Below are 56,140 nucleotides of genomic sequence, written 5' to 3'. Positions count from 1 at the left end.
TGCCGCAGCAGAAATCAATGTTGAAGCGCTTTCCAGTGGCCGTTACATTGTCACGCTCAGTGAAGCAAACATTGCCAATCAGGACTTCGTATTAACCTGGGAGCCTCAAGCATCAGCCACCCCCTCGGCGGCACTGTTTGTGGACGAAAAAGAAGGCCAGCGCTTTGGTTTACTGATGGCCATGCCGCCCAACAGCAAAAACACAGAAATCATCCCGCAAAACATCACCTTTATTCTCGACGTTTCAGGGTCAATGTATGGCGACTCAATTGCGCAGGCGAAAGAAGCGCTTCGGTTTGGGTTACAGCAATTGCGCCCAGAGAGCTATTTCAACCTGATCATCTTTAACGACAGCGCCAAGAAACTCTCAACAGCACCGATCGCTGCAAGTAGAGAAAACATCGCGAAGGTGACCCGTTTTATCCAGAAGCTGGAAGCGGATGGCGGCACTGAAATGGCATCCGCGATATCAAAGGCATTCCATTCAGCGCCATTGGAAGGGTACTTAAACCAGATCGTGTTTATCACAGACGGTGCGGTCGGCAATGAAGAAGCGCTGTTTAACCAGATCCAACATGGGTTGGGCTCCCGCAGGTTGTTTACCGTCGGCATTGGCTCTGCGCCCAACGCCTATTTTATGAAGCGCGCCGCCATTGCAGGCAAAGGCACATTTACCTTTGTTGGAAACACCAATCAGGTCACATCCGGCTTAAAACCCCTGTTTGAGGCCATTGCGAAGCCTGTGATGCGAGACATTCAGGTGCAATGGAAAGATGGCTCCAGCGTCGATGCCTGGCCAGACCCAATCGCCGATCTCTACCAGAACCTACCGCTTCAAATCGCATTTAAAATCCCTGAAGGTCAAAACTCTCTCGTGGTGAGAGGCACACAGAATGCTGAATCCTGGCAGCAGCAGATAGATTTGCAAAGCGTGACCCCAGCAAAGGCATCAGGGATTGATGTGATTTGGGCACGTAAAAAGATAGAGAGCTTAGAGCTAAATACGCAGATTGATGCTGATGATAAAGAAGCGCAGATCACGGCGCTTGGACTGGCGCATCATCTTGTCACCAAACATACGTCGCTGATTGCCGTCGACAAAACGCAAAGCCGTCCTGATGATGCAGAAACAACGCCTGCTTTAATTCTTCCACATGCGCCTAAAAACAACCTGATAATGCTGCAAAGCGGGTTGGGTAGCCACCTGGATATCTTGTTCGGTGCATTGATAACAGCCATAAGTTTGATCGGATTCTGCCTGCTCAAGCCCAAAGGTGACCAAATCTGGCGCTCGCGCATCTAACCACTCAGGGAGTCTATATATGCAAATAGCGAAACGGATAGGGATGCTGCTGTTTATCGTCGGTATCGCGAGCGGAGGCGCCATGATAGGAAAGGGGATCTACATAAAAACCAAGGCATTGGTTGCACAAGTGCTCATTGAGCGGGCGTGGGATAAGCAAAAAATGAGTCAGGACAAATTGGCTCCCTGGCCGTGGGCGGATACCTATCCTGCAGCAAAGCTAATCTTCGGTGAAAACAGACCACTTTGGGTGCTCTCCGGTGCCAATGCGAGAAACCTGGCATTTGGACCTACGCTGCAAATGAACACCGCAGAGCCGGGCAGAAGGGGAAATGTGGTGATATTCGGCCACAACGACACCCATTTTTCCGGCCTGCAGTCGGCCAAGAAAGGCGATATTATGGCGTTGGAAACACGGTCAGGAACCAATATCAGCTACAAAGTCACAGCGATAAACGTAGTTCATGAGTCTGACACTAAATGGATTGAAAACAGTGGAGAAGATCGACTGACATTGGTCACTTGTTATCCATCGAATGTGATCAATTCCAATCAACGCCTTGTGGTAATCGCGACCCCAGTTATTCAAGGGGAAGACCAGGTAGGGGAATTATCTTCCGTTGTTAGTATTCGTTCGGGTTGGATGTAATGAATATAACGCACTATAACTTATGAGGTGTGTGCTTTTAAATAATCTCACTAATTTCCTTTAGCGAACAGATAATTAGACTGGTGAATCAGAGGTTGTTTGAGTCATGTGCTACGTAAAAAAAGAGCGCCCTGAGGCGCGCAAAGAGTAGTGATGTACCTAAACCATAGTACGTCAAACATGGGCCACAATATTAGAAACAGGTTGTTCGAGTCATATTGGTTTTTACTGCAACTCAACCGCTTTGGTGTTTAAAAGAGTTTGACGATGAGCACTGAATCAATAGTGATACAGCTTAAGATGAGTCGCATTTTTTCATGCGGTTTTACAACAGTTCTTTCAAAAACATACGCACAGCAGAATGATGTAGGGATAGACAGGCAACTGGTATTTTAAGTCGTATGGAAACCCAATTAATTGTCCTTGATGGCCCAATCGCTTCAGGAAAAACCTCTATCGCCGAGACACTGCAGAAAAAACTTCTTCCTCAACAATGGCTCTATTTCTCCGAAGATACCCTGATCAACACCCAACCTTTACCGGTAAGAAAGAAAACGCGCGCCCACAAAGAGAGCCTGTTTTTAAGCTCGATTGCCTGTGTCAAAGCCCTGATTGAAGCCGGGCACTTTGTCATTTTCGAATCTGCAATTTCAAAATCTCAGAACGCGCTGAAAATGGAACTGGCATTTGAAGGCGTAGAACGTTTCTATGTTGGCTTGCACTGCGAACTCAACGAACTGGAAAAACGTATCTTTGATCGCGGGGATAAAACCGTAGAGGAAGCCAGACACGACTTCGGAATGTGTCCGTATCATCTGAACTATGATCTAGAACTCGATAGCACGACAACTTCTGTGAGTGAACTGGCAACAATCATTGCGGCAACTTTGAATGAAGCGACGGCCAAGGCATAAAGGCACTACAACTTCATAAAAAAGTACCAACTCAACGTGGAAAGCAAAGAAACTCTCAACAAACTCCAGCGAAAAATCGAAATGGGATTACCCAAACACATTCTGGTGTATGGTGTAATCCTCTGGGGCATTCCTACCGCACTGTTTTACGCCGCCATCACACCATTTTTCACCGGTCAAAGCTTTATGTCCTCACTGTCATTTTCAATCTGGGTGTTTCCGGTTGGTGGCATTTTCTACGGCCTCTTTTCCTGGTTGAAAACCAAACGTCAGATCGAAATGCTGAAAACAAAGTAGGGGGCTGATATGCAGTTTATCTTCCTAGCCGACAAAGCGGACTTTAAACCCCAGGTAGCCCAGTGGTTTCTCGACCAATGGGGACACCTTTCCAACGCAACACTTGAACGCAATGAAACCAAGCTCAGCGAATACCTGAATAAAGACAAAATACCGCTGATGATTCTAGCGATGGAAAACAATACCGTGATGGGTTGTGCGTATCTCTGTTTTCATGAAATGAGCATCTATCAGGACAAAGAGCACTGGGTGGGCGGCGTTTATGTTGAACCGCTGTACCGCGGAAAAATGCTGGCGTCAAAAATGGTATTGGAGCTTGAACGCATTGCGAAACACTTCGGTGTTGAAGCCTTGCACCTGCAAACAGAAGATCTTTCTGGAGGCCTCTACGCAAAGCTCGGCTTTGAAGAGCTGGAACAGGTTAATTACCGGGGCGTAGACGTATCTGTACGACGAAAAATCCTTCGCTAATCGCACCTGAAAATTGTGATATATCACTCCAATATTTCGTTTGGCTTCGTGAGAATCCGCCGCTAAATCCTTCCTTTCAATCGCACCGATAACACATGAATTTCCTGGGAATTCATGTGCGTATAAAAATGCCTCGTCACTTAAAATGAGGATTTGAAAATGCAAGGAAAGTGGGCTTTAGCAGCAGCGATTGGGCTAGCATTAGCAGGCTGTGGCGGCGGTGGTGGCGATGATGAAGGCTCCAAGCCTATTGGTGGTTCTGGCGCAAAATACGATGGTATTTACGTCGAACCCAATTACCTGGGGATGATGCTGGTTGATACAGGAAGAACGTCTCAGCCGGTCATCATTGCGGATTTTAGTACCAGCGTTGTTATGGTCGCGGATACCGCAAAGCTATCGAACAAGAAACTGACCACAACCGGACTCACGTTGGCGGATGGCAGTTCAGGTAGTTTGGTTTACAGTCCAGCAATGCAATCAAATATCACCTTTGGCAACAACTCTGCCAAAGCAAGCATTGACCTGGCGGGAGAGGTGTACAGTTTCGATCTGACCAAAGCGCCCGACTCACTGGCTGTCGAAGCCGTTTCCGGTTCGCACCTCAACTACAATGATGGCGCGGAATGGATCATCAATGAAGACGGCACGTTCACTGTGAATGGAACGTGTACGGTTTCAGGAACCTTCGAACGTAAAGACGAATACTTCAATGTGACCGAAGCAACTGCCGTGTCCTGCGGGAGTGATGACTTTGAAGGGAAGTACACCTACGGCGTGATCGTCACATTGAGCAATCAAGGTTCAGACTATGTCGCGGGCGTTATTGGCCGTAAAGGCAACCTGTTGTGGGGCAGCGCAGAACTGTCTAACTAATTCAGACAATTACCGTTTCGAAAAAGTGAAAGGCGCTCAGAAAAGAGCGCCTTTTTGATTTTTATGCGTTCGCTGTGTTCAAAGGTTTGCGTTTATTGGCGATGTTCCGCAACGCCTTCAATGCAGGTTTTTCAAGTAAATAGTAAGTCAGTGACGACACTGCAACCATCAACACACCATAACCAATAAGCGCTGCAACCAGATACCCGGTACCTGTTTGTTGATACCAAAGCGCCAGCGTATTTGGCATAAACTGATGCATCACTTCAACGCCAACCAACAAAATCACCGCATGCCATAGATAAACAGAATAAGAAATATCGCCCAGAAAACGGGTAAACCGGTTATCAAAGATCGCCAGGAACAAGGACTTTCGCGCTTCCTGATTTGCACCAAACAAAACCAGAATTGCAAACAACAGATAAACCAGCATGCTCATTCGTACGTCTGACCCTAGATGCAGCAAGTAAACAATGGCCCCGACCACAGAGAACATCACCACATCATTGTTCGCCAATCGCTTCACCCAGTTTGGCAGTTGGATCAGGCAAAGCCACATGCCAAAGGAGAATCCACATAAAGCGCGGAATAGGGCGTTCAACCCGCTCGTGAGATCAACGGTACCAAACTGGTTTGCCATGCTGAAAAACACCACCACCATTAACAGTGGTAACCACATTCCGCGCTTAGCATTCGCTCCCAATAAAGCGACTATCATCGGAAACAGCATATAACTCAGCCATTCCACACTTAATGACCAGCCCGGGAAGTTCCAAGAAAGCGAGCTGTGGGTAGAGATACCTTGAACCAGAAAGAGATTTGGCAAAAGGGCACCCAGATGATTGAATGGCCCTTCAAACGCCGACGCACCATTCAGACCCCAGCTTCCCAACAAGGGACCACCATAAAAGTACAAAGTATTTAAGTACTTGTAGCTTTCCCAAAGTACCAGCACCAATAAGGTAGTCAGAAACAGCGGATAAATTCGGCTGAAGCGCAGCCACATAAAGCCACGCCATTTCGCAAACGTCACCTCAGATTGAAAGCTCTCCCTGTAGACATGCATCATCACGTATCCACTTAAAATGAAGAAGAGATCAACCCAGATAAAGCCAACTTCGAGAAACTGCGTGCTCTCGGCAATCCCTGCTTTCCATTGCGGAAACAGGACTAAACGGGCATGAAAATACGAAACGATCAAAGCTGCAAAACCCCGAATCGAGGTCAGCATAGGGAGTTCCTGACGCATAAACCAATTCCTTGTTGTTATGAGCAAAAAGCATTTATTTCACAGCGAGAAATAAATTATCAGCGTTCGCAGTAATGCCTCAATTTGCATATGGGATATTGTGAAGGATCTTTCTAACAGCGATGAGAATGACGCAGGGCGCTGACGGGTAAACGTGATAGCAACCAGAAGACAAGCCACGCGGAGACACTGCGCCCAAAAAGTGATAAGCGTATGGGATCCTCAAATAATGCTGTATTTATATACAGCATTATTTGCTAGAGTCTTCATTACTCAGTCAGACCAACAGAAATTGAAGGAAGTTGAACATGGCACATACAGAAACAAGCTGTCTTTGCGGGCAGGTAAAAATCACGGCCGAAGAAATTAATCCCAAGTTTACCGTCTGCCATTGTCAGTCATGCCGCACCTGGGGCGGCGCACCATACTTTGCCGTCAAATGCGGTACCAAGGTTCGCATTGAGGGCGAAGAACACATCAAGATGTATGAATCTTCAACCTGGGCATCCCGCGGTTTCTGCTCTGAATGTGGTACGCACTTGTTCTACAAGTTCAAAGCAACCGGCGAGTACAACATGTCGTTGGGCTTATTCTCCGACTTGCCAGAGCTGGAAATGGAAATGCAATACTTCAGCGATGTCCGCCCAAGTTATTACTGCTTCACCAACGAAACCCAGGAAATGACAACGGCAGAAATCATGGCGTATTTTGGGAAGGAAAGCTGAAGGTTTTAGAGATTGTGAGACGGGAGATCCGAGGCTGGAGACAAGAGACGGTAGAAAGGGCGCTGATATGGATTGCGCCCGGTTCTCGGATCTGCGGCATCTTAATTGATGAGCTAGACGGTAAGGACTTTAAACTTAGTTTCGGGATAGGCGAAAACTCATGCAATTGAATAGCAGCACAGTTGGAATTTTGTCTTTATAACAGACAGATAATATATAATTCGCACGATTAATAAGGGCGCTTTTTAGGCGTCTTTTTGTTCAGTTATTTATCATATACGGCGGTACTCGCGATGCGTGCTGCCTTAGTGAAAAACTATGATGATGTTTAAAAGTGATGGTTCTCGTGCGATTCCTACCAAATTCACTCCCGCGTCATCCACAACAAAATGAGAAGTTATTTTATGAAGTGCTTAGAGAAATTAGATATGAATCGGTTTATTCAATGGTGTAAACAGCCAGCAAGCAAGGGAATGAAAATTGTTTGTTTTCTTAACCTAGCGGTGGTTTTCTTGCTCGCTCTAACACACAGTTAATAAAGCAAATCCAATGTGTGTAATTTTAAAGTCTCATCATGGCGAAGGTTACCTGGACAACAAGCTTCAAAAAATCATCGCAGGAGCGACAAGTTCGACGAAGACTCTGACATTAGCTGAAAGTTGAACATGACATCTCTAATGGGCTCAGATATGACATTACTAAAAAGTTCTAACAGTCTCAGTGCGTATTATGTATAGGGAGTTAAATAAAAATCAGGAAGAAAAGGAGGATTCTAAGGCCTTGATAACACGGGGGTTTTTCTGTTTTTCTGCGATGATGTTTAGCACCACATTTTGATCATCTAACTGAAGTAAATCAGCCATCTGAAATAGGACGTCCCATTCTGGGATTGTTTTATTTAAACGCCAACTAGAGACCGTAGCACGGCTAACACCAAATTTCTTGGCTAATGCATAGTCGGAAGGGATGTCGTGCGCGGTTTTGACCTTATCCATTAAGTCAGTTACGTAGCTCATTCCAAATCCCTAAGTTCGCGTGAATTGTTAAATTCTAGACCGACATAATGTGCAATTCCATAGTCAGACCCTCCATTGACGTCTAATACCTCCATGACATTAAATAATTTGTGACGCTAATTGCATGGGGATGCAGACAATGAGAACACGGAAGTACACGCCAATTTATCACCAACCCTGCCCAGATATGGCCGGTTGTGTGGATTTCGACCCCGCCAAAACCCAACGTTCTATGCAGTGGGTGCAGGATTTGAAAGCACGCCTAAAAGACAAAATGGAACGCGACGAAAAGACCGCGCTTGAAGCCGCCCGCGCTCGCCGTTTTGCGCGTGTTGGGGGTGTGCTATGAACACCTATAACCGAAAAAGCATGAAAGTTTGGGCACAAAATGTCTTAGCCTCAAACCCGTTGATTATCGACACAGAAACCACCGGATTAACGGAGCGTGATGAAATTTGCGAAATTGCCGCGATTGATAGCAATGGCGCAGTGTTTCTTAATACGCTGATAAAACCTATCGACGCGATACCCGTCGAGGTAATCGACATTCACGGAATCACAAATGAAGCCGTGGCAGATGCGCCAACTTGGGAGCAGCTACACGCAGACATTCAAGAATTGATCTCTGGCCGATTGTTGGCTGTTTACAACGCCGATTTTGATTTACGCATGATGGAGCAATCCGCCTTGTTTTCCGGGCGCGTGTTTCCAATGCCGCTAACCGTGTCTTGTGTGATGAAAGCCTATGCCCGATATGTTGGTGAGTGGTGTGAACGCCGCAAAAACTACCGTTGGCATAAGCTGACCGCCGCTGCCGAGCAAATGGGTGTGACAATTGATGGTATGCCACACCGAGCTTTGTTTGATTGTCTGCTCACTTTGGGATTACTTCGCAAAATGGCGGGCTACGATGACTAAATCCCCAAGCGTAAAAACAGACGGGGCGAAAGCCCCTGATGTTTTGACCCAACACCAAATCCAGTTTATTGCAGGGGGTGTCCTTTCCGGCGACCTCTTGCGGCAACGATTAGATGACCCAGTTAGCGGCAGCACCAGCGCCGCTTTTTTTTCGCATCAAGAAGATTTCCTGAAGCGCGAAGCCCATCGCCACAAATACCTACGCGCATTGCCCGAGGCCGATGCCGACGCCGTGCGTCTGGCCGAAGCCAGCCACCTGACCCAAGCCCGCGAAGCGGCAGCCCGAAGGGCTGAGACAGATAGTCTCGTCAATGGCCGCAAAAGTCCGACACAGCAAAAACGGACTGAAAATCAGGCGCGTGTGCTGTCTCTTTTGAGCCGTAGTATCCAATCTGACCAACGGACTGCTGACACCCCGTTTGATGAATGCGCCCGTTACGATGCCGCACAGCAAGGAAAACCGGTGGCACTGGTCGAGGGCTATGCCACGCCGCGCGAAAAAGGCGAAAAATACCTACGCACCGGCGGTGCGGTCGCGGCACTTTGCCACCGTGCGTGGAACAACCAGACCAAAATCCAGATTGTCGCGCAGACTGTCAGCCAAGCCGCACCGGCACCCCAGACCGGCACCCGTTCTTCAGAAGCACTGACGCCACGCGCGGTCAAAAACGTGATTGAGGCGGGCGCCTACACCGCGACCGTGGAAGCCCACGGCCTGCGCACCTTTGCAACGTTTACCTTTTCCGACGACCACCGCCGCCGCGTGTTGTCCGGTCACTTGGACGTCGAAGCCCCTTACACAAAAGTCGCCTGGTCACCGCTGGGCTATGTGCCGGTGGCCGACATTATGGGGGCGTTTTCGCCGGTCGCGTTCAAAAAGAACATGGCCAATCCCATTCAACATATCGCCGGTGCATTCAGCACACTGCCGGAGGTGGCCGACTACGCGGGCGCGTTTTGCTGGATTGACGACAAACCGCGCCATTACCGCAAAGCAGGCTTGACCACGACGCCGACCGTCATCAATGAAAACGGCGAAATCGCCGGTGCCTTCTGCCCGTTAGACCGTGCACCCTACGTGGTAAACGCAGACGGCGAGATTGCAGGGGATTACTGCCCGACAGAACGCCGTCCGGCGCGCCTTTGGGAAGTGGAGCGCATCACCAAAACCACCATTGGCAAGGAAATGTCACGCACCCTTGATGCCCTCAAAAAGATGTTTGAGCGCGGCTGGGAATACACCAACGATAACGGCGACAAAATCAAGGTGCCCGCAACGGACGGCGAATTCCGTTACATCTGGGTGGCGGAAAGTCCCGCCAACGAGGCCGGAGAGCCTAACCCGCACGCGCACCTGTTAACCAATATCGCGGTTGAGCGCGAACACTTCTCGGCGTTTTGCCAGCGGGTTGAGCGCATCTGGGGCAATGGGTTTGCCCACTTTGAGCGCATCCGCAACAAACACGCCGCATCAAGCTACATCATCAAGGCTGTGGGCTATGCCGCCAAGGGCGACAACGGCACGCAAGGCTGGATAGAGGGCAACCGCTACGGCATCAGCCGAAGTGCACGCGCCCCGAAATGGGAAGTATTGGCCACCTTTGAAGCCGAGCGCATGAGTGCCGTAATTGGCGAATGCCGTCGCCGTCTGGATAAGTGGAAAGCCCCGAAAAAGCAGGAAATAGACCGCCAGCGCTTTATCCAGAACCAAGCCAAGAAACTGATCGCGATTGAGAACAACCGCGCCGCACCGGACGCCGAGAAAATCGCCCGCCAGACTGCCCGCATCAGGGCGGCCGAAGCCGCGATGCAAGCCGAACGAGCCGCCATGCTGGCACGGGGTGTGCGGGTTGGCGGCGACGGGCGCTTTTGTATCGAGTTCGACAATGATGCCGATTTCTCGCGCTCACTGGCCTTTCTAGGTTGGGCGCATGGCGCGCGGGGCTGGTCGTTTGAACCGCGCGAAGCCGGACACGACATCTTTCTCGCTTTACGCGATGACGCTGCCACACGCTGGCAGGCACAACGGCAAGATTTTGAAGCCCGTCAGGAATACTGGCGGGTGTTGTTGGCAGCCGCGCCGCCCCAAGAGCCGGACTATTTGGAACAACAACTGAGTGCCGATGATAACTGGCACTACTTAACGGGAGAGTTTAGGGATGAGTGAAGGGATGCAGCAACTACACGCGATCACCGAGCAGGTGGAAAACGAAGCCAAGCAACTGCAAAACGTGCCGATGTTCGGCAGCAAGATTGCCACGCCCATTCGTCTGTTGGTGGTGTGGATGAAAGGCGTTAACGCCCAAATGACCCAGATGCAAAAGCAGTTGGAGGGGCAGCAATAATGCGCATTTTGACCGCACTGTTACCGACGGCGATTTTTTGCAGGGGGCGTGCGTTTGGCGCTGAACATGTGTGCGTGCTGGACGGCACGACCTTGAGTGATGACGAACTCCAGCGTTTGGATTTTACGGTCATTACCCGTGAACAGGCCAACGACATGCTCGACCAGGGGGCGGCGCTGATTGTGGGTGCCGGTCACCACGGATTTAGCCGCATTGAACTGGAAAAAGGAAAAGACGATGAGCCTACCGAAACGCAATACCACTAATCCGGCACTCGGCGTGCTGCGCTGCGGCTGTGGCGATGTCAAAACCGTGCACATGGCCAAGGGCAACCGCAAAGGGGCGCTGTATACCATCTGTGACCAGTGCGGCACCGACCAACGCAACGGTGCGCCGGTGCAGGCCAAATGGGCAACACATTTCGAGAGCGTGGAAGCGCTGGAAGCCCACGAAGCCGAAGGGGTAGCCGTGGAAGCCGCGCCCGCTGTGGTCTCTGCGCCGGTCATTGAACCCGAGCCGAAGCCGGAACCGGTCGCTTTGGCCACGCCTAAAGCCGTTCCACCGCCAGCCGCTGACGACACCCCGTCCAGCGTTTGGCCAATTCTTCGCGGCATCCTGTTGGGTGCCGTCTTTGGCGGGCTTGCCGCCCGTTTTTAATCTCAGGGAGAGACACCGCATGTCACACGAATTCACCGAACTGGACAACCAGCCGACCACCGACGAACAGACCGCCTTTCTGGCTGAACTGAACGACCACGATGCACAGGCCAGCGGGGAGCCGACCCACGCCGAAACCGAAGCCGCCGAAGCCGAACAGCAGGCCATGTCCGAAGCCGAAGCGGCCGCCATGGCAGCCGAACTTGCGCCCCTGTCGGCGCAAATGGGCTTGTTTGCCATTGAAAGTGCGATCCAGATGTTTGTGCACCCGCGTTTTTCCATTCCCGAACACCGCCGCGCCGAAGTGATTCAGGAGTGTGCGCCGGTGTTGGTCAAATACGGTGCATTAGTGCCAAGTTGGCTGGCGCAGTACGAACCAGAAATCCGCGCCGTCAAAGCCATTGGCGGGTTGACCATTGCGTCAGTTGGGCAGGTACGCCAGCTCAAGGCCGAAGATGCCGCCGCCCTTGAAGCCGAGAAAGCCGCCAACGACGCCAGCGAGGCCAGCCACGCGGAGGCCGCCTGATGCAGCCAAAGAACCCGAACAACGCCTTATCAAACAGCCATGTTTGTGTTGTCGGCATGTCGGAGTGCGGCAAGACCAGTGCCACCAAAAAGCTGTTTATCAAGCGCGGCGACCAAGTGGTGATATTCGACCCTTACGGGGATTATGAGGGCAAGCTCGCGGGGCAGGCGGTGCGCACCTTCACCCGTGTGGCTGACCTTGGCAAAGCCCTGTTTGCCGCCCGAAAGCGCTCTGACGGCTTTAAGTTTGCCTACCACCCCAAGCGCAAGACGACACCGGCCGATTTGGATGCCCTGTGTCGGCTGGCGTGGGCGGCCGGAGACGGCAGGCACCCCAAGCTGTTAAAGGTGTTGCTGGAAGAAGTGGCCGAGCACAGCCAAAGTGCCGGCCGTGCTGAGGGCTACCATGGCGAGATATTGCGGGTAGGGCGCAAGTTCGGCATTGCTTCTATCAACATTTTCCAGCGGGGGCAGGAAGTGTCGAAAACCATTTTCGATAACTGCAAATTCACCTGCGTGATGATGCAAAAGACCGGCACCAGTGCGAAGTATCTGGCCGACAAAACCGGCATCCCGTTTGCCGAGATTGACCGGCTCGACAAGCTCGAATACGTGCTGCAAGAGGGCAAAAACTATGAAACGGGCAAAATAAAATTCTGACCGGATTCACAGTTCGAAAAGAGGGCAAGCCTAAAGGCTTCGCCCTTTTTTTTGCGTTGACGGAAGCCGACGGGGTTCTCTGAGATAGCGGCTCGTTAGAACGTTTTTTCCATCAACTAAGAGAGTGATTGCCATGAGTGCAAAAACCAAAGGTTATCTGATGACCGCCGTTATCGCCGCACTGGTTGCGGGCGTTGTCGTGTGGGCGTCCAACAACGTCGATGCAGTCGAAGACGTGATCGGTTAAGGGAGGGTAAACCATGGATTTGATTACCCAAAGCTTTGCGCCGCGTCCGAAAGAGCTAGACCCATTGGAAGGGGTTGGCTGGGGACAGCGCGCCTCACTGCGTCTGGTGAGTGGTCCTACCTACCACAAACTGGAACTGGTGACGAACATTGCTGACCCGACCGACATCGAGCGCATCGAACTGACGCGCAACGGTGCGCAGGTCTGGTCGGTGTCCGGTGACACGCTGGTCAAGGCGCAGCAACACGCCAAACACTATGTGCAGGAAGGCCGCTACGTGCTGAACTTTGGCGACAACAAGCACCGCACCAAAGCCGGTGTGCGCCAAGGCGATTTGGTGACACTGCCGGGCGAAATCTGGTTCGTGTACATCACCCTGAAAAGCAAACCGCAAGGCACTGCCGCACCGGCCATGCGCGCCCGCGCTATGGTCTTGCCTGCGCACGCCGAGCGTTATTACCTGCCGCGCATGTATGAGCTAACGTGGCACGCCTCCTCTGACGGCCGCACGCCGTTTGACTGGTCGGAGCGTAACCCGTTTTTCAACATCAAGCGCATCCACTTCATTGATGACAGTATCCAGCGCGTGCGCATCCTGCGCGACAACAAGGAAGAACTGAACGTCAACAAAGTGGACAACGCCGCCGACTTGGCCGAAGCCGAACGCGAACAAAATGCAGGCTGGTTCTCGATTGACTTTACCCAATCGGGTTTCGGTGCTGAAGGCATGTTGAACACGGCCGCCATGCAGCAACTGCAATTTGAACTCGATAAGACAGCGCCAGGTTCTGTGCGCGTGGTGGTTGAAGCCATTGAACAGGTAAAAGCCATTCCGTCGCAGGTCGCGGCCAAATAATCAGGGGGTGGGCTTATGAGTTTATGGGACTCATTCGGTGAAAAGCTGGGTGGCGTGACCGACGCGGTGCTGGCCGGTGGCAATGATTTGCTGTCGGCATGGGTGTCGAACAAGTCTGACGAGATCCAGTCTGCGGCACCGGAAGAAAACCGCCCGCCAGTTCGACCCGCCGAGCAACCCAACGGTGCGCCGGTACAGCCTGACTATCGGGGTGCACTGGCTCAGTTAAAACCGCTGCTGTATGGCGGCGGTGCACTGATGCTGCTGATGTTTGTGCTGGCGATGTACATGGGACGGGGGCGCTGATGCCGGTTTTATTCTGGCCGTTGCTGGCAGGGGGCGTCGGCTTTGCCGGAGGCCTGTTTGCCAAAGACACGGTGTCGAGTGCGCTCAAGCTGCTAGCACTGGTGCTGGTTGTGCTGTTTCTGATTGATAAATCGGGGGTGCTCAAGTGATACCCAACATTGGACCGGTCTCGAACTCAGGCTCCATGCCGCTCGATATGGGCAGCGCTGGCCCCAGTTCGGTGACATCAACCAACACCATTGGTGGCTTTCAGGGCGCGCGGGTGAATTTCGGCGGCAGCGGTGCCACGCAATGGCTGATGCTGCTGATGTTTTTGGCGTTGGCATGGGTGGTGTTCAAAAAATGAAAATTGCCCTCATCCGACCCGACCAACCCGATTTTGCCGACCAACTGGCACGGCTCAAGCCGTCATTTACCGCACTCACCGACGCCAGCGAGCAGTTCGCCTATTGCGAAAAACTGGTGCGGGACAAGCGCGCCAGTTTCTACCACCTGACCGGCGAGGGCGTGTCCCTGCGCTTTGTCGGCCTGGTTGATAACGACAGCGATTATTTCGTCATGGCGCTGGCTGGCCGCAACCTGCGGGCAGGGCTGCCGGTGTTTATCGACGCTGTAAAAAGTCAGGGGTATGCACGTATCTGTGGCCAAGTGACCCGCACCGGTCTTGACCGGATTTATGTGCGGGCAGGCTTTCGCGTGGTCGAGGATGAGGGCGGTATTCGCCAATTAGTTTTAGACCTGCGGGGGGAATAATGGGCGGTAAGAAAAGCGAAAGTAAAAATACCACCACGACAACCAACGTCGGCGGCACAAATGCCATTCACGGGGACAACCTCGGTGTGTCTGTCGCTGGCGTCAACAATTCAACCATGACCATTACCGCCACTGACCATGGCGCGGTCGATAAGTCGCTCGATTTTGCCGAGTCGGCGGCCGAGTTCGCCATGACATCCAATGCCGAAGTCACCGGCCGTGCGCTGGACAGCGTGGACAGTGCCGTCGATAAGGCGTTTGGCTTTGGCAAAGACTCGCTGGGTGTGGTCGAGTCCATCGCTGGGAGCAGCATCGACCAGCTTGGCGACAAGCACAGTGAAAACTTGCAGATGTTGGCGGGCTTGTCTGGCAGTCAGGGTGAACAGAACAGCCAGAACATCAAGGCCATGATGGAACTCGCCAAGATGAAAACCGACGGCGGGGCATCGCTGGCCGACAAGCGCGTCCTTTGGATTGCGGGCATCGGCTTTGTGTCGGTGGCCGTGTTGATGTACTTACTCAAGGGGAAATAAACCGTGTTCCAGCAAACCCTTAATCCGTATGAACGCGCCCAGTTTTTCCTTGTCGGGGAATTTATCTACATCGACACAGCACCGGCAACGGTGCGCGTGACCACCAAGCGTGGCAGTTATGAACTGGCGCAGGGGGCGCAGGTGATTGACGCCAGCGCTGACGGCGGCGACGTCTATCTCGAACTGACCGGCGACCAAGCAGGCTTGGTGCGGGTGATTTCCGGTTATGGCCGCTACGTGCCACCGGCTGACGGGCAAAAAGTCAATGTGAGCCAAATGCCTGCGGTGCAGTTCGATGGTGAGCAGCCTGTGTCGCTGCAAAGCCTGCCGCCTGTGGCGTTCGACGGTGAGCAACCTGTGCGCGTGGCCTCAATGCCTGCACTTGATGTGAATCCGGTAGAAGTTACAAAGCTGCCTTCATTGAATATCAATGGCATGCCAGCGCTTTACATCGCACCCAATCAAAGTGTGTCTGTAGAGCAACTGCCTCCCGTTGAGTTCAAAGAGGATGTCACTGTGCCCGTGTCGGCGCATATCAACGCGCCACTGTGGGTAAATGAGCGCTCAAACAAAGGCTTCAAAGTGACAGATGTGGTGTTGGGGGTAGAAGCATACAGCGTGCCTGTGTGGCAAATCCGCACGCGCATTGAGTTGAAAGCGTCGGCAAGTAATGCGGGCGAGTTGAAATGCTTTCCACGTTCGCAAGACGTTGAGTCCGCTGCAAATGCACTCATCATTCCCGTAGGTGGCGAGTTGGTTCTCGACATTTGGGGCGATTTATTCATTCAGGGCGCAGAAGGTGACGCCGTGACCGTTGTGGAGTTTTACAAATGATTAAGTTACCGCAGGGCAGCGCCCGCAATAAAATCGAATTTCTTTTTGGTCTTGTTGGTGAACTGTTCAACAAGGTGAACAACGCGCCCAAGGCACAGAAAGTCATTCCCAACCTGTTACCCAATGGCCTGCTGCAAAAAGTATTTAGCCACTTTGTTGACCCGACTCACATTGATTATTCAGGGTGGCAGGGACAAATCGGCGGCGCTTTCTGGCACCTTGAAGACGGTACGACCCGCCTGTTAGGCAATGGCTGGCTGTATCGCATGATGAACCGCGAACGCGAATGCAACATGCGCTATATCAGCACAAATTATGGCGAGAAACGGCTCGAAATCACGGGGGAAAAGAACACGCTGACGCTCAAGCGGATTTTTTCCTTACCGTCCAACGTGCACGGGCAGGATTTGGCGTTTCGCATCTTGTTCCGCTGCAACATGACCAACGGCATGATCACCTCAGAATTTGGCAACCTGACAGACACCGGCTCAAACAACTTTGGCACCTCCGGTGATGAAGGCGGGAACACTGACACCGTTCTGATTGTCAGCCAAGCGCCTGTTGCGTACACCAATAGCGGCGGCGACGTGCATGTTCTGTACAGGGATGATTTCGCCACCTTGGACACGTCAAAACCGGCGTACCTGCAATTTCACCTTGGTGAGCAATGGAACCATTCCGGCAACCAGAAATGGGAAATTCTCGAAGTCGCGGTGATTGATAAAAACCAGCTGACTGACCAAGAGCTGGCCGACTTCCGCGCCGGTAACATTGAGGGATTGACCCTTTACAGTGAGCGCCCAGGTTCAACACTTCGCACCGTATCAGGGGTGATGAACCCCGCCAGCGCCGAAGGTGTCGGCCATGGTAAGTGGGACGCCACACACAAGGAACTGTCGCTAAACATGGGGCGCGTCCTGCCGACGGACTGGCACGCCAAACAGCACTTTATCCTTGATTCGCTGCATGCGTACTTTGCAGACCCAGCGTTCCCAGAAACACTCAAATACCGCGCTGAAATCATCAAGGTGAATGTCGTCCGTATGGACGGCGAAAACCTCGTGATTGATATGAAAAATGCGCGTATCAGCGTGTTTATCGACGATACAGACGAATACACAGAAGAAGCGGCGCTGGATTTGGCCAACCTGAGTGCGTTTGATTTTGTGTCAGTCAAAGCGCTGTATTCCGAAGAACCGCTGCTGCTCAGCAACGCTATCAGCCGTTAAGCCATGAAAGCGGCACTTATCACAGGGGCGGTTATCGCCGCCCTGATTTTCTGGAAACGGGACAAGGTGGCTGAAATGACCGGACTCGCAGCGCCAATGGGTGTGCGCAATAACAACCCGCTGAATATCCGTAAAGGGAACGACTGGCAAGGGGAAACCACGCCAGACCATAACCGCAACTATGAGGCGTTTATCTCGCCGGAATATGGTTTTCGTGCGGGAGCAAAAATCCTCAAAAGCTACAACCGGCGCGGGATAAACACCATTCCGGCGATTATCCGCACCTTTGCGCCAAAGGAAGATAACAACGACCCGAACCACTACACCAACATGGTCGCCAAGTGGACGGGCTTTGATGTGAACACACCGGTGGACGTGGACAACCCGCACGTATTGGCCAAGCTGTTGCAGGCCATGGCGCGCATGGAAGTAGGGCGCGTGTATCCGCTTTCCACCGTGATGACGGGAGTCGAAATGGCATGACCAAGAAAGACATTGCGATCAAGTTGAGCCTGTCCGTGGCAGGCGTGGTGCTCGGCGCGTATGCCGTGAAGTTTTTGAAGCAAGGGAAGCTGCTATGAAAAAGTATGTAAAAAACCTGATGAAACAGCCAAGTACATTCAAGGGCTTGGCACTGCTGGCAGGCTCCGCCCTGACGGCGGGCGGCGTCAATGAACTGCTGACCGTTGAAATCCCGAATAGTGGCGACCCACAGTTCGGGGGCTCACTGGCCACCCTCGGCATGTTGGGGCTTGGCCTTTGGGAAACGTTCCGCAATGAGCAGAAAGGGCGCTGATATGGATCTACTCCCGATTCTCGGCACCTCCGCCGCCACGGCCTTGTTGTCGTCGGTGCTGACCGTTGTCGCACTTAAAGTCGATGTGCGCTGGATGAAAGACAAACTCAGCGACCATGAAACCCGAATCCGCCAGTTAGAAAGCAAGGTGAACTGATGCCAACGAAATCACCCACGGTGAAACAAGCCGGTAAAAAGGGTGGTCAAGCCACCGCCCGCAAGTGGAAAAATGATCGCAAGTTCGCAGCGACTATGCGCAAGAAATTGAGTGCTGCAGGTAAGAAAGGCGCGCAAGCCCGCAAGCAACGGAAGTTGATTTAAAGAAAAAAGCCCGCATAAGCGGGCTACTAGATCAAACAACAGATAACAGTCGTTCCATAATTTGGTCAAAATGATTGCGACTTTGTCTTGCGGTGGTGATGTGGGCACCAGTAAGGCCATCTTTAGATGTACAGTGAAAAACGGGTTTTTTTGCGTCCAGAGAATACGGAATCAAGCTGTGCAAGTTAGGAATAGCGCCCAGTTGTGAGCCTTCATCATTTGGCCACTTATAAACTTGCCCAAGCGGTTCCAAAATATCAATGATGTTGGTTTGAACCGCTCCCTCTACTTGGTCACCGAAGATTTTCCAACCCTTTGTCATACCCGAAGCATTGTTTCTGAGGTTATGTTGCTGAGTAACAAAACCCAAAAACTGAGGGCGACCATTTGGAAGTGAAATTGAATCATCATCCCCCCAAGCATCATGGCATTGTTTCCATTCTTTGTGCCACAGAGCTAGCTTTTTACCGAGGTTTTCTGTGCCTCGAATAGAAAACAAGTCTGGAGACATTGGCACAATAAAATAGTCACTTGAAGCTAGAACCGAACGGTTAAGGGCACCTAGGTTCGGACCCAAGTCCAACATAACCACATCCGCATTAATTTTGTTTGCACACCAATCAATGTAGCGGTGGATAGCACTTTGCACGCGCAATGGCTGCTCGGCTCCACCTTTTGCACCATTCCACGTATCACCAAGTAAGTCCTCAAAACTACTCAGTGAAACATCACCAGGCACAATAAATAGGTTGCTGTTGTCACCAACGCTACTTGGTTGTCTTTTGTGATGGTCACCGATACCTTTATAAATTGGTTCAATGATGCGCCAAATACTATTACCACCATGGCCACGACTTCCTCCCCAGCTTTTCAGTAAGGATTTATCGTCCATGCTATACGCGGATAGGTTGCACTGAGAGTCCAGATCAACCATCAATACTCGCTTACCTTGCTCTGCTAGCAGATGGGCGATGTGGTAGAGATACGTTGTTTTTCCAACGCCTCCTTTGTTATTAAAAATACTGATTTTTTTGGCCATTGCTTCTCCAGTTATGGCTTTCATGAGGTTACAGCATATTACTCTAATAGCTCCGGGAATTTTATTGTTAAACAACAAATTTTCTCCCAAAAACCGATATTTATAAAAGCCCACGAATGCGGGCTTTGCAATCACTTCATTTTGTCCCGAGTAGGTATCCAAGGAGCAGGCTGGCGACGTTTACCGCCACGGTAGACCTGTACCGGCTCCAAAGGCGGCCGCACAGGCGGGCGCTCAATCAGACCGTAACGGTCTTTTAATGCATGGTACTGGTCACGCCACAGCGGAAAGCCTTCCAGTTCGCGGGGCGCAAACTCGCGGCCGTCCGGTGTGATGATCACCGCGCGTTCTTCGTTGACCCGGAAACCGTGCCAGTTGGTATCGTTTGGCAGGTAGCCACGCGATTTGATGATAAGCAGTTTTTCCGCCATGGGATTGACCGGGACGGAGCCGTCTAGCCAGCGTCTGACTGTGATGGGCTTAACATGAAAATAGGCTGCGCCGTCCTGAATGGTTGGGAATTCGCGCCAAAAGAGCGTTCGAAAGGCATCAATTAACATGCGTTACCTCGCATTTTTACTTCCTTATTGATTGTTATTTTCGATAGGTAATGGCGCGCACCATTGATACTTTCTATCAAAACGACCCAAAGGCCGGATGCTCGAAAAAATATCGGCGCAAGTGTGCAGTAATCGAGGCAATGCCTCAACAAGAGGAAATTAGACGTTACCAAAATTTGCACATAGAATTCATATACTTGGAGGCAAGCATTTCGCAAAATTCGGTGTGCTGTCAGCTTTGTTAACACTTAACCTCCTAGTGCGCATTATGTATATTATGTTAAATATGATGTGCAGCTACGCGAAATGTGGTTCCCTGATGCCTGCAATGACCCTCTTTCTTCAACGATTTCAGTCTATTAAACGTAATTATCTATTTACCATAAAATAGATAATTACCAATTCTCTAAGAACCCTGTATTGGATCATTCTGTTCCAATTGGGTTCTTCAACCTTTGGTGAATTATCTGATTAACGCTTGGCTGGCGCTCAAGCTTGGTTTGAGGCTTGTGGATGCGGGCTTTCCAAACCGGAAGCCTGGTTTCCATTTCGCGTGGCGACATCGTGTATCTCGGTACAAACCCGTCGCTGCATGCCGCGTCGTTCCTGACGTTTGTTGTCTGGTGTGTTCTGCTCTGTGCTTAGGTTCTTCTACCTTTGGCAGTTATAGAGGCTCTCCATGCACATTACTCTCAGGCAGTTGAAAATCTTCCACGGCGTTGCAAGTCATCTCAGCTACACCAAAGCTGCTGAGGCGTTGTTTCTGACGCAGCCTGCCGTTTCCATGCAAATACGCCAACTGGAAGACAATGTCGGGCTGCCTCTTTTTGAAATGATCGGCAAATCCCTCAATTTAACCTCGGCTGGCGACGAGCTGTTGCTCCACTGCAACCAAATCCTGCAGGACTTCAAAGCCACTGAGCTGGCGCTTGAGAAGCTTAAAACGCACAAGCACGGAAAACTCAAAGTCACGGTGGCCAGCACGGCCAACTACTTCTCGGCAACGTTGTTGGCGTCCTTTATAAAAGTATATCCGGATATTCAGGTTTCGCTTGATGTCACCAACCGGGAAACCTTACTTAAAGCACTGAAAAACAATGACTGTGACCTGTTAATCATGGGCAAGCCACCTTCAGATATCGACGTGAAAGCCACAGCTTTTATGGAGAACCCGTTGGTGGTTATCGCGCCGGCTAATCATCCTTTGCGTGATGAAAAGCAGATATCCCTGGCGCGTATAGCTGAGGAATCCATGGTGGTACGGGAGTTGGGTTCAGGAACACGCTTTGCTATCGAGCGATTCTTCCATGCCCATGATTTAACGCTGAATGTCGGCGCGGAAATGAGTGCCACCGAAGCAATCAAACAAGCGGTTTCCGCCGGACTTTACCTCGGAATTGTCTCACTGCATTCCATTGAACAGGAGCTGGAAACCGGTCGTTTGGTCGTGTTGGATGTAGAGGAAATGCCGATCCTACGGCATTGGTATTTGGTACACCGCACCGAGAAGCGCCTGACACCCATTGCGCAGGCTTTCTGCGAATTTTTGTTGGAAGGCACTGATACCAGCCGCTTTAAAAGCGTCGATTAATCGGTGATTGGCAGTGAAATCGTAAACTTGGCACCGCCTTCAGGTAGGTTTTGCACGGTAAGATCCCCGCCATGTTCAGCGATTAAACGGTGGCAAATTGCCAGACCGAGTCCCATGCCCTCGCCCACTTTTTTGGTGGTAAAGAAAGGGTCGAAAATCTTCTGAACATGGCCGTCTGAAATCCCCGGGCCGTTGTCGCTGATACTCAGCCAGGCCTGATTTTGGGTACTGCCGATACCGCTTGTTAGCACAATCTGCGGCGAAAACTGTTGGCCCTTGCAGGCATCAAGCCCGTTGTTCAGCAGGTTAATAATGACCTGAACCAGTTGCCGTTTATTCCCAATAACCTGAATTGAATCATCAAGTTCGAGTGATATTGCGTATTCGAACCCGCGGTTTGCAGTCACCCATTTGATGGCATCGGCGACAAGCTCACTGAGCTTAAGCGTTGATTTGTCAGCATGTTGCTGGGAACAGAATAAACCAAGATCGTCGACAATCGCGCTTACCCGGCTGGCCGCTTCAAGCACATCACCGACCAAGGGAGAAATATCACTGACTACATTGTCGATTCGCAGAGATTCACGACGCGCCAAAATTGAAGAAGGCAAAGATTGTTGGTGAACATCAGTGAGGTAGCTTTCGATGCGTTCCGCATTGCGCTTCAATACATGACCATTACCGATGATAAAGCTCACAGGATTATTGATTTCATGCGCCACGCCAGCCACGACTTGACCGAGCGCCGCCAGCTTTTCTGTCTGCACCAATTGTTGTTGTGTTGCTTTCAATTCTGCCAGCGTTTTTGCCAGTGTTTCGTTCTTGGCTTCCAGTGCTTGCTGGTACGCGCGAAGTGATAAATGGGTTTCAATCCTGGCTTTCACTTCAGCCAGTTGGATTGGCTTGGTGACATAATCCCGCGCGCCGCAGCTAAACGCTTTAAGTTTGTCATCTAAATCACTGTAACTGCTGATGAAAAGCACCGGAATCTGTTTAAGAAGCGAAGAAGACTGAATGCGTTCGCAGACCTCGAAACCGTCCATATACGGCATATCGATATCGAGCAAGATCAGATCCGGCGGAGTGTCGGCCATGCCCTCCAAGGCAGTTTGCCCTGAAAAGTAACCTTGCGTCAGGTAGCCTTCTTCATTGAGCAGATCACAAAGCATTTCGCACAAAGGAACAGAATCGTCGATAACGGCGATGGTCGCGACCTTATCCAGTGGCTTTGTTTCTCGCATTGGCGATCACTCCTTTGGGGCTGTGCGCTATTTCAACGGATGTTCAGCAAGGTATTGGCGTAACTGCGGTTCCAATACGGAGAGTTCGTCCAACACGTCGGTGTAAGCCCCCTGCTCTCCATTTGCTCTTTCGAGCACCAAGGCTTCTTTTTCTGCACACACTAATCTTAGTTTCTCTGCGCCCAATGTGGCCGCAACACCTTTTAATTCATGGAGTTTGTGCTTCATAGTGGCGAAATCATTGTCCTGAATGGCGACTCCAATCGCCTGCACATGGTCATCGTATTGGTCGAGAAAACGCTGCACCATATTCAGGTACACCTTCAGGTTAGAACCAACGCGGAGTAACGCCTGGGCAGGTTCGTAAACGGCGGAAGAATCTGGCTCCGCTTGTTGGTTGAGAGGCACAGAGTGCTGTAAATGACTGGCAATTACCTGAATCAGCCGCCTGAAATCAACTGGCTTGGGCAGGTAGTCATCCATACCCGCACGCAAGCAGGTTTCCGCCATGTTTCCCGTGGTGTTTGCGGTCAGGGCAATCACCGGGGTTTGCTTTCCATTCGGGAGTTTGCGCAGTGCTTTGGTTGTCTCAATGCCATCCATGCCCGCCATGCGTAAATCCATCAAAATCAAGGAGTAAACTTGTCGATTTATGGCGTCAATAGCCAGCTCACCGGAGCTGACCTGATCAACAATCATCCCGAGTGAACCCAGCAGCTCACGGATCATTTCCCGGTTGATGGAGTTGTCATCCACCACCAGAACATGCGCGCCCTCGAGTGTGCTGATTTGTGGCAAAGCAGGTGTTTCATTGGGCTCTGGCATTCCAACGTGCGGCTGTTCGGTGTCACTGGCCAATGCGAATTTCGCAGAGAACTCGCATTGGGTGCCCTCGCCGTAAACGCTTTGAATGCTGATATCACCGTTCATCAAGCCAATCAGTTTGCGGCTGATCGTCAGCCCAAGCCCGGTACCGCCAAAGCGCCGCGTTGTGGAAGGATCAGCCTGGTGGTACTTGCTGAACAGTCTCGACAGCTGCTTTTCCGTCATGCCGATACCGGTGTCCTTGACCCGGAATATCAGCGTCGCACTCTTCTTCGCCCGATTTTTCTTGCGGGAGACAGCCACGCTCACTTCGCCGTTGTCAGTAAACTTCACCGCGTTGCCAATCAGGTTAACCAACACCTGTTGCAGCCGCAGCGGATCACCTTTCAGATGGGAAGGTACATCAGGGTCAAGGTGCATGCTAAACGTTAAACCGCGCCGGGCGATTTCAAACCACATCACATGACGGACGTTGCTGAGCACTTGATGAAGATTGAAAGAGACACACTCCATCTCCAATTTTCCCGCTTCGATCTTCGACAGATCCAGCACGTCATTGATGAGATGTGAAAGCGAATGGGAGGCGACATCGACTTTGTTCAGATGGTCGCGTTGCTTCTCAGTGAGTGACGAGTGCAGGCATAGCTTGGTGAAACCAATGATCGCGTTGAGCGGCGTGCGAATTTCATGGCTCATGTTTGCCAGAAAATCCCCTTTGGCCTGATTGGCCGCATCGGCTTCCGCTTTCGCGATTTGCAGGGCTTCCTCACTTTGAAGCAGCGCCAGTTCACGTTGCGAAGCTCTGAAATGTCAGTGGCTGTAAGCAATATCCCCTGCAGTTTTCCCTGATGGCTGTAGAACTGCTCGCCTTTTACCAGATACACAGCGTCAGTAATCGTGCCGTCGATTTTGAGAAGCGGCATTTCAAATTCAAGCTGACCGCGATGGGTAATAAAAGAAACAACCAGCGACCCGGAGGATAAACCGGAATCTTTAGCCAGCCGCGCCAGCACATCGGCAGGAAACAGCATATCAACATGGATCTGGGGAAGTTCTTCCTCCGTCCAACCCAGATCTTCTGAAAAAACGCGGTTGGTTTGAGTTACCTGACCACTTATATCAACCACCACCAAAATGCTGTTCATCGCATCATTGATGCTGCGGATATAGGCGTTCAGTTCCAACAGTTGCTTGTTTTTGCGTTTGAGCGTATTCCGCTGGGATTCCATCTCCAGAAGGATGTCATCCATGGCGTGTGTCGCGGCCAACAACTGCTGCTCTCTGGCATCTGCCGCAGCGTAAAGCGCATCAATTTCCTGCCGTAGGCGTTGGTTTTCCTCAAGCAGGATCTCAATGTCACTCTTTTTCAGCTTGGGCGTGGTCATGCTTTCCCCCTGCCCCCAATTTGCGCTGCAGCGTGGCGGGTGTTGGCTGTTAAATCACGTGACAACGTCACTATTTGTTCAATACACTCGTGCAGCTTTACCATCACTGGGTTGGATAAGTGTGGCGAAAATGCTGCTATGTTCCCCTTTTGCACGCCTAAAATGGTCAAAATTGGCATTGGGTGCGTGACTGCGTGCGCGGCTTTCAGCAAGTATCCGACCCCGCCAGCATGGTCAGCATTACTCTCTGAAAGCATCTGGCTTGGCTCGATAAACTGCCATTCTCCGGGTGATAACCCAAGCTCTGCTGCATCAACAATCAGCAAATGGGAACACTGGCTGAAAAGCGGTAAAGCGTTTAGCCCTTGTGTACCCACGTCAAACACTTCGACGTTTTCGGGCAATTCGCAATCCAGCAGACGGCGGGCAATTTCAGCGCCGATACCATCATCACCATGAAGAATATTGCCGAAACAGAGGATGTTGAGTTTCACCATATCCCTTTCCCGCTATAGCCCGAACCGCACCGATTTTCCGGTCGGCAACATATGAACGGTACATACCAGACAAGGGTCGTGGGAGCGGATTACATGGCTGATGGTCAACGGGTTTTCCAAGTCGTCCACTTTAAGGCCAATGACACTTTGCTCCCAGTGACCATGATTTCCGTCTGCGTCCCGCGGCGATGCATTCCAGGCTGTAGGGGTAATGATCTGGTAGCTCTCAACTACCCCATCTTTCACACTCACCCAATGGCCGAGCCCACCCCGCGCCGCCTGAATCATGCCGAAACCTTTTCCATCGACTTCATCCTCTGGTTTGGGTGGCAGGAAGAACTCGCCGTCGATATCTGCTGACAGCGTTTTGACCAGTTGCTTCATTTGAACAAGGCTGTGTCCGATCCGGCGTAACCGTGAAAACTGCCTTAACCAGGTTGATGCCCCTTCGCGTTGGTGAAAGTCTGTGATCAGCGGATCAGCACCAATTACCAGCTCTGCCAATGGCCCGGTTTGCATCACTTTTCCGTCATACCTCGGTGCTTTGGCCCAGGTATAACGGTCAGACTCAGTCTGATAGTCAGGAATGGTTTCACCTTTGAATGGGTGCCTTCCACCAGGATATTGGCGGAACCAGGAATAGCGGACGTGTTCAGTGATCAGGGACTGATCCAGTGGGCTGATTGTCTTGTTTCCAGCGTCATAAACGCCGGGTGGCATGGCATATTCGCCGCCGTTTAGCGAGTCGGACATTACGCCATAGCTGATCAAGTTTTCACTGCCAAAGCCAATTTCGTGGAGTCCGATATCACGGGAAAAACGGGTGAAAATGCCCAGCGCACTGTCTGCCCGCTTCTGGTCTTTCTCCATCCAGTTAAAGAAGGCATCGCGGCTATTGAGATCGAGCCAGTTTTCCAGCGAATCCCCAATCACCGCGTTTTCATACCAGCGGGTTAATCCGGTAATAATGTTAGTCGCTTCAATCAGCTTCCTGTGTGTGGGTTTGCTGACGACACCGCCGGGCAACATGTAGGAAGAATGCGGCCATTGCCCGCCGAATAAGGCGATGATTCCCACAGCATCACGGGATTGTTCCAGTGCTCCGAGGTGGTGCCGCCCTTTGAAGGGTTCAAATCCCGCCATGATGTGGTTGTACAGAGGATGATCGCGATACGCCTGATGGCAAAAATCGACCAGAAACATCAAGAAACTCTGGCGAATATCGTTCTGAATACTTTCCGTGAGCAGACAAAGGTTGCGAATATAGGTGGCGTTGGGCGGTGGCCTGATCCCCCAGATTTGTTCCAAAGCCAGTGTGGCGGCATAAAGATGCGCAGTACCACAAATGCCGCAAACACGGGGAGTTATCACTGCCGCATCCCTTGGCATCCGGCCAATCATAATTTGCTCAAAACCCCGGTACATCACGCCGATACATCGGGCATCCACCACAATGCCGTCTTCAATATCCAGCTCGAATTCCAGATCGCCTTCAACTCGGTTCAGGTCAATATTCAGCGTTTTCTTAACCATTAAGGCTCCATTTTGCGTTTCTTGACCCGATCCGGTGCAGCGGCTTTAGCGAGGTTTTTGTAGGCAATGTAATTGGCACGTTCGACACCTACGGGCAATTTCGAGGGGATCGGCCCCAGCTTTTCTGTTCTGAAAAGCCCTTCATCTTCGGGAAACTGCGGCGAAGTACAGCCAAAACATGGCACACCGGCGCGGGTCTTACTGCTGCGTCCGTTCCACAAATCGGTATTGCAGGTCGCCTGCGTATAGGGGCCTTTGCAGCCTAGGTTAAAGAACATGCAACCGTTAGTGCCAAACTCGGACTCTTCCACGTCGTATTCGTGATATTCATTGCGGGTACAACCCTGATGCACCAGGGTGCTGAAGAATTCGCGTGGCCGGTTCAGCTCATCCAACTGCAAAATGATGCCACTGGCGATCATTGCCAGCGTTTTGGTCATGGTATTGGGGTGCACAGGACACCCCGCGATATTGATGACCGGATACCCTGCACCGCTTCGCCAATCCGGCGCAAACAAGCCACCGGGCGTATCTTTGTCCATTTGTAGACCGATACAGTCAGTCGGGTTTGGCGGCGCAGCATGTACACCACCAAATGCCGCGCAGGTGCCCATTGCCACCACATAACGCGCCTTCTGCGCCAATCGCTCTACCCACTCTTTCTTGGCTGTTTTGCGAAAAGCGTCGTACATTCCCGTGCCATTGGGGCCGGTGATAATGCTGCCCTCAATGCACAAAATGTCGAGGCGCTGGGAGCCATCAAGGATCCTGTCCATGATGTCATTCAGACTGGTGACACTTTCAATGGACAAAGAAGGCTGCCAGAGCAACTCCAGCGGATAGTCATTAAAGAGGTCGGTAAATGATGGACGGTCAGCACTCAGGATCGACATGGTATCGCCACCACAGCTGCCGGTTTGAAACCAAAGTAAGGTCATCCTTTCTGTCGCCATCACAGCCTTCCCGGTTAAAAAGTCTTGATTAATTATGGCTCAAGCCCACCGACTGGGTGTGTTGATGCAAAGAAAGTGCAGCAGCTATCAGTGCTTGCCCGAATGCGAGACCACCATCGTTGGCAGGCACCTGACGATGGATTAGCACCTCGAAACCCCGCTTTTGCAGGCGTTCTACAGTTTGTTCAAGTAACAGCTTGTTCTGGAAAACACCGCCGCTTAAAGCAATTTTATGGGTTGTGCCCAGTGACAGGCTCAAGTGTTGAACCATGTTCACCACCGCTTGCGCCAGTCCCAGGTGAAAACGGCGTGATATGACTGATGCTTCAACGCCGCTTTCCAGGTCTTCGCACAGCGCTTGCCACATTGGGTTTGGGTCAAGGACGGGCAGATTGCCTTCAAGAATCCCAAACGGATAGGCAAAAGCGTCCTGACGTTGATGTGCCAGCGCTTCCAGTTCGATTGCCGCCTGGCCTTCGTAAGTTTGAGTATCGGTACAGACATCAAGCGCAGCAGAAACCGCGTCAAACAGACGACCTGCGGAAGACGAAATGGGTGCATTAAACCCCTTTTCTACCATCTGTTTCACTGTGTTGATGGCAGACAATTCGATGCCCTGCGCCTGAAGTCTTTCTGCGAGAAACGCTTCCCTTGAGCCTGACTCGCCAAACCTTGCGACAAGGTTACGCCAGGGCTGTTTAATGGCGGTTGCACCACCGGGTAACGCGGCGGGTTTCAAATGGGCGATACGGGAAAAGTGGCGGTAGTCTGCCAGCAAAAATTCACCGCCCCACAGTGTGCCGTCTTCGCCGAATCCAAGCCCATCAAATACCACGCCGATGACGGGCGCGGAATCCAACGCCAGTCCGTTGTCGCCCATGCAGGCAGCAACATGGGCATGATGATGTTGGACTTCAACCCGTTGTTCAGGCAAAAACGCGGCGCGACCATATTTCGACGCAATGTATTCGGGATGCGCGTCCACGGCCACCTTCTGGGGTTCGAAGCGGTAGAGCCTTTGATAATGAGACAAGAGGCGGTTGAAGTCGTCCCAAACCCGGGCAGATTCAAGGTCACCGACATATTGCCCCAGCACCGCACCATGGGAAGAAAGCAAACAAAAAGCGTTTTTGACTTCGCCGCCGAGCGCCAGCACTTTTTCTGACTCTCCAAAGCCAGCAGGAAGCTTCAGAGGACTAGGCGCAAAGCCCCTCGCCCTGCGAATAGTCTGCATCCCTGATGCGGTTTGCCGCAGTACAGAGTCGTCAACACGCACCACAATATCGCGATCATGCAGCAGGAAAAAATCGGCAATATCGGCCAGATCAGCCAAGGCTTCATCGTTGTCGATGCATTGAGGGTTGCCACTGAGATTGGCGGAGGTCATGACCAGGGGAATGCCTGCATCACGGCACAGCAACAAATGCAGCGGCGTGGCTGGTAGCATGATGCCGAGTTCATCCAGCCCGGGGGCAATGCTGTTTGCGATGTTTTTATGTGACGTTGTCACCTCATTTCGAGGGGCAATCACAACAGGTGACGCTGCACTTTGAATGGCTTCCCTGCCTGCGTCATTCAAGGCACAGTAAAGTTCCGCCATTTCCAAATCCGGCATCATGACAGCGAAAGGTTTAGCGGGTCTTCTTTTACGCAGGCGAAGTTGGGTTACGGCCTCTTCATTGGTGGCATCACACACCAAATGAAAGCCGCCCAGCCCTTTCACCGCCAGAATCTCTCCCCTGCCAATCAACGTTGAAGCGGCATCAATAGCATCAACCGAGTCAATCTCTAGCCGTTGACCGGATGTGTCGGTCAGCCAGACCGAAGGGCCACAATCAGGACAAGCGACAGGCTGCGCGTGAAAGCGGCGATCTGCTGGATTGCGGTATTCACTCTCGCATGCTGCACACAAAGGAAATGCCGCCATGCTGGTTTTTGGCCTGTCATAGGGCAATGCCTTGATGATGGAAAGCCTTGGCCCACAATGGGTGCAGTTGGTAAACGGATAGCGGTAACGACGGCTTTGCGGATCCAGCGTTTCATCGGCACACGCTTTACAAATGCAGGCATCCACCGGAATCCCAGCATTGATCTGCGCCGACTCATGGCTTTCTGCAATGGTGAAACCGTCCGGTGGCAGCACGGATTCGCTGGTCTTCCATTGCGCACTTTCCACTGATTCAATCGACGCCAATGGCGGGCATTCAGCGATTAACCGGTCGATAAAATCACTGGCTTCTTTCTGTGAACACCAGAGATCGACCACCACGCCTTCACCATCGTTCAGTACACTGCCTTTCAGTGACAGTGACTGGGCGATATGCCAGACGGCGGGTCTGAAACCCACCCCCTGAACAACACCCCGGATACGCAATCGCTGAACCTGCATGGCAGCCGCCCTACATCACCAATTGGTAGATGCCACCCAAAGCGAACACACCGCCGGAAAGTGACATGGCATAGCGTGAAAATGCGGTTTGTGTTGCCAGTTTGGCCGCCGCAGAGCCCATTGCCAGAAGTGCAGAACTGGCAGCGATAAAACCTGCAAAATAGCTGATTGTTGCCGCAGTCGTTGGCATTTCAGCGCCGTGCGCCATACCGTGGAACAAGGCAAAGAACGCAACAAGTGACAATGTCACGTTAAGTGGTAGACGTATACCACCCACCAGCAGCAAACCGAACAGCATGACAGACAGCGCGATGCCCGTTTCCACCAGCGGCACAACAACACCTGAAACGGTCAGGATTGCACCCACCAGCATCGCAGCAAGAAATGAAATGGGCACAAAGCGGGTGGCATTTTTTACCCCTGAATTTTTGAGTAACACTGCCCACATGCCAACGGCCAACATGGCCATGATGTGGTCGGCTCCGGTAAAGGGATGACTAAAACCGGACCAAAACCCACTGTGCAGTGGATCACCGGAATGAGCTACCGCGGCAAGCGGCAGAGTGGCAACTGAAAACGCTGCAAGTTGAATTCCATTACGCTTCATTTTGAACCTTCCTATTTCAACCAGCACTGGGCTGTGTTTGTTCAACAAAAATTTTCAGCAGATACGCGGCAGTTGATCCCCTGCCAGCATGTCTATCATCCGTTCGCTACCAAACGTGGTTTGCATCGACACCCCTGCATAAGGGCGGGATTCAGAAACCGTTTCGACGCGGCCAATAATGGCGGCCTGCTCGGCTCCCGGGTGTTTACGCAGGGCTTTCACCGCTTCTTCCGCCTGATCCGCAGGCACAATGGCAACAAACTTGCCTTCATTGGCAAGATAAAGCGGATCCAGGCCAAGCAGTTCACACACACCGCGGACTTCATCGCGCACAGGAACAGCATGTTGATCCAGCACGATCCGCACACCGCTGCTTTCGGCAAACTCATTCAGCACAGTGGCAATACCGCCACGGGAGGCATCGCGCAGGCAACGAACCTGGGCGCTTGCCAGCAAGGTATTCACTTCCTGATGGAGCGATCGGCAATCTGAACGCAGGTCGGCATCCAACGCCAAATCGCCTCTGGCTGCCATAACAGTGGCACCATGGTCACCCACCGAGCCATTGACAATCACCACATCGCCCGCACGCGCTGCATCCGCACGGATATCAACAAACTTAGGGACAACACCAATCCCGGCGGTATTAATGAACAGCTTGTCCGCCGCCCCTTTATGCACCACCTTGGTATCACCGGAGACAATAAACACACCGGCATCGTCCGCCGCTTTCTGCATACTTGCCAGCACGGCTCTCAGCGTTGAAAGTGGCAGCCCTTCTTCAATAATCAGGCCGCAAGTCATATAAAGTGGCATGGCGCCGCACATCACAAGGTCATTGACCGTGCCATTAATCGCGAGCGAACCAATATCCCCGCCGGGAAAAAAGAGTGGATCGACAACAAAGGAATCTGTCGTCATTGCCATTCGATCGCCTAAAGGCCCAAACGAATGAAGCGGAATTCGCGCCTGATCTTCCAGCGGCGAAAGCAGTGGATTGGTGAAATACGGCAAGATCTCGTTTTCCACCAAATCGCGCATCGCTTTCCCGCCGCTCCCATGCGCCAGCGTGATCCTCACTTCGTCGGTTTCTTCCGGCAGTTCCAGTTTCTTATGCATCATCGGCTATTTCCTTTGCGCGAGTTTTACCGGTTGTTCGTCGTGGCTTTCGTGGGTCGTATCCAGCACAGCAATTCGTCCTTTTCCCTTCTCAGGCACACGGAAACCATGGTTGTAATAAGCCGCACACGCGCCTTCAGAAGAAACCATTAACGCGCCGAGAGGTTGTTGTGGCGTACAGCGTTTCCCATACATTGCGCATTGCCAAGGACGAATAAGCCCTTTGAGCACTTCACCGCACTGACAGGCATCGGGATCGTGCGTTTCGATACGTGAAACGGCAAACTTACGCTCGGCGTCCCATTGGGCGAATTCAGGACGCAACCTGACGCCCGCATCGCCAATCTCGCCAAACCCTCGCAGTTCCGTCACCGGATAGGTTTCATAAACCTCTTCCATTGCAGAAAGCCCAGGATCGTTCCCCTTATCTTCGACGACACGACGATATTGGTTTTCGACTTCGCAACGTTCTTCGGCAATCTGGGTAACCAGCATCAGGATTGATTGCAGGATATCGAGCGGTTCGAAACCGGTGATCACGATAGGTTTTTGATAGTCCCGGGCAATAAACTGGAAAGGTTCCATGCCAATCACCATGCTCACATGTCCCGGCGCGAGAAAGCCGTCGAGCTTGAGATCCGGCTCGTTCAGAATCGCTTCAATTGTCGGCGCGGTCGTAATGTGATTGCAGAAAAGTGAGAAATTAGCGATGCCTTCTTTGGCGGCTTGCAGCACTGTCAGCGCCGTACTCGGCATGGTCGTTTCAAAACCCAGCGCAAAGAAAACCACCTCTCTGTCCGGATGTTTCTTTGCCAGCGCCAATGCGTCCAGCGGCGAGTAAACCATACGGATATCGCTTCCCCGCGCCTTAGCATCCAGCAGACTGCCTTTTGTCCCGGGAACACGCATCGCATCGCCAAAGGTGGTAAAAATCACCTCCGGTCTTTCTGCAATCTGAATACATTCGTCAACGCGCCCCATGGGCAGCACACAAACCGGACAACCGGGGCCATGAACCATTTCGATACTGTCAGGCAGCAGGTTCTCAATCCCGTACTTAAACAAGGTATGGGTATGCCCGCCGCAAAACTCCATCAGCTGGAGTGGCCGCATTTTCTGGCCTTTTTTGCCTTTCGGCTGGCGCTTCGCTTCAATCTTTTTCAGCTGGACACGTATGGCATCCAGCATGCCGTTCACAATGGCAGGATTTCTGAATTCATCGACGTACTTCATGTGCATCCTCTCCCAAATTGTCTGCGTTGGCAGAACGTTCAATGGCATGAAGCTCTTCCTGCAATTCGCCAATTTCCACCAGTAGCGCCAGCGTCTTTGCCGCTTCTTCGGCATCGATACGGCTCATGGCAAATCCGACATGCACCAACACCCAATCGCCAATACACTCCGCCGCCGTTCGCCCATCCATGACACAGGCAATGTTCACAGGCCGACGGACGCCGGAGATTTCCACAATGGCAATGCCATTGGCTTCGTCTTCAATCGCCGTAATCTGTCCGGGGATCCCTAGGCACATATTCTTTCTCCTTTGCAGCCGGAAACAGGCAAGTTACTCGTTTCCCAGCTTGTCTTGTTCAAGACCATAGCGTTCCAGTTTGGCTCGCAGGCCAACACGGGACAGTCCCAGTTCCAGTGCCGCTTTACTCTTGTTCCAGCGGTTACGAATCAAGGTTTCCTTGAGGATCCGCGCTTCCAGTACTTCGACGCGATCTTTCAGATTGCCTTCCTCAAGCTCCATCAACACATCATCTTCCGACTCGCCGCAAGCGCCTCTCAGCACCTTGGGTGAGAGCAAATCTGCGCCGAGTTGCGGCGTGTCTGCCATGACCAGCATGCGCCGGATTTCGTTTTCCAACTCCCGCACATTGCCCGGCCAGTGATAGGTCTGCATACAGACCAGGGCTTCTTCGGAAAATCCGTCCACCAGCTTGTCATAAGCCTGCATGGTGTTTTGCAAAATCCGGTTGGCGATAAAAGGAATATCCATATCTCTGTCTCGCAACGCGGGAAGATGAATTGGCATGGCCGAGAGACGGTAGAAAAGATCTTCCCGGAATCGTCCGGCACGCACTTCTTCTTCCAGATTGCGGTTCGTCGCCGATATAATCCGGACATCCACTTTGCGGCTTCGGTTACTCCCCAGCGGCCGCATTTCGCCTTCTTGTAAAAAGCGCAGCAGCTTGACCTGGAACTCCAGCGAGGTATCGCCGATTTCATCGAGAAACACGGTGCCACCGTCTGCCTGTTCCAGCAGACCAATCCGCTCGGTTGTTGCGCCGGTAAACGCCCCACGGGTATGACCAAACAGCTCACTCTCTAAAAGCTGAACCGGCATTGCGCCGCAGTTTTCGGTCACAAAGGGTTTGTCTGCCCGGTGACTGCTGTAATGCAGCGCCCGGGTGATCAGCTCTTTACCGGTACCGGATTCGCCCGTCACTAACACCGGAATGTCATACGGAGCAATTCGCGCCACGGTGTCGCAGATATCTTTCATCGGGCTGTCCGGTGCGCAGACAATATTGTCGAAACGGTGACGCGCCTTTAGCTGCTCCCGTTTCTGTTTAAGTTGCTCGTCCACTTGCGGAACCGTGCGTTTCAATTCCAGGTTCAAGGCACTGTTTTCTTTTTGCAGGCGATAGAGCTGGGCGGCATTGGTCAGCGTCAGCAGCAATTGTTCCGGCTGCCAGGGCTTGGGCACAAAGTTATAGATACCAGCGTCGTTAATGCCTTTGATGAGATCAGCCGGGTCGGTATAGGCGGAAATGATAATCCGGATCACTTCCGGCCATTGCCTGCGGACACGGGTAAGAAAGTCCATGCCCGTCATGTCCGGCATACGTTGGTCAGAAAGCACCACCTGAACCGGGATTTCGGACAGCACTTTTTCTGCGTCTGTCACGTTATCCGCTGTCAGGACGGTGAAATCCTCTTCCAGTGTCCGTCTTAGCGCCTGTAGGGAAAGCGGCTCGTCGTCAACAACCAAAATGATGGGAAGCCGTGTTTGCTGCATGGCGGTTACCTCTTCAACCCGCCTGGACAACTGCGTTGCCCGCGATAATTTCACGCTGGGCAGCCAGCCATTCATACCAGCTTTCCATGCCTTCACCTGTGGTTGCAGACAAAGTAAGAATGGTCGCTTCAGGATTCACCTGACGGATATGCGCCATGCAGGCATCAAGGTCAAAGGAGAGATACGGCAGCAAGTCCGCCTTATTGAGGATGACCAGCTTGGCCGCAGCAAACATGTCCGGGTACTTGATAGGTTTATCTTCGCCTTCGGTCACGGAGAGGATCGCAACTTTACAGTGCTCACCCAAATCGAACGCCGCTGGGCAAACCAGATTGCCGACGTTTTCAATAAACAAAACGCCTTGTTGTTCCAAATTCAGCGCCTCAGCGGCATGACCCACCATGTGTGCATCGAGATGACAGCCTTTCCCGGTATTTACCTGAATGGCATTCACGCCGGTTTCGCGGATTCGATCGGCGTCATTGGTGGTTTGCTGATCGCCTTCAATCACGGCGAGCGGCCATTTGCCGGACAGGTGTTTAAGGGTATTCACCAGTAGCGTCGTTTTACCGGAGCCAGGGCTGGAAACCAGATTTAATGCGAGCTGCGCTTTTTCAGCAAACGCCTGACGGTTATGCCCGGCATAGGTGTCGTTTTGCGCCAGTATGTTTTGCTCAATGCTGATCATCCGTGCCTGACTTAAACCCGGTGCGTGTGCCCCGGCAGGCCCATGACCGTAGTGGTGGTGATGACCATCATGATGATGGTGATGATGTTCGTGATCATGTGAATGGTGGTTTTCAATGCTGCTCTCGCCGCAGCCACAGACTGTACACATTACTCTACCTCCACATTGGCGATTCGCATTTCATCCCCCTGGGACAGCGGCAAACCGGTAACACCGCAATCCGGGCATGGCGAAAAGCGCTCTTCCATGTTTACCGAGCATTGGCATTGCTCACACCAACCCGTTCCATTAATGGTCGTTATTTCCAGCCTGGCATCCTCAGCCAACGTGCCCATCGCGACGACTGGAAAACAAAATTTGAGCGCTTCCAGTTCCACCCCCGCAAACTGTCCTATCTCCAGCCTTAATACTGAAACCCGGCTGAACTCATGAACCTTGGCTTGAGAAGCCAATGTCTGGACGATGCTTTCGCAGATTGATAACTCATGCATAGGCTTTACACAGTTCCTTTGTGTTATCGAGAGTGTGCTCGTGACATCGCTGTTTTCAGCACCTGAGTAAGTGATACAGCACGTAGTGTGCCAACCTTCCCGTTTGCCCGTTCAACACATCACAAACCCACCTGGAGCGGGCGATGGCACGCACCAAATGAATACAATTCATCTACAAAGTATTTACGCGCAGGCTGAAATGCGAAAGCTCACTTTCCAGACAAGGACAAAACTGGACACTTTCTTTCCATATTGAGGCGGTTTGATGAGGTTTTGGTCTGGCAGAAACAGAACGGCAGATAGAAAAAGCCCCCGTTGTCGGAAGTGCAACGGGGGAACGAAAGGAATCAATGTTTCATGTCGGGAGGATCACGCTTAGTAACGCCCTTTCCCTCCTGTGGCGATGTAGTCGGCCAATTCAGCCTGCTGCTGACCGATTGCAGCGACGGTGTGGTGAACCCTTTTCACTACCGCACGCATGAAATCAAACACCAGCTTGGGATGTGAGGTGATCAGCGGGTCAATGCTGTCACGGTCGAAACAAAGCAACCGTGCTGAACCGATAGACTGAACGGAAATAGACCTAGGTTCGCCATCGATAAAACTAAGCTCGCCAATCAAATCCCCCTGATGCAGAGTGTGCAGCAGGTTTATTTTTCCTGAGCTTTTGTTTTCCCGGCAAAAGGCCAGTCTGCCTTCTGTCACAATGTAAAAGCTGTTCGCTGTGTCCCCGGCGCGGTAAAGAAATTCGCCATCTTCCAGCGTCATTTCCCTTGCGGCTTGCTGCGCCAAAACGGCTGCACCGTCTTCACCTATATATTGCCCAATCGGCGCTTCAAGGATCAGGCGGGCCACGTTTTCTGCATTGGGTTTGTTCATCTTGATATCCTTGTTAGTGTCTGTTGTCCGTTTTCAGCCAGAGCGCTGTTCACACGCTCTAGCGCCGGGCGCGTATCTGTTTCCTCCACACCGGTAAACTGCACAGCGTTAAGTGCCGCATACAGGTTGGCCTGTGCTTTTTTCGTCAGCCCTTCTGACAGCTCCCACGAGTAACCTTTTATGGTGAGCAGCCAAATATCGGGATAAACACCATAACACTGGTGACACATGGCGACGATGCTTTGCACGGAGATGGCGTGGGAGGTGAAACTGTCATCCAGCCTCGGCGCCACGCGCTCCATCGCAAACCGTCTTGAGGTATCTGCTTTGGTGGCGTCCACAAACAACACCCGTTGGTGGCGGCGGATTAAATCCACATCCTCAAAGAAGAGTTGATAGTGACGAACCAACTGGGCATCGGAGAGCTTTTCCGCCTCAATGGCATCAATAAACGCCCATCCCAGCCCATCATCCTCACGCCCTACATTGCCGATGCCATAGATAAGGTCGAAGGCATCGAGTGGCAGTGATTTATCGGAATTTTTCATCAATCAACCTTCCTTTCGCGTCCAGCATGGTGATCTGAAGTGGCATTTGTCCCATGGCGTGGGTGGCACAACTCAGACATGGGTCATAAGCACGAATCCCGACTTCTATGGCATTCATCATGCCTTCGGTGATCTCTGCTTTGCCCGAAATCCACTCCTGCGCCACGGCCTTTACAGTGCGGTTCATGGCCGTGTTGTTCTGGGTGGTGGAAACAATCAGGTTGGCAAAGGTCATATTCCCTGCCTGATCTGCGCGGTAGTGGTGAAGCAAGGTTCCACGGGGCGCTTCTACAACGCCGACGCCTTCACCTGTCCACAACTCCGGCGTGGTATTCAGCAGTAAATTTTCCCCTTGTAAGTCCGGGTCATTGAGCAAATCTTTGATCAGCTCTGCAGAATGCAGGATTTCAATCGCCCGCGCCCAGTTGGTATGCAGGGTCATGTTGTTGGCTTTGCCCTTGGTGTAGTCATGGAAACGTTCCAGCGCTTCCTGTGCCAGCGGCGTGTTATAGCGGCGGGTTACATTGAGGCGCGCCAAAGGCCCAACCCGGACAGAGCCCGCTTCCCGACCCATGGCTTTCAGGTATGGGAATTTCATGTAACTCCAGGCTTCTGTCGCTTCGGAGAAATGGTCGAGGTAGTCGTGATAGTTGGTTTCCAGCACCACGTTTTTGTTTTCGTCGATCACTTTCATGTCGCCGTGGTAGTAATCCACGTCGCCGTTTTCATCGACCAGACACATATCCAGCGCCTTGGTGATACCGAAGTTATCAATTTCGTCGCGGTGCGCTTCGTGATAGCTGTAAAACAGGTTGAGGGCGTCCTGCGCGTAATCAATCACCTCGTCGATAGAAAGCAGATCGTCGGTGCCTTTGAGGAACTTATCCCGCACTTCAATGCTGAGGTTGTTGTTCACCCCACCCGGGATCGAGCTGATACCGTGCATGCGCTTACCCAGCACAGCCACAATCAACTCCTGACCCCAGCGTCGTAGTTCAATCACCCGTTTCACCAGTTCCGGATTGGCTTCCGCCAGACCGAGCACATTGCGTTTTTCCGGCGCGGATTCAATGCCGAACACCATTTCCGGCGCAATCAGGTAGAAATAGGCCGTTACATGAGACTGTAACTGTTGGGCGTAATGGCCTAAACGACGCATTTTTTCCGGCGTCGGCAGCATCTTAATGCCGTCTTTCAGGCCGACACCAACCATGTCATCCAGCGCTTTCGCGCCACAAAGATGATGACTGACAAAGCAGATACCACAAATGCGTTGCAGCAACATCGGCGCTTCCCAATATGGGTGCCCTTGAATGAAGCGTTCAAAACCACGGAATTCGACCACCTGGAGCCGTGCATCCACTACCTTGTTGTTGTCATCCAACTGGAGGGTGACTTTTCCGTGCCCTTCAATCCGCGTTACCGGATCAATGACGAGTGTTTTACTCATAATCCTTTCTCCCTTCAGTCGTAACGGTTAACAGACGTCGGCAAATCGACTTCCCGGCCATTCACCAGATCATCGAGCACCTTGAAGATGGCATCGCCATCCGGTGGACAACCCGGGATGAAGTAATCCATTTTCACCACTTCATGGGCGGGATAGACCTTGGTGGTGATGCGGGGAACATCAATGTGGGGAATCACGTTTTCTGTGCCAGGCGGACGGGTTGTTGACGAGATATAGGCTTCATCCAGACATTCAGTCAGCGATACCTGATTGCGCATGGCCGGCACGCCGCCCCATACTGCACAGGCACCGACAGAAATCAGGATGTCGCAGTTCTCCCGGAAGTGTTCGAGGGTTTCTATGTTCTCCTCGTTGGCAATGCCCCCCTCGACAAATCCGATGGTGCAGCGCTCCGGGATACGTTTGATGTCGGTAATCGAAGAACGTGTGATGGTGACTTTACCCAGCAAGTCCACCAGGCGGCTGTCCATATCCAGAAAAGACAAGGTGCAGCCCCAGCAGCCACAAAGGCCAATCATGGCGACTTTGATCTTGCCATCCCGCAAAGCCTGGGTTTCTTCATCCAGCGGCGTGCGTGGTAAGTCGTGGGAAAAAATCACGTTACTGTTGTGAGAATGGTTACTCATTTGCTTTCCCTCCCAATCGCACGCTCGCGCACAGATTCAATATCAAACTTGCGTTTACCGATTGGCGCATCAAAGCCTACGGCTTTTTTCAGGATGCAGCCGACAGGACACAGTTCCATGGCTTCAGTCACCTGCTGGTCACTCATTTTGTCTGCCAACGCGACATCGATTTCGATACGGGCGTTTGCTCCACGGCCGCTGATGTTGAAGATCTTCCTGCCGGACTCACGATCTTTCACGAACTCCACGCAACGCTGGCAGAAAATGCAGCGATCACGCTCCAACCAGATCTTTTCTGATCGGAAGTCGTTCTCGGTAACCGGGAAACGGTAAGGAAAACGCGATACCATCATGCCGGTTTCATAACCCACCGCCTGTAAGTCACATCGACCGCTCTTTTCGCAGCTTGGGCAATTGTGCTTACCTTCCACAAACAGCATTTCTATCAATGCCTTGCGGATGTCTGTGGTTTCGGGTTCGTTCACTTCCACCACCATGCCTTCAGAAACCGGCATGGTGCAGGACGCCACATTGTTGCCATTGACTTTGCAGGTACAAACCCGGCAGGTGCCCAGGCACGGCTTCCCGCGCTGGTAGCAGAGCGTTGGGATATACACACCGTTATCGAGTGCGACATCCACCAGCATCTGGTTTTCGTCTGCGGTCACTTCCTTGCCGTCGATGGTTAATTTAATGCTCATTTCGACACCTCCGTTGCTTGGTCTGCCCCTGTATCATCCATCAGGGCTTCGGTGGCTATTGCATAACCTTCCAGCGCCTCGTTGAGATCAAACGACGCCAGCAATGGTCCGCTCTGGGTGACTAGCTTTTTATGGTATTCCTCGGGAAACGCACTGAGCGACGTCAGGATAGGTTTTGGGGACGTAGTGCCCAAGCCACATCGGCTTGCACCACGGATGATCTTGCTCCAGGCGATGATTTCATCGAGATCCTGCTCAACCGCACGCCCTTCGATGATCAAGGAGATCTTGTTGTGAAGCTCCACATTACCGGCGCGGCATGGCACACAAATCCCGCAGGATTCTTCCATAAAGAAATGGATAAACTGCCTGACGATATCCAGCAGATTGCGTTCATAACTGAACACCATCAACGAACCGTTACAGGAGAGGTCTTTGTAGGAGAAGACACGGTTACCGTCTTTGGCGGCAGAGACGCACTCACCAGATGGACCACTGACCTGCACGACCCTTGGATTTCGTGCGCCGACGGTTTCCAGTACATCCTTAAGGGAAATACCCCACTCAATTTCGTAGATACCGGCCTTGTCTACATCACCGGAAACGCTGATTAAGCGCGTACCCGCCGATTCAGAGGTACCCATGGCTTCATACCAACGCGCACCTTTTTCAAAGATGCGGGTGACGTTTGCCAGAGTTTCAACGTTATTGACTGCCGTTGGGCAACCCAGATACCCCTGATGAACAGGGAACGGCGGCTTAACACGCGGCGTGCCGCGCTTGCCTTCGCAGGACTCAATCAGTGCTGATTCATCCCCACAAATATAAGCTCCCGCGCCCAGTTGAATGCGGATATCGAAGTCAAAACCGGTGTTTCCGCCAATCGCTTTACCCAGCAGATTGCGTTCGCGCAGTGACTGCAGAGTTTTTTCGAGGTACTCAACCAAAAAGCGGTATTCGTAACGAAGGTAAATGATCCCTTCTTTGGCGCCTGTGGCGTAGCCGCCAATGATCATACCGGCAAAGACCTGCTCTGGTGCATGTGTGAGGATCACCCTGTCTTTAAAGGTGCCTGGCTCCCCTTCATCGGCGTTACAGATGACATATTTTTCACTGCCGACCGCGTCATAACACAAACGCCATTTCAACCCGGCAGAAAAACCCGCACCACCGCGGCCTCGCAGTTTGGATGTGCTGGTTGCATCAATGATTTCAGCAGGCAATTGAGTGACAACGTCACGGATAACGGTATCCACATCAATCGCATCAGAGAAAAAGACGGGGCCAGACTGACGTATATTGGACTCAACGAGTTCCTCAATATACGCAAGGCTATCCGCAGCCAAACCTTTGGGGTTTGCCAGCGATGCAGGCGATACCCCGGCATTCAGGGCGGCAATCAGGGTGCGGGCTTTGTCCGGCGTAAGGCGCGTAAACGGGATGCCGTCCACCAACATCGCGGGTTCCTGATCAGACAAGCCGATACAGTGAGTGTCATAGAGCCCAAAGCGGCCATTGGCGGACACCGAGCCAAACTCACATCCGGTGGCCTTTTCCAGCGCTTCTCTGACGTCTTCATAGCCATTCATTCGAGCTATGACGGTATCGGCCAGATAGATTTTGTGCTCTCCGGCCGGTTCATCGTGAAGAAAGTGATAAAAAGAAAGTGTCTCTCTCACGTCCAACGGCGACAGATTCAGCCCGTTTGCCAATACATGAACTGAGGAATCAGAGATATATCCATCAGCATCCTGTATCGCGAGCAGCATATCAATCAGCCGCTCACGGCGGTGTTGATAGCGCGTTAATATCGCTTCTACGTTTTTGCTCATTGCTTACTCCTTTGTGCTACTTCCTGTCCGCTGTGGTGTTGCTTACAACGACAGAGCCAGCGAAATTTGGGCAAAACGGTGCTTACCCTCTTGCGATGTAAGTTGGGCCAAAGTGTCAGTGACTTATTGTTATTGGGCGCTTAGCGGTGACAAGCGCCTGAATATTTGTCGGTTTTATCCAGGGTCATTATCCAGGGTCAAAGATACGTACCCCGCTGTTTTGTCCGGTTTTTGAAGTGACGAATGGCGATAACCATTGCTGCCATTGTTTGAACAGCACAGGGTGTGACGCGGCAAGTACGTTGCGTGATGCCAGGGCTGGCTTGAAAACCGGTGTGCCATCAAACGAAGAGGATTCCCCGCCCGCTTCTTTCAGGATCAGCCACCCCGCTGAGTAATCCCAAAGCTTCTGCCCGCCATGCAGGTACAATTGACAGCGATTGGCGGCAATCCAACACCAATCCAGAGCGCTTGCTCCAAAACTACGTTGAGAGCGGTAAGGTGGCGTGGAAGCCAGTGCGGTCGCCAAAACCGGTGAAAGCCGTTTGAAATCTACCAAGGCCATGACGTTTTCCAGCTTGGCCGGAACATTGAGCGCGGTGCTGTCCAGGATCTCGCCATTGAGGCTGGCGCCGCCTTGTCGGGTGGCAAAAAAGCACTCGTCTCGGATGGGGTCGTAAACCAGCCCTAATTGCACCTGGTGCTCGTAAACCAGTGATAGCGATGTACAAAAATAGGGAATGCCAAACGCGAAATTGCTGGTGCCATCAATTGGATCCAACACCCAGAATGCGCCGCTCCCGGTCTGCAAAATGGCTTGTTGGACTGCTGCTGCCTGCTCTTCACCTAACACAGGGATATCGGGCCAGATTTCGTTCAGGGCGTCGTTGATACGTTGCTGCATATCGACATCCGCTTCAGTCACTATGTCGTTGTTGCTTTTGAAGGAAACATCAATATCGCCGTTCAAATGCTTAAAACTGGGAACGACTGCCTGTTGGGCGGCTTCACGCACGATGCCACTCAAGCACTCCCTCACGGCTTGTTCAGACATATTTAGCAACGTAAACAACTGCAACTTTGAAACCATATTGGATGACTTTCCTTTCATCGCTGTTTCCTCCAATTTGTAACTGCAAACACAATGCCAATTGTTGATGCAATGTTAATTCAATATTTTTCAATAATTTAAAATCAGACCACGGCAAATACTTCGCGTTTACCTGTCAGTGACTATCCAGTTTTAGAATGAAGTGGTAAGGGAACTTCCAGTGAAAAAAAAGCCCACATTGAGTGGGCAAGGTGTGGGCTTAAGTAGTGGGTTCCATTTGCCGGTGAGGCACGGCTTGCTCACCCAATGTTGCATCCATTTCGCGGTGATATTGCTCAACCCGCTCGACTTCTTCTTTCGCGCCGATGATCACAGGGATACGCTGGTGCAGACTGTCCGGTACGACAGAGAGGATGCGTCCTCGTCCTGTAGACGCTGCGCCTCCGGCCTGCTCGATGATAAAGCTCATGGGATTAGCTTCATAAAGCAGGCGCAAACGCCCTTTGTGCACATTCTCCCGCCCATCTTTCGGATAGAGAAAGATACCGCCGCGCATCAGGATCCGGTGCACTTCCGCCACCATGGAGGCTATCCAGCGGGTATTGAAGTTTTTCTCACGCGGGCCGTCATCTCCTGCAATCAACTCATCGATATAGCGTTTAATCGCCGGTTCCCAGTAGCGCTGGTTAGACATATTGATCGCGAACTCTTTGGCCGCTGTGGGAATTTTCAGCTTGGGATTAGTAAGGATAAACTCGCCAATGTCCTGATCCAGCGTGAAGCCGTTCACCCCTTGCCCTGTAGTCAGCACCAAATTTGTCGCGGGGCCATAGAGCACATATCCCGCGCAAACCTGTTGCGTGCCTGGTTGTAAAAAGTCCGCTTCCGTCGGATTGGTGATGCCCTCAGGACAGCGGAGAATGGAAAAAATGGTGCCGATAGAAACGTTAATTTCTGTGTTGGAAGAGCCATCCAGTGGGTCAAACACCACCAGATATTTCCCTTTCGGAAAGCGTGCCGGAATGGGATAAACGTCTTCCATTTCCTCAGACGCCATGCCAGACAGGTGTCCACCCCATTCCAATGCTTTGAGCATGATTTCATTGGAAATAATGTCGAGTTTCTTCTGTGTTTCGCCCTGTACGTTTTCTGTATCGGCGCTGCCAAGCACATTGATCAGCTGGCCGCGGTTTACGCCATCGGAAATCTCTTTGCAGGCGGTGACAATGGCACTGAGCAGCAAGGTGAACTCACCGGTGGTGTTGGGAATGCGTCGCTGCTCTTCGATAATAAAGCGGGTAAATGTCGTCCCTTTTCTCATCATAGTGAATCTCCTTATACGCTCACTTCACGCTTGGCAAAGCGATCGTGTGTGGTGGCAACACTCACCCGGTTGGAGCCACTGAATACCAGCTCCTCAATCAACGGCTGCATGACAAGTTCCATCGCCAGCCCCATTTTCCCGCCGGGCACCACAATGTTGTTTCGACGCGACATGAACGAACCATCCACCATGTTCAACAAATATTGGAAGTCGACACCGGTTTTTTTCGGGTCGCGGAAGCGGATAACCACCATGCTTTCATCCAGGGTTGGAATGTCGCGGGCGATAAACGGATTCGAGGTATCGACCATGGGCACGCGCTGGAAATTGATGTCGGTAAGGGAAAACTGCGGCGTGATGTAATGCACGTAGTCATGCATACGGCGCAATATGGTATCCGTTACAGCGTCACGGCTATAGCCGCGCACATTGGTATCGCGGTGGATTTTCTGAATCCACTCAAGATTCACAATGGGTACCACGCCAATCAACAGGTCGACATACTGGGCAACATTGTTTTTCGCCGTTACTACACCGCCATGCAAGCCTTCATAGAACAGCAGGTCTGAACCTTCGGGAATGGGTTGCCAATCGGTAAAGCCGCCCGCTTTTTGATTGTGCAGCCGCGCCTCTTCTTCATTGTGAATGTAGTAGCGGCGCATTGCTGAGCCCGTTTCTGCATAGGTGCGGAAGGTGTTTTCCAGCTCGTCAAAATTGTTCCCTTCCGGGCCAAAATGGCTAAGGTTTTTGCCTTTCTCCTGCGCCCGTTTCAAGCGCTCGCGCATCTCTGCGCGGTCATACATATGGTAACTGTCGCCTTCTACCACCGCAGCGTTGAATTGATTACGGCGAAAGATTTGCTCCATCGCGTTTTTTACGGTCGAAGTACCTGCACCGGATGAGCCCGTTACGGCCAAAATTGGGTGTTTTACAGACATAACTCTTCTCCTTGCTAAAGATATGAACTGCCTGCCGTTAATGGACGGACGGATTCAACTCGCCACTGGCGTAGCGCAATGCCATCTGTTCGAGGTTAATTGGCGAGATTTTGGAAGCCATGCCGACACACCCAAACGCTTCATAGCGATCCTGACAGATGTTCTGCATGCCGTTGGTCGCGGCACTGAGGAATTTCCTGGGGTCGAAGTTCGAACCGTTCTCGGCCAGGAATTTGCGCACGGCTCCTGTGCTTGCCATGCGAAGGTCGGTGTCGATATTCACCTTGCGCACACCGTGGCGGATCCCTTCAACGATCTCTTCTACCGGCACGCCATAGGTTTCGCCCATGTCGCCGCCGTATTCATTGATGATCTTCAACCATTCCTGCGGCACAGAAGACGAGCCGTGCATTACGAGGTGGGTATCGGGAATGCGCTCATGAATGGCTTTGATACGGTCAATAGCAAGAATGTCGCCTGTCGGTGGACGGGTAAATTTGTAGGCGCCGTGGCTGGTACCGATGGCAATGGCGAGTGCATCCACGCCAGTTTGGCGCACAAATAAGGCGGCTTCTTCCGGGTCTGTCAGCAATTGTTCGTGACTCAGTATGCCTTCCGCGCCGGAGCCGTCTTCTTCACCCGCTTCCCCTGTTTCCAGTGAGCCGAGGCAACCCAACTCCCCCTCAACGGATACCCCGCATGCATGAGCCATATTCACGACTCGGCCTGTCACGTCGCAGTTGTATTCGTAGCTCGCTGGCGTTTTCATATCCTCCAGCAATGAACCGTCCATCATCACTGACGAAAAGCCCTGTTGTATTGACTGCACGCAAACCGCCGGAGAAGCACCGTGATCCTGATGGACGCAGACGGGAATATGAGGCCACTCCTCCAAAGACGCGAGGATCAGGTGACGAAGAAACGGTGCGCCTGCATAGCTACGCGCACCGGCTGAGGTTTGTAAGATAACCGGGCTGTCACATTGCGCTGCAGCGCGCATGATGGCCTGAACCTGTTCCATGTTATTCACGTTAAACGCCGGCACGCCGTAACCGTGCTCTGCCGCATGGTCTAGCAATTGCCTCAGGCTGATTAATGCCATAACTCTCTCCTTGTCCGTTTTCGTTGTAATGCATAAAACCGCGAAATCTTTATGGCTTTCACGTTATCGGGAGAGAAAGAGCAAGACCAATCAGGAATTAAACTGGCTTGGATAAGTTATTTTTATATGCACCAAATAAGGCAAAACAGGCCAATAAAATCAGCCTATTGAGTCATTATCACCAAGGGGAAAACGGACTTTTTACGGGAAGTAGAAATGTACGGACAGCGAGATTTGTGGGCTTTTGCCCGTGACTGGCACGGGCAGAAAACTAGCCTTGGTATCCCATCATTCTGGGAATAGCCAGTACCAAATCAGGGGAAAGGATCATCACAAGCAGCGCGGCAAGCAGCACAAAAATGAACGGGACGACCTGTTTCACAATGCCTGCCAGCGGGATTTTGGTTGTGCCGTTAATGACAAACAGCAACACACCGTAAGGCGGCGTGATAAGGCCAATCATCAGGTTTACCACGGTCACCACGCCGAAGTGCACCAGATCGATACCCAGTTCGCGGCAAGCCGGTATAAACAGCGGGACGATCACCAAAATCACCGTGGTGGCGTCCAACAGAAAACCCAAGCCCAGATAGATTAGGTTAACCATCAACAAAAACGCCAGCGGGGAGAAATCTGACGCCCCTATCCACTGCGCGATGGCTGTTGGCACATTCTCCGTGGCAATGATGTAGTTGAAGATAAGCGCGGAACCAATCACCAATCCCACAGACGCTGAGGAATACGCACTTTCTTTCAATGCGTGATAGAGCTGTTTAAAACTGATGGAGCGATAAATTACCGAAAGGATCAACGCATACGCCGCTGCTACTGCTGCCGCTTCTGTTGGTGTGGTGATCCCCCCATAAATCCCGAAGAGTAAAATGCCGGGCATCATCAGGGTCGGCAAAGCCCGCAGCGTAATGCCGGGGATCTCTTTGGTGGGTGTTTTTGGCTCTTTGGGAATATCCAGTTTGGTCGCCATGTAGGCATTAAACGCCATCAGCACCGCGCCCATTAAAAGCCCCGGTAAAAGCCCGGCCATAAAGAGATACCCAACCGAGGTATCTGACACCAGCGCATAAATCACCATAGGGATCGAGGGCGGAATGATAGGTCCGATGGTTGCTGAGGCCGCAGTGATGGCGGCGGCGTAACTGGGAGGATACCGGCCATCTTTTGTCATCATATTGATGATGACACGCCCAACCCCTGCCGCATCAGCCACTGCAGATCCTGACATGCCGGAAAAAATCAGGCTGGAAACGATGTTCACATGGCCAAGCCCACCGCGAAAATGCCCGACCATGGCAACACAGAACTTGAGAAGCCTGTCAGTAATACTCCCCGCATTCATGATGTTGGCCGCCACAATAAACAGCGGTACCGCCAACAGGATAAAGCTGTTGTAGAAGCCCTGAATAATCTGCTCACCAGCCAACGCCAAATCTTGGCCACTGACCGCCAGATAGACAATGGCGCCAATAATCATGGAAAACGACACCGGCGTGCCAATGCCAGCCAGTAAAAATACCGTTGCAAGACAAAGTGTTAATGCCAGGCTCATTCGTCCACCTGCCCATCATCGTTGGGTAACGTATAACCTGGGTTCAAATACTGAATAAGTGTGACGGTGTAACGAATAATAATCGCCCCGAGGAAGATGCCATAAATGCTGAATACGTAATTCAAGCGCCATTTCAATATCGCGCTCTTTTTGATTTTGTAGAAAGTGATGTAATCCCAAGTGGGAAGAAAACTGGCACCGAAACCGATGATCAGTGCCAGAGCAGAAAGGATGAGGAAAACACGCTGCGCTTTGCCGGGCACACTGTGGAATATGAGATCAAAGCGAATGTGGTCTTTTTCACGAAGGCAAAACGCCCCAACCCAGAAAATCACCCACAGCCAAAGTGTCAGCAATAACTCGGCTGACCACCCTATGGGTTCGTTCAGTACATAACGGGAGAAGATTTGTGCGCAGAAAATGAGGAACATCGCGGCCAGCATCATGACTGCGACGCCATCGGCAATTCGTTTCAACCAAAGCAAAACCCACTTCAAGCTAAGATCCCCCAAACACTGAGATCTCTAAACGCTTCCCAGCACGGCATTCCTTGTCCTTGCTTACTACCAAAGTGCTTTCCTTAACTCTCGATAAAACGTCTTTTTTATTGTTTTCAGGGCACGAGCTGTTGCTGCACGCCTTTTGTGCTTAGCCTAGACGAATTGGCTGCTGGATTTCGGCCAAATGTGTCTCAGATGTTAAAGCAGGTGTGAATTCCTTCCCCGTTAAGGCTGGTGTTTTATAAGAGATTCAGGAAAAAGAGACACGCAACCGTTCCGCTAAGGCTGAGAATATGGGCACTTAATGGATAAAGTTGTTCGGGATGAACCAAAGTGCAAATGGACAAGCCAAAGATCGCCGTGGTTGGGGCAGGATTAATTGGAAAAAATCACATTCGGTTAATTGCCGAAAACCCGAATTGTGATTTGGCGGCTGTCGTCGATCCATTCGACGCCAGCAAAGTCATTGCACTCGAACAAGGCGTCCCCCATTTTGAGGATCTGGAAGCGCTGTTGAATGCCAACATTGCCGACGGCATTATCCTTGCCACGCCTAACAACCTCCATGTCCGGCAAGCTTTAATGTGTATCAAGCACCGCATCCCGACCCTAATAGAAAAGCCGGTTGCCCAATCGCTGGAAGAAGGCAACACCCTGCTGGAAATCGCCCAAGTTGATCCATTGATCGACGATTCTCTATTGGTTGGCCATCACCGGATGCACAGCCCAATCATCAAACAGACCAAAGCGCTGATCGATTCCGGCAAGCTCGGCAATCTGGTGGCGGTTCAGGGGAGCGCCCTTTTCTATAAGCCGGATGATTATTTCGAAGCCGCGCCTTGGCGAACCCAGGCAGGCGGTGGTCCAATCCTGATCAACCTGATCCATGAAATTGGCAACCTGCGTTATTTGTGTGGGGAAATTGTGGACGTTCAGGCCATGGCTTCCAACCACCAGCGCCAATATGAAGTCGAAGATACCGTGGCCATTAATTTGCGCTTTGCCAGCGGCGCACTGGGTACTTTTATTCTCTCTGATACGGCGGCGTCTCCTCGCAGTTGGGAGCAAACGTCGCAGGAAAACAAATCTTACGCCAGTTACCCAAATGAAGAGTGCTACCACATTGCAGGCACCAAAGGCTCAATCTCTGTCCCATCGATGCAATTGAAATACTATGCCAACGATGACGACCGCTCATGGTGGAAACCGTTCGAGTGTGAAGCGATGGCGCTTGATCGAAAAGATCCTTTGGTCGAGCAGCTTAACCACTTCTGCCGGGTGATCCGCAAAGAAGAAAAGCCGCTCGTAACAGTGAAGGATGGATTGCAAAACCTAAGGGTGACAGAAGCGGTGGTTGAGGCAGTACAAAACATAAAATGACTCAAATTTAACCAATGTAAGATGCTCGCATTTTAATATTTAAAAACAATTTGTTAGCTATCAATTTGATGGACTTAAAATATAATTTAAGTACTTATATTAGTGTTATAAAAGATGTAATACAAACAAAGTATTTTATTGCTTCACACCACTATACGGATTTAGAATGCGTCTCTTTTTGCCGCATTCTAATATTCACAATGAAAAAAGCATTATTAATATCAACACTACTTTTGGGCGGATGTTCACAGATCCAACACTACAATAATATTGATGTAAACTCGCATACAGTTCTAAACACTTCAATTGGAGGGAAGGTGTTTGGCACTTCTCGAACAAAGGACTTACCAAATGCGTTTGGTAAAGCTGACATCTGGGGTGGCAAAGTCGATACGGGTTACTCTGAACTACGCTTCCAAGGTTTGACTGAAGACAATAAAATTATCTTCAGATTTATGGATGTAAATATTCAATCAAATGAAGATGTGTTCACCCGTTATGGCCAAAACACCTCAAATGTTTATTCGAACCCTTTTGGTGGAATAACAATAAGCCAAAGTACAAAGCCAGAAGCTAAGATTTCACAACTCCCACCCAATACTACTGAGTTTTTGTTTCCAATTGACAACAAAACTCTAAATATCGGAGGGTATACTGTCCACGTTATTTCAGCGACACCGTTCAATCTTGAATACAAAGTGACGAAATGATTAAAGGGGCTCAATTTAGCCCCTCTTCTTACAAAAAGGAAATGGCTTCAAATCAGCACTCTATCCCTCTCCGAATCCATCACCTTCATTACTGCTTCCGCATAACGGGTACCGATAACATTCTCTTCCCGGAATACGGAAGAGAGATGTGAAACCACATCTGGTGTCATGGCGACATCCAATGCACCGATATTTTCACGCATGTATTCGATATGTTTGGTTCCGGGGATTGGTATCAGCGTCTTATTGCCCTGCCCGTTGGTTTGATGGATAAGCCATGCCAAGGCGAGTTGCGCCAACGAACAGTTCAGTTGGTTTGCAACGTCCTGAAGCGGTTTCAGTAACTGACTGTTTTGGATGAACGCCTTCGCTTCAAAGCGGGGCTTGGCATTCCCAGTGCGAATATCTCCGTCTGTCAAAAACGAGGAATCCTGCGCTTTCCCAGTCAGGAACTGGCGGCCTAGCGGCGAGAAAGGCACAAAGGTCACGCCCAATTCTTCACAGGTGGCGAGCATTTTCAGCTCTGGCAATCGTGTCCACAGCGAATACTCTGATTGCACCGCTGCAATAGGATGAACAGCATGAGCGCGGCGTAATGTCTCGCTTGAAATCTCAGACAGCCCTATTTCCCGAATCTTCCCAGCCTTCACCAAATCTACCAATGCACCAACGCTTTCTTCAATCGGCACATTGGGATCGAGCCTGTGCAGATAATAAAGGTCAATCACATCCGTTTGTAAACGCTGCAGGCTGGCATCACAGTGGCGCTTAATCGTCTCTGGACGGCCGTCGATCCTTGGTTGGCCATCATGGGAATAGAGTGCGCATTTACTGGCAAGTACGTATTCGTCGCGACGATGTTTAATGGCTTTGGCAATCAGTTCTTCGTTCTTGCCTGCGCCATACATGGTCGCGGTATCCAGAAAGTCGTAGCCGAGATCCAAGGCTTCATTCAGTAGGCGGATGGATGTGGTTTCGTCACTTGGCCCATAGCCGTGGGACATACTCATACACCCCAATCCAATGGGTGATACGGTCAGTGAGCCTATTTTGCGCTTTTCCATTTTGTTTATTCTCGTTTTTGATTGTATTGCCGCTCTGCCACATTTTTAGCGTGATGCACGCTTCCATTCCCACCCAACACCTGCGTAATACCGGATTTGTCTCACTCATGATGAAACTAACATTTCAATAACATGATTTGATGAAACAGAAGAAAGGAATGAACTAACAACACTATGCAGGGGTATCACGCATGAAATCAATAGCACGACCAACTCTGAAGCAAGCAGTGAAAGCAGCAGCCTTGGTTTTTGCAGTAGGTGCGACATCATTCGTTAACGCAGAAGAAACAAAACTTCGCCTATCGGGCCCTATGTCCGCCACAGACGAACGTGCTATCGCCATGACGGAAGTTTTCGCACCGGCGGTTGCTGACTTTGCGGAATTTGAAGGCCACTGGAACAGTTCTTTGTTCAAACAAGGTACCGACCTGGAAGCCATTGCCCGTGGTAATCTGGACATGACCATCACCTCTGCGCAGGAGCTTGCTGAGTTTATTCCTGCGTTTTCCATTTTTGCTGCAGGTTATGTCCACCGCGATGCAGAACACCAGAAACGTGTTTTCGCCGCAGACTTTATGGATCCGCTGAAGGAAGAAGCTGAAGACTTGTTGGGCGTTAAATTGCTGAGCGTGATGTACCTTGGCCGCCGGAACGTCAATTTACGCACCGATCAGGAAGTGAAAACGCCTGAAGATTTGAAAGGCGTAAAACTGCGCATGCCGGGCTCAGATGCGTGGCAATTCCTGGGTAAAGCGCTGGGTGCAAACCCTACCCCAATGGCGTTTGCTGAAGTCTATACCGCGTTGCAAACCGGTGCCGTTGACGGTCAGGACAACCCTCTCCCAACGACCAAAGACGCCAAGTTCCATGAAGTGACCAAGCAAATTATTCTTACCGGTCATTTGGTGGATCTGAATTACATTGCGATCTCCAAAGAGGTTTGGGACAGCTTTACGCCTGAGCAACAAGCGATATTGCAAAAAGCGTCGGATGATGCTGCAGAATCTGCCCGCCAGAAGCAACTGGCGCAGGAAGCGAGTCTGGCGCAATTCTTCCGCGATCAGGGCTTGAAAGTTTACGAACCTGATTTGAAAGCGTTCCAGGAACACGTTCAGGCTGCTTACATGAATTCAGACTATTCAGAACAGTGGCCAGAAGGTCTGCTGGAGCAAATCAACGCGCAGTAATCCCACTTTATTGCGTTTTTAGTGGTCGCGGCAATCGGGTTGCCGCGATTTTTATTTTGTCTGACAGCAAAATTAATCCAACCAAATCTGTCACTTGCCAGCCTTTCTGCGCGTACAAATAATTCCTTATCCTGAACATAAGAAGAAGCAATTTCACTTATTCCCGCCACTTTCCAACAATGGAATGAATCTTCATTTGAAGGTTCCAGCACGGAGCTGACGATTTGGGCTCTGACCGACAGAAGGAATTTGGCTATGGCGAAAAGTTATCAAGCAGGTGTAAAAGAGTATCGGGAAACCTATTGGGAGCCGGATTATAAACCTGCAGACACGGATTTTCTGGCTTGCTTCAAAATCGAACCCCAACCGGGCGTTCCACGTGAAGAAGCTGCAGCAGCCGTCGCGGCGGAGTCATCAACCGGCACATGGACAACTGTCTGGACCGATTTGCTGACTGACCTCGATTACTACAAAGGACGCGCTTACGCGATTGAAGATGTACCCGGCGATGATACGGCGTTTTACGCTTTTGTCGCTTATCCCATCGATCTGTTTGAAGAAGGATCTGTGGTAAACGTACTGACTTCTTTGGTGGGTAATGTATTTGGCTTTAAAGCCATTCGCGGCCTGCGTCTTGAAGATGTGCGCTTTCCAATCGCTTACGTAAAAACCTGTGGTGGCCCACCAAACGGCATCCAGGTTGAACGCGACAAACTCAATAAGTATGGCCGTGCTCTGCTCGGTTGTACCATCAAACCGAAACTTGGCCTTTCCGCGAAAAACTATGGCCGCGCCTGTTATGAAGGGCTTCGCGGTGGTCTGGATTTCACCAAGGATGACGAGAACGTTAACTCCCAACCTTTCATGCGCTGGCGTGACCGTTTCGAATACGTGGCGGAAGCCATTCATCGTGCCGAGCGTGAAACCGGCGAGCGTAAAGGCCATTACCTGAACGTGACCGCCCCAACCCCGGAAGAAATGTACCGCCGCGCGGAGTTTGCCAAAGAGCTGGGCATGCCGATCATCATGCATGACTACCTGACCGCAGGCTTTACCGCGAACACCGGACTGGCTAACTGGTGTCGCCAAAACGGCATGTTGCTGCACATTCACCGCGCCATGCACGCCGTGTTGGATAGAAACCCGCGTCACGGTATCCACTTTCGTGTGCTGTCGAAATGTTTGCGCCTGTCAGGTGGTGACCACCTTCACTCCGGTACGGTTGTGGGCAAGCTCGAAGGCGACCGCGAAGCAACACTGGGCTGGATCGACATCATGCGCGATCGGGTGATCAAAGAAGATCGTTCCCGCGGCATCTTCTTCGATCAGGACTTTGGCTCAATGCCCGGCGTATTCCCGGTGGCTTCCGGTGGTATCCATGTTTGGCACATGCCTGCGCTGGTTTCCATTTTCGGTGACGACGCAGTATTCCAGTTCGGAGGCGGTACGCTCGGTCACCCATGGGGTAATGCGGCAGGCGCAGCAGCAAACCGTGTTGCCCTTGAAGCTTGTACTCAGGCACGTAACGAAGGCAAGGTGCTGGAAAAAGAAGGTAAGGACATTCTTACCGCCGCGGCGAAACATAGCCCTGAGCTCAAAGCGGCGATGGAAACCTGGAAAGAGATTAAGTTTGAGTTCGACACCGTCGACAAACTCGATAAGGCTCACGCCTAAGTCAGCCAGCAAGGAGAAATGATGATGAGTGATGTAATAGATTATGCTTCGCGACTGACGGACGCACACAGCCGCAAGTTCGAAACCTTTTCTTACCTGCCCCGCATGACGGCAGAGCAGATCCGCCGTCAGGTGGAGTACATCGTCAGCAAGGGTTGGAACCCGGCGATTGAACATTCTGAACCAGAGGAAGCCAGTGGCGCTTACTGGTACATGTGGAAACTGCCGATGTTTGGCGAAACCAACGTCGACCAAATCCTTAACGAAGCGCAGCTTTGCCACAACCAGAATCCCAATAACCACGTCCGTCTGGTCGGTTATGACAACTTCAAGCAAAGCCAAGGGGCGTCGATGGTGATATACCGCGCGCCAGGTTTTGAGTGATTTGAGTTAGCCAACTTAGCGAATATTGGGGCGAATATTGGGCATGACAAACAATGCATGCCCTCTTCGCTTCATCCCGCACAGCAAGAGAATCCGGAGGCGATAATGGATAAAGCGCTAACGGCAATACCCATTGAAAACCAATATTGCATTGATAAAGAGCCCTACTATCAGGAAGCTGGCAGTGAAATCAGCCTTTATCAAGCGGCATATCAACTGCGCATTCCCATGATGCTCAAAGGCCCAACGGGTTGCGGTAAAACCCGCTTTATTGAACACATGGCTTGGCGACTGAAAAAACCGTTGATCACCATTTCCTGCCACGAAGACATGACAGCCTCAGATCTCATCGGCCGCTACTTACTCGATGCGAATGGCACTTACTGGCAGGATGGTCCGTTAACACTGGCAGCAAGGATTGGGGCTATCTGTTATCTCGATGAAGTGGTTGAGGCGAGGCAGGATACAACCGTCGCTATCCACTCCCTGACCGATTACCGCCGCACCCTGTCGCTGGAAAAGAAAGGCGAATTGCTTCAGGCACATGACGATTTCCAACTGGTCATTTCCTATAACCCCGGTTATCAGACCTTGATGAAAGATCTGAAAACCTCGACCAAGCAACGTTTCGCGGCGCTGGAGTTCGGCTATCCGGATGAAGAGACAGAAACTGCGATTGTTTGTCACGAGTCTGGGATTGATACCGAAATGGCTGGCCGCCTGATTCAAATCGCCCGCCATGCCCGCAATTTAGTCGGCCACGGTTTGAGTGAAGGGATTTC

At 51.5% G+C, this 56,140-nt stretch carries 65 protein-coding genes (2 of these 65 only partly in view); 34 read left to right on the top strand and 31 right to left on the bottom strand.

What is annotated here, in order from left to right:
• From KU854_RS02900 to KU854_RS02875, 6 genes are all read left to right on the top strand, one after another.
• Positions 1-1,303: the 3' portion of a marine proteobacterial sortase target protein gene (locus tag KU854_RS02900; protein WP_255555373.1), read on the top strand. It extends 680 nt beyond the left edge of the window; the window shows 1,303 of its 1,983 coding nt (coding positions 681-1,983); the start codon falls outside the window, past its left edge; its stop codon occupies positions 1,301-1,303.
• A gap of 19 nt (positions 1,304-1,322) precedes the next feature.
• Positions 1,323-1,952, top strand: coding sequence for a class GN sortase (locus KU854_RS02895; RefSeq protein WP_218356983.1), 630 nt, complete (start codon positions 1,323-1,325; stop codon positions 1,950-1,952).
• 401 nt (positions 1,953-2,353) lie between these two features.
• Entirely contained in the window at positions 2,354-2,866 is a 513-nt protein-coding gene (locus KU854_RS02890; RefSeq protein ID WP_218356982.1) for a phosphotransferase-like protein, read from the top strand.
• Positions 2,867-2,902: 36 nt separating this feature from the next.
• Positions 2,903-3,163, top strand: a complete 261-nt coding sequence (locus tag KU854_RS02885) for a hypothetical protein (RefSeq protein ID WP_218356981.1) — start codon at positions 2,903-2,905, stop codon at positions 3,161-3,163.
• A gap of 9 nt (positions 3,164-3,172) precedes the next feature.
• Positions 3,173-3,634, top strand: a complete 462-nt coding sequence (locus tag KU854_RS02880) for a GNAT family N-acetyltransferase (protein WP_218356980.1) — start codon at positions 3,173-3,175, stop codon at positions 3,632-3,634.
• A 159-nt stretch (positions 3,635-3,793) separates the two neighbouring features.
• The gene (locus KU854_RS02875; protein ID WP_218356979.1) at positions 3,794-4,510 is read left to right on the top strand and encodes a hypothetical protein; all 717 of its coding nucleotides are present in this window, start codon (positions 3,794-3,796) and stop codon (positions 4,508-4,510) included.
• 61 nt (positions 4,511-4,571) lie between these two features.
• Here KU854_RS02875 and KU854_RS02870 read toward each other — a convergent pair whose 3' ends face one another.
• Positions 4,572-5,759, bottom strand: a complete 1,188-nt coding sequence (locus KU854_RS02870; RefSeq protein WP_218356978.1) for an acyltransferase family protein — start codon at positions 5,757-5,759, stop codon at positions 4,572-4,574.
• Between the two features lie 308 nt (positions 5,760-6,067).
• Here KU854_RS02870 and KU854_RS02865 point away from each other — a divergent pair, with 308 nt between their 5' ends.
• Positions 6,068-6,484 (top strand): GFA family protein, encoded by a 417-nt coding sequence (locus KU854_RS02865; RefSeq protein ID WP_218356977.1) that lies wholly within the window; start codon positions 6,068-6,070, stop codon positions 6,482-6,484.
• Positions 6,485-7,236: 752 nt separating this feature from the next.
• On the opposite strand, the gene KU854_RS02860 is transcribed toward KU854_RS02865, so the two are convergent.
• A complete protein-coding gene (locus KU854_RS02860) occupies positions 7,237-7,500 on the bottom strand; it encodes a helix-turn-helix domain-containing protein (RefSeq protein ID WP_054780545.1) in 264 nt (87 codons plus the stop codon).
• A gap of 139 nt (positions 7,501-7,639) precedes the next feature.
• Here KU854_RS02860 and KU854_RS02855 point away from each other — a divergent pair, with 139 nt between their 5' ends.
• The 20 genes from KU854_RS02855 to KU854_RS02760 all read left to right on the top strand — a co-directional run bounded on the left by KU854_RS02855 (position 7,640) and on the right by KU854_RS02760 (position 18,480).
• A complete protein-coding gene (locus tag KU854_RS02855; protein ID WP_218356976.1) occupies positions 7,640-7,849 on the top strand; it encodes a hypothetical protein in 210 nt (69 codons plus the stop codon).
• The gene (locus KU854_RS02850; RefSeq protein WP_218356975.1) at positions 7,846-8,418 is read left to right on the top strand and encodes a 3'-5' exonuclease; all 573 of its coding nucleotides are present in this window, start codon (positions 7,846-7,848) and stop codon (positions 8,416-8,418) included. Before KU854_RS02855 ends, KU854_RS02850 begins: the two co-directional genes overlap by 4 nt.
• Positions 8,411-10,585, top strand: a complete 2,175-nt coding sequence (locus KU854_RS02845; RefSeq protein WP_218356974.1) for a hypothetical protein — start codon at positions 8,411-8,413, stop codon at positions 10,583-10,585. The genes KU854_RS02850 and KU854_RS02845 overlap by 8 nt, the downstream gene beginning before the upstream one ends.
• A 4-nt stretch (positions 10,586-10,589) precedes the next feature.
• Positions 10,590-10,763 (top strand): hypothetical protein, encoded by a 174-nt coding sequence (locus KU854_RS02840; RefSeq protein ID WP_218356973.1) that lies wholly within the window; start codon positions 10,590-10,592, stop codon positions 10,761-10,763.
• Positions 10,763-11,029, top strand: a complete 267-nt coding sequence (locus KU854_RS02835; protein WP_218356972.1) for a hypothetical protein — start codon at positions 10,763-10,765, stop codon at positions 11,027-11,029. The genes KU854_RS02840 and KU854_RS02835 overlap by 1 nt, the downstream gene beginning before the upstream one ends.
• Complete coding sequence (locus tag KU854_RS02830) at positions 11,001-11,420, top strand: hypothetical protein (protein WP_218356971.1); 420 nt, start codon at positions 11,001-11,003, stop codon at positions 11,418-11,420. The genes KU854_RS02835 and KU854_RS02830 overlap by 29 nt, the downstream gene beginning before the upstream one ends.
• 19 nt (positions 11,421-11,439) lie before the next feature.
• On the top strand, positions 11,440-11,946 hold the full coding sequence (locus KU854_RS02825; protein WP_218356970.1) for a hypothetical protein: 507 nt from the start codon (positions 11,440-11,442) through the stop codon (positions 11,944-11,946).
• A complete protein-coding gene (locus KU854_RS02820; RefSeq protein ID WP_218356969.1) occupies positions 11,946-12,605 on the top strand; it encodes a type IV secretory system conjugative DNA transfer family protein in 660 nt (219 codons plus the stop codon). The genes KU854_RS02825 and KU854_RS02820 overlap by 1 nt, the downstream gene beginning before the upstream one ends.
• A gap of 260 nt (positions 12,606-12,865) precedes the next feature.
• On the top strand, positions 12,866-13,708 hold the full coding sequence (locus tag KU854_RS02815) for a major capsid protein P2 (protein WP_218356968.1): 843 nt from the start codon (positions 12,866-12,868) through the stop codon (positions 13,706-13,708).
• A gap of 15 nt (positions 13,709-13,723) precedes the next feature.
• Positions 13,724-14,014 (top strand): hypothetical protein, encoded by a 291-nt coding sequence (locus KU854_RS02810; RefSeq protein ID WP_054778390.1) that lies wholly within the window; start codon positions 13,724-13,726, stop codon positions 14,012-14,014.
• A complete protein-coding gene (locus tag KU854_RS02805) occupies positions 14,014-14,163 on the top strand; it encodes a hypothetical protein (RefSeq protein ID WP_218356967.1) in 150 nt (49 codons plus the stop codon). Before KU854_RS02810 ends, KU854_RS02805 begins: the two co-directional genes overlap by 1 nt.
• On the top strand, positions 14,160-14,360 hold the full coding sequence (locus tag KU854_RS02800; RefSeq protein ID WP_218356966.1) for a hypothetical protein: 201 nt from the start codon (positions 14,160-14,162) through the stop codon (positions 14,358-14,360). The genes KU854_RS02805 and KU854_RS02800 overlap by 4 nt, the downstream gene beginning before the upstream one ends.
• Positions 14,306-14,767: a hypothetical protein gene (locus tag KU854_RS02795; RefSeq protein ID WP_218356965.1), complete on the top strand. Its 462-nt coding sequence runs from the start codon at positions 14,306-14,308 to the stop codon at positions 14,765-14,767. Before KU854_RS02800 ends, KU854_RS02795 begins: the two co-directional genes overlap by 55 nt.
• Positions 14,767-15,300 carry a chemotaxis protein gene (locus tag KU854_RS02790; RefSeq protein WP_218356964.1) on the top strand — a complete coding sequence of 178 codons (534 nt, stop codon included), beginning with the start codon at positions 14,767-14,769 and terminating at the stop codon, positions 15,298-15,300. The genes KU854_RS02795 and KU854_RS02790 overlap by 1 nt, the downstream gene beginning before the upstream one ends.
• A 3-nt stretch (positions 15,301-15,303) precedes the next feature.
• Complete coding sequence (locus KU854_RS02785) at positions 15,304-16,134, top strand: hypothetical protein (protein ID WP_218356963.1); 831 nt, start codon at positions 15,304-15,306, stop codon at positions 16,132-16,134.
• Positions 16,131-17,363 (top strand): hypothetical protein, encoded by a 1,233-nt coding sequence (locus KU854_RS02780; protein ID WP_218356962.1) that lies wholly within the window; start codon positions 16,131-16,133, stop codon positions 17,361-17,363. The genes KU854_RS02785 and KU854_RS02780 overlap by 4 nt, the downstream gene beginning before the upstream one ends.
• 3 nt (positions 17,364-17,366) lie before the next feature.
• Complete coding sequence (locus KU854_RS02775; protein WP_255555372.1) at positions 17,367-17,846, top strand: virion protein; 480 nt, start codon at positions 17,367-17,369, stop codon at positions 17,844-17,846.
• 94 nt (positions 17,847-17,940) lie between these two features.
• A complete protein-coding gene (locus KU854_RS02770; protein WP_218356961.1) occupies positions 17,941-18,159 on the top strand; it encodes a hypothetical protein in 219 nt (72 codons plus the stop codon).
• A 1-nt stretch (position 18,160) separates the two neighbouring features.
• Positions 18,161-18,316, top strand: coding sequence for a hypothetical protein (locus KU854_RS02765; RefSeq protein WP_218356960.1), 156 nt, complete (start codon positions 18,161-18,163; stop codon positions 18,314-18,316).
• Complete coding sequence (locus tag KU854_RS02760) at positions 18,316-18,480, top strand: hypothetical protein (protein WP_218356959.1); 165 nt, start codon at positions 18,316-18,318, stop codon at positions 18,478-18,480. Before KU854_RS02765 ends, KU854_RS02760 begins: the two co-directional genes overlap by 1 nt.
• A gap of 31 nt (positions 18,481-18,511) precedes the next feature.
• Here KU854_RS02760 and KU854_RS02755 read toward each other — a convergent pair whose 3' ends face one another.
• Complete coding sequence (locus tag KU854_RS02755; protein ID WP_218356958.1) at positions 18,512-19,654, bottom strand: ParA family protein; 1,143 nt, start codon at positions 19,652-19,654, stop codon at positions 18,512-18,514.
• Positions 19,651-20,079 carry a DUF3653 domain-containing protein gene (locus KU854_RS02750; RefSeq protein ID WP_218356957.1) on the bottom strand — a complete coding sequence of 143 codons (429 nt, stop codon included), beginning with the start codon at positions 20,077-20,079 and terminating at the stop codon, positions 19,651-19,653. Before KU854_RS02750 ends, KU854_RS02755 begins: the two co-directional genes overlap by 4 nt.
• A gap of 679 nt (positions 20,080-20,758) precedes the next feature.
• Between KU854_RS02750 and KU854_RS02745 the strand changes: the two genes are divergently transcribed.
• Positions 20,759-21,670, top strand: coding sequence for a LysR family transcriptional regulator (locus KU854_RS02745; protein WP_218356956.1), 912 nt, complete (start codon positions 20,759-20,761; stop codon positions 21,668-21,670).
• Here the strand turns inward: KU854_RS02745 and KU854_RS02740 are convergent.
• The 26 genes from KU854_RS02740 to KU854_RS02615 form a co-directional block, all read right to left on the bottom strand.
• Positions 21,667-22,911, bottom strand: a complete 1,245-nt coding sequence (locus KU854_RS02740; protein ID WP_218356955.1) for a response regulator — start codon at positions 22,909-22,911, stop codon at positions 21,667-21,669. The genes KU854_RS02745 and KU854_RS02740 overlap by 4 nt on opposite strands.
• Positions 22,912-22,938: 27 nt before the next feature.
• Positions 22,939-24,432, bottom strand: a complete 1,494-nt coding sequence (locus KU854_RS02735; protein ID WP_218356954.1) for a response regulator — start codon at positions 24,430-24,432, stop codon at positions 22,939-22,941.
• The gene (locus KU854_RS02730) at positions 24,429-25,121 is read right to left on the bottom strand and encodes a PAS domain-containing protein (RefSeq protein WP_218356953.1); all 693 of its coding nucleotides are present in this window, start codon (positions 25,119-25,121) and stop codon (positions 24,429-24,431) included. The genes KU854_RS02735 and KU854_RS02730 overlap by 4 nt, the downstream gene beginning before the upstream one ends.
• Complete coding sequence (locus KU854_RS02725) at positions 25,118-25,618, bottom strand: hydrogenase maturation protease (protein WP_218356952.1); 501 nt, start codon at positions 25,616-25,618, stop codon at positions 25,118-25,120. The genes KU854_RS02730 and KU854_RS02725 overlap by 4 nt, the downstream gene beginning before the upstream one ends.
• A 12-nt stretch (positions 25,619-25,630) precedes the next feature.
• Entirely contained in the window at positions 25,631-27,151 is a 1,521-nt protein-coding gene (locus KU854_RS02720) for a nickel-dependent hydrogenase large subunit (RefSeq protein ID WP_218356951.1), read from the bottom strand.
• Complete coding sequence (locus KU854_RS02715; protein WP_218356950.1) at positions 27,151-28,104, bottom strand: NADH-quinone oxidoreductase subunit B family protein; 954 nt, start codon at positions 28,102-28,104, stop codon at positions 27,151-27,153. Before KU854_RS02715 ends, KU854_RS02720 begins: the two co-directional genes overlap by 1 nt.
• Positions 28,105-28,132: 28 nt before the next feature.
• Entirely contained in the window at positions 28,133-30,493 is a 2,361-nt protein-coding gene (hypF, locus tag KU854_RS02710) for a carbamoyltransferase HypF (protein ID WP_218356949.1), read from the bottom strand.
• A gap of 10 nt (positions 30,494-30,503) precedes the next feature.
• Positions 30,504-31,100 carry a HupE/UreJ family protein gene (locus tag KU854_RS02705; RefSeq protein WP_218356948.1) on the bottom strand — a complete coding sequence of 199 codons (597 nt, stop codon included), beginning with the start codon at positions 31,098-31,100 and terminating at the stop codon, positions 30,504-30,506.
• Positions 31,101-31,154: 54 nt separating this feature from the next.
• Positions 31,155-32,222 carry a hydrogenase expression/formation protein HypE gene (gene hypE, locus KU854_RS02700; RefSeq protein WP_255555371.1) on the bottom strand — a complete coding sequence of 356 codons (1,068 nt, stop codon included), beginning with the start codon at positions 32,220-32,222 and terminating at the stop codon, positions 31,155-31,157.
• A gap of 3 nt (positions 32,223-32,225) precedes the next feature.
• The gene (gene hypD, locus KU854_RS02695) at positions 32,226-33,452 is read right to left on the bottom strand and encodes a hydrogenase formation protein HypD (protein ID WP_218356947.1); all 1,227 of its coding nucleotides are present in this window, start codon (positions 33,450-33,452) and stop codon (positions 32,226-32,228) included.
• Positions 33,436-33,750: a HypC/HybG/HupF family hydrogenase formation chaperone gene (locus tag KU854_RS02690; RefSeq protein ID WP_218356946.1), complete on the bottom strand. Its 315-nt coding sequence runs from the start codon at positions 33,748-33,750 to the stop codon at positions 33,436-33,438. Before KU854_RS02690 ends, hypD begins: the two co-directional genes overlap by 17 nt.
• Positions 33,751-33,783: 33 nt before the next feature.
• Positions 33,784-35,319, bottom strand: coding sequence for a sigma-54-dependent transcriptional regulator (locus tag KU854_RS02685; protein ID WP_255555370.1), 1,536 nt, complete (start codon positions 35,317-35,319; stop codon positions 33,784-33,786).
• Positions 35,258-36,082 carry a hydrogenase nickel incorporation protein HypB gene (gene hypB, locus KU854_RS02680; RefSeq protein ID WP_218356945.1) on the bottom strand — a complete coding sequence of 275 codons (825 nt, stop codon included), beginning with the start codon at positions 36,080-36,082 and terminating at the stop codon, positions 35,258-35,260. Before hypB ends, KU854_RS02685 begins: the two co-directional genes overlap by 62 nt.
• Positions 36,082-36,423: a hydrogenase maturation nickel metallochaperone HypA gene (gene hypA / locus KU854_RS02675; RefSeq protein WP_218356944.1), complete on the bottom strand. Its 342-nt coding sequence runs from the start codon at positions 36,421-36,423 to the stop codon at positions 36,082-36,084. The genes hypB and hypA overlap by 1 nt, the downstream gene beginning before the upstream one ends.
• A gap of 375 nt (positions 36,424-36,798) precedes the next feature.
• On the bottom strand, positions 36,799-37,302 hold the full coding sequence (locus KU854_RS02670; protein WP_218356943.1) for a Crp/Fnr family transcriptional regulator: 504 nt from the start codon (positions 37,300-37,302) through the stop codon (positions 36,799-36,801).
• Entirely contained in the window at positions 37,299-37,850 is a 552-nt protein-coding gene (locus KU854_RS02665) for a hydrogenase maturation protease (protein ID WP_218356942.1), read from the bottom strand. Before KU854_RS02665 ends, KU854_RS02670 begins: the two co-directional genes overlap by 4 nt.
• The gene (locus KU854_RS02660) at positions 37,834-39,300 is read right to left on the bottom strand and encodes a Ni/Fe hydrogenase subunit alpha (RefSeq protein WP_218356941.1); all 1,467 of its coding nucleotides are present in this window, start codon (positions 39,298-39,300) and stop codon (positions 37,834-37,836) included. Before KU854_RS02660 ends, KU854_RS02665 begins: the two co-directional genes overlap by 17 nt.
• 14 nt (positions 39,301-39,314) lie before the next feature.
• On the bottom strand, positions 39,315-39,947 hold the full coding sequence (locus tag KU854_RS02655) for an NADH-quinone oxidoreductase subunit B family protein (protein WP_218356940.1): 633 nt from the start codon (positions 39,945-39,947) through the stop codon (positions 39,315-39,317).
• Positions 39,944-40,648: a 2Fe-2S iron-sulfur cluster-binding protein gene (locus KU854_RS02650; RefSeq protein WP_218356939.1), complete on the bottom strand. Its 705-nt coding sequence runs from the start codon at positions 40,646-40,648 to the stop codon at positions 39,944-39,946. The genes KU854_RS02655 and KU854_RS02650 overlap by 4 nt, the downstream gene beginning before the upstream one ends.
• Positions 40,645-42,480 (bottom strand): NAD(P)H-dependent oxidoreductase subunit E, encoded by a 1,836-nt coding sequence (locus KU854_RS02645; RefSeq protein WP_218356938.1) that lies wholly within the window; start codon positions 42,478-42,480, stop codon positions 40,645-40,647. Before KU854_RS02645 ends, KU854_RS02650 begins: the two co-directional genes overlap by 4 nt.
• Positions 42,481-42,667: 187 nt before the next feature.
• A complete protein-coding gene (locus tag KU854_RS02640; RefSeq protein WP_054778371.1) occupies positions 42,668-43,591 on the bottom strand; it encodes an inositol monophosphatase family protein in 924 nt (307 codons plus the stop codon).
• 199 nt (positions 43,592-43,790) lie between these two features.
• Positions 43,791-44,855, bottom strand: coding sequence for a class 1 fructose-bisphosphatase (locus KU854_RS02635; protein ID WP_255555369.1), 1,065 nt, complete (start codon positions 44,853-44,855; stop codon positions 43,791-43,793).
• A gap of 11 nt (positions 44,856-44,866) precedes the next feature.
• A complete protein-coding gene (locus KU854_RS02630) occupies positions 44,867-45,793 on the bottom strand; it encodes a phosphoribulokinase (protein ID WP_054778370.1) in 927 nt (308 codons plus the stop codon).
• 37 nt (positions 45,794-45,830) lie between these two features.
• Positions 45,831-46,895, bottom strand: a complete 1,065-nt coding sequence (gene fba / locus KU854_RS02625) for a class II fructose-bisphosphate aldolase (protein WP_218356937.1) — start codon at positions 46,893-46,895, stop codon at positions 45,831-45,833.
• A gap of 271 nt (positions 46,896-47,166) precedes the next feature.
• Entirely contained in the window at positions 47,167-48,459 is a 1,293-nt protein-coding gene (locus tag KU854_RS02620; protein ID WP_218356936.1) for a TRAP transporter large permease, read from the bottom strand.
• On the bottom strand, positions 48,456-48,956 hold the full coding sequence (locus KU854_RS02615; protein WP_218356935.1) for a TRAP transporter small permease: 501 nt from the start codon (positions 48,954-48,956) through the stop codon (positions 48,456-48,458). The genes KU854_RS02620 and KU854_RS02615 overlap by 4 nt, the downstream gene beginning before the upstream one ends.
• A 342-nt stretch (positions 48,957-49,298) precedes the next feature.
• On the opposite strand from KU854_RS02615, the gene KU854_RS02610 reads away from it, so the two are divergent.
• Positions 49,299-50,339: a Gfo/Idh/MocA family protein gene (locus KU854_RS02610; RefSeq protein ID WP_218356934.1), complete on the top strand. Its 1,041-nt coding sequence runs from the start codon at positions 49,299-49,301 to the stop codon at positions 50,337-50,339.
• A gap of 317 nt (positions 50,340-50,656) precedes the next feature.
• The gene (locus KU854_RS02605; RefSeq protein ID WP_255555368.1) at positions 50,657-51,049 is read left to right on the top strand and encodes a peptidase; all 393 of its coding nucleotides are present in this window, start codon (positions 50,657-50,659) and stop codon (positions 51,047-51,049) included.
• A 47-nt stretch (positions 51,050-51,096) separates the two neighbouring features.
• On the opposite strand, the gene KU854_RS02600 is transcribed toward KU854_RS02605, so the two are convergent.
• The gene (locus KU854_RS02600) at positions 51,097-52,113 is read right to left on the bottom strand and encodes an aldo/keto reductase (RefSeq protein ID WP_218356932.1); all 1,017 of its coding nucleotides are present in this window, start codon (positions 52,111-52,113) and stop codon (positions 51,097-51,099) included.
• A 191-nt stretch (positions 52,114-52,304) separates the two neighbouring features.
• Here KU854_RS02600 and KU854_RS02595 point away from each other — a divergent pair, with 191 nt between their 5' ends.
• From KU854_RS02595 to KU854_RS02580, 4 genes are all read left to right on the top strand, one after another.
• Complete coding sequence (locus tag KU854_RS02595) at positions 52,305-53,300, top strand: sialic acid TRAP transporter substrate-binding protein SiaP (protein ID WP_218356931.1); 996 nt, start codon at positions 52,305-52,307, stop codon at positions 53,298-53,300.
• A gap of 255 nt (positions 53,301-53,555) precedes the next feature.
• Positions 53,556-54,974, top strand: a complete 1,419-nt coding sequence (locus KU854_RS02590) for a form I ribulose bisphosphate carboxylase large subunit (RefSeq protein WP_218356930.1) — start codon at positions 53,556-53,558, stop codon at positions 54,972-54,974.
• Between the two features lie 24 nt (positions 54,975-54,998).
• The gene (locus KU854_RS02585; RefSeq protein ID WP_218356929.1) at positions 54,999-55,358 is read left to right on the top strand and encodes a ribulose bisphosphate carboxylase small subunit; all 360 of its coding nucleotides are present in this window, start codon (positions 54,999-55,001) and stop codon (positions 55,356-55,358) included.
• Positions 55,359-55,463: 105 nt separating this feature from the next.
• Positions 55,464-56,140, top strand: partial view of a CbbQ/NirQ/NorQ/GpvN family protein gene (locus tag KU854_RS02580; protein ID WP_218356928.1) — the 5' portion only. It continues 145 nt past the right edge of the window; only the first 677 of its 822 coding nucleotides appear in the window; its start codon is at positions 55,464-55,466; its stop codon lies off the right edge, out of view.

Origin of the sequence: Enterovibrio paralichthyis, from assembly GCF_019209835.1 — a bacterium.
GTDB classification, from domain to species: Bacteria; Pseudomonadota; Gammaproteobacteria; order Enterobacterales; family Vibrionaceae; genus Enterovibrio; species Enterovibrio paralichthyis.
Note: the sequence above shows the minus strand (reverse complement) of the source record. Positions and strands in the feature narration are given on the sequence as shown.

Bases quoted from the DNA above. Each gene is read 5' to 3' on its own strand.
- KU854_RS02895 (WP_218356983.1), top strand. From the start codon at position 1,323: ATGCAAATAGCGAAACGGATAGGGATGCTGCTGTTTATCGTCGGTATC.
- KU854_RS02890 (WP_218356982.1), top strand. From the start codon at position 2,354: ATGGAAACCCAATTAATTGTCCTTGATGGCCCAATCGCTTCAGGAAAA.
- KU854_RS02880 (WP_218356980.1), top strand. From the start codon at position 3,173: ATGCAGTTTATCTTCCTAGCCGACAAAGCGGACTTTAAACCCCAGGTA.
- KU854_RS02875 (WP_218356979.1), top strand. From the start codon at position 3,794: ATGCAAGGAAAGTGGGCTTTAGCAGCAGCGATTGGGCTAGCATTAGCA.
- KU854_RS02870 (WP_218356978.1), bottom strand. From the start codon at position 5,759: ATGCGTCAGGAACTCCCTATGCTGACCTCGATTCGGGGTTTTGCAGCT.
- KU854_RS02865 (WP_218356977.1), top strand. From the start codon at position 6,068: ATGGCACATACAGAAACAAGCTGTCTTTGCGGGCAGGTAAAAATCACG.
- KU854_RS02860 (WP_054780545.1), bottom strand. From the start codon at position 7,500: ATGAGCTACGTAACTGACTTAATGGATAAGGTCAAAACCGCGCACGAC.
- KU854_RS02855 (WP_218356976.1), top strand. From the start codon at position 7,640: ATGAGAACACGGAAGTACACGCCAATTTATCACCAACCCTGCCCAGAT.
- KU854_RS02850 (WP_218356975.1), top strand. From the start codon at position 7,846: ATGAACACCTATAACCGAAAAAGCATGAAAGTTTGGGCACAAAATGTC.
- KU854_RS02845 (WP_218356974.1), top strand. From the start codon at position 8,411: ATGACTAAATCCCCAAGCGTAAAAACAGACGGGGCGAAAGCCCCTGAT.
- KU854_RS02840 (WP_218356973.1), top strand. From the start codon at position 10,590: ATGCAGCAACTACACGCGATCACCGAGCAGGTGGAAAACGAAGCCAAG.
- KU854_RS02835 (WP_218356972.1), top strand. From the start codon at position 10,763: ATGCGCATTTTGACCGCACTGTTACCGACGGCGATTTTTTGCAGGGGG.
- KU854_RS02830 (WP_218356971.1), top strand. From the start codon at position 11,001: ATGAGCCTACCGAAACGCAATACCACTAATCCGGCACTCGGCGTGCTG.
- KU854_RS02825 (WP_218356970.1), top strand. From the start codon at position 11,440: ATGTCACACGAATTCACCGAACTGGACAACCAGCCGACCACCGACGAA.
- KU854_RS02820 (WP_218356969.1), top strand. From the start codon at position 11,946: ATGCAGCCAAAGAACCCGAACAACGCCTTATCAAACAGCCATGTTTGT.
- KU854_RS02815 (WP_218356968.1), top strand. From the start codon at position 12,866: ATGGATTTGATTACCCAAAGCTTTGCGCCGCGTCCGAAAGAGCTAGAC.
- KU854_RS02810 (WP_054778390.1), top strand. From the start codon at position 13,724: ATGAGTTTATGGGACTCATTCGGTGAAAAGCTGGGTGGCGTGACCGAC.
- KU854_RS02805 (WP_218356967.1), top strand. From the start codon at position 14,014: ATGCCGGTTTTATTCTGGCCGTTGCTGGCAGGGGGCGTCGGCTTTGCC.
- KU854_RS02795 (WP_218356965.1), top strand. From the start codon at position 14,306: ATGGCTGATGCTGCTGATGTTTTTGGCGTTGGCATGGGTGGTGTTCAA.
- KU854_RS02790 (WP_218356964.1), top strand. From the start codon at position 14,767: ATGGGCGGTAAGAAAAGCGAAAGTAAAAATACCACCACGACAACCAAC.
- KU854_RS02780 (WP_218356962.1), top strand. From the start codon at position 16,131: ATGATTAAGTTACCGCAGGGCAGCGCCCGCAATAAAATCGAATTTCTT.
- KU854_RS02775 (WP_255555372.1), top strand. From the start codon at position 17,367: ATGAAAGCGGCACTTATCACAGGGGCGGTTATCGCCGCCCTGATTTTC.
- KU854_RS02770 (WP_218356961.1), top strand. From the start codon at position 17,941: ATGAAAAAGTATGTAAAAAACCTGATGAAACAGCCAAGTACATTCAAG.
- KU854_RS02765 (WP_218356960.1), top strand. From the start codon at position 18,161: ATGGATCTACTCCCGATTCTCGGCACCTCCGCCGCCACGGCCTTGTTG.
- KU854_RS02760 (WP_218356959.1), top strand. From the start codon at position 18,316: ATGCCAACGAAATCACCCACGGTGAAACAAGCCGGTAAAAAGGGTGGT.
- KU854_RS02750 (WP_218356957.1), bottom strand. From the start codon at position 20,079: ATGTTAATTGATGCCTTTCGAACGCTCTTTTGGCGCGAATTCCCAACC.
- KU854_RS02745 (WP_218356956.1), top strand. From the start codon at position 20,759: ATGCACATTACTCTCAGGCAGTTGAAAATCTTCCACGGCGTTGCAAGT.
- KU854_RS02740 (WP_218356955.1), bottom strand. From the start codon at position 22,911: ATGCGAGAAACAAAGCCACTGGATAAGGTCGCGACCATCGCCGTTATC.
- KU854_RS02735 (WP_218356954.1), bottom strand. From the start codon at position 24,432: ATGAGCCATGAAATTCGCACGCCGCTCAACGCGATCATTGGTTTCACC.
- KU854_RS02730 (WP_218356953.1), bottom strand. From the start codon at position 25,121: ATGACCACGCCCAAGCTGAAAAAGAGTGACATTGAGATCCTGCTTGAG.
- KU854_RS02725 (WP_218356952.1), bottom strand. From the start codon at position 25,618: ATGGTGAAACTCAACATCCTCTGTTTCGGCAATATTCTTCATGGTGAT.
- KU854_RS02720 (WP_218356951.1), bottom strand. From the start codon at position 27,151: ATGGTTAAGAAAACGCTGAATATTGACCTGAACCGAGTTGAAGGCGAT.
- KU854_RS02715 (WP_218356950.1), bottom strand. From the start codon at position 28,104: ATGGCGACAGAAAGGATGACCTTACTTTGGTTTCAAACCGGCAGCTGT.
- hypF (WP_218356949.1), bottom strand. From the start codon at position 30,493: ATGCAGGTTCAGCGATTGCGTATCCGGGGTGTTGTTCAGGGGGTGGGT.
- KU854_RS02705 (WP_218356948.1), bottom strand. From the start codon at position 31,100: ATGAAGCGTAATGGAATTCAACTTGCAGCGTTTTCAGTTGCCACTCTG.
- hypE (WP_255555371.1), bottom strand. From the start codon at position 32,222: ATGATGCATAAGAAACTGGAACTGCCGGAAGAAACCGACGAAGTGAGG.
- hypD (WP_218356947.1), bottom strand. From the start codon at position 33,452: ATGAAGTACGTCGATGAATTCAGAAATCCTGCCATTGTGAACGGCATG.
- KU854_RS02690 (WP_218356946.1), bottom strand. From the start codon at position 33,750: ATGTGCCTAGGGATCCCCGGACAGATTACGGCGATTGAAGACGAAGCC.
- KU854_RS02685 (WP_255555370.1), bottom strand. From the start codon at position 35,319: ATGAATGGCTGGCTGCCCAGCGTGAAATTATCGCGGGCAACGCAGTTG.
- hypB (WP_218356945.1), bottom strand. From the start codon at position 36,082: ATGTGTACAGTCTGTGGCTGCGGCGAGAGCAGCATTGAAAACCACCAT.
- hypA (WP_218356944.1), bottom strand. From the start codon at position 36,423: ATGCATGAGTTATCAATCTGCGAAAGCATCGTCCAGACATTGGCTTCT.
- KU854_RS02670 (WP_218356943.1), bottom strand. From the start codon at position 37,302: ATGAACAAACCCAATGCAGAAAACGTGGCCCGCCTGATCCTTGAAGCG.
- KU854_RS02665 (WP_218356942.1), bottom strand. From the start codon at position 37,850: ATGAAAAATTCCGATAAATCACTGCCACTCGATGCCTTCGACCTTATC.
- KU854_RS02660 (WP_218356941.1), bottom strand. From the start codon at position 39,300: ATGAGTAAAACACTCGTCATTGATCCGGTAACGCGGATTGAAGGGCAC.
- KU854_RS02655 (WP_218356940.1), bottom strand. From the start codon at position 39,947: ATGAGTAACCATTCTCACAACAGTAACGTGATTTTTTCCCACGACTTA.
- KU854_RS02650 (WP_218356939.1), bottom strand. From the start codon at position 40,648: ATGAGCATTAAATTAACCATCGACGGCAAGGAAGTGACCGCAGACGAA.
- KU854_RS02645 (WP_218356938.1), bottom strand. From the start codon at position 42,480: ATGAGCAAAAACGTAGAAGCGATATTAACGCGCTATCAACACCGCCGT.
- KU854_RS02640 (WP_054778371.1), bottom strand. From the start codon at position 43,591: ATGAAAGGAAAGTCATCCAATATGGTTTCAAAGTTGCAGTTGTTTACG.
- KU854_RS02635 (WP_255555369.1), bottom strand. From the start codon at position 44,855: ATGATGAGAAAAGGGACGACATTTACCCGCTTTATTATCGAAGAGCAG.
- KU854_RS02630 (WP_054778370.1), bottom strand. From the start codon at position 45,793: ATGTCTGTAAAACACCCAATTTTGGCCGTAACGGGCTCATCCGGTGCA.
- fba (WP_218356937.1), bottom strand. From the start codon at position 46,895: ATGGCATTAATCAGCCTGAGGCAATTGCTAGACCATGCGGCAGAGCAC.
- KU854_RS02620 (WP_218356936.1), bottom strand. From the start codon at position 48,459: ATGAGCCTGGCATTAACACTTTGTCTTGCAACGGTATTTTTACTGGCT.
- KU854_RS02610 (WP_218356934.1), top strand. From the start codon at position 49,299: ATGGACAAGCCAAAGATCGCCGTGGTTGGGGCAGGATTAATTGGAAAA.
- KU854_RS02600 (WP_218356932.1), bottom strand. From the start codon at position 52,113: ATGGAAAAGCGCAAAATAGGCTCACTGACCGTATCACCCATTGGATTG.
- KU854_RS02595 (WP_218356931.1), top strand. From the start codon at position 52,305: ATGAAATCAATAGCACGACCAACTCTGAAGCAAGCAGTGAAAGCAGCA.
- KU854_RS02590 (WP_218356930.1), top strand. From the start codon at position 53,556: ATGGCGAAAAGTTATCAAGCAGGTGTAAAAGAGTATCGGGAAACCTAT.
- KU854_RS02585 (WP_218356929.1), top strand. From the start codon at position 54,999: ATGAGTGATGTAATAGATTATGCTTCGCGACTGACGGACGCACACAGC.